The 53583-nt window shown below is 70.6% G+C and carries 57 protein-coding genes and 1 pseudogene (1 of these 58 only partly in view); 27 read left to right on the top strand and 31 right to left on the bottom strand.

Translation table 11 applies throughout. The features are described 5' to 3' along the window. Both ACZ32T_RS26510 and ACZ32T_RS26515 read right to left on the bottom strand, forming a co-directional pair. Positions 1-121, bottom strand: a pseudogene (locus ACZ32T_RS26510) (ABC transporter); the annotation flags it as partial. 12 nt (positions 122-133) lie between these two features. Next, on the bottom strand, positions 134-805 hold the full coding sequence (locus ACZ32T_RS26515; protein WP_467268858.1) for a DUF4097 family beta strand repeat-containing protein: 672 nt from the start codon (positions 803-805) through the stop codon (positions 134-136). A 223-nt stretch (positions 806-1028) separates the two neighbouring features. On the opposite strand from ACZ32T_RS26515, the gene ACZ32T_RS26520 reads away from it, so the two are divergent. Then, the gene (locus ACZ32T_RS26520) at positions 1029-1754 is read left to right on the top strand and encodes a helix-turn-helix domain-containing protein (RefSeq protein ID WP_467268857.1); all 726 of its coding nucleotides are present in this window, start codon (positions 1029-1031) and stop codon (positions 1752-1754) included. On the opposite strand, the gene ACZ32T_RS26525 is transcribed toward ACZ32T_RS26520, so the two are convergent. Next, entirely contained in the window at positions 1748-2404 is a 657-nt protein-coding gene (locus tag ACZ32T_RS26525) for a Type 1 glutamine amidotransferase-like domain-containing protein (RefSeq protein ID WP_467268855.1), read from the bottom strand. The genes ACZ32T_RS26520 and ACZ32T_RS26525 overlap by 7 nt on opposite strands. Before the next feature lie 130 nt (positions 2405-2534). Further along, a complete protein-coding gene (locus ACZ32T_RS26530) occupies positions 2535-3254 on the bottom strand; it encodes a DUF4232 domain-containing protein (RefSeq protein ID WP_467369383.1) in 720 nt (239 codons plus the stop codon). A gap of 393 nt (positions 3255-3647) precedes the next feature. Here ACZ32T_RS26530 and ACZ32T_RS26535 point away from each other — a divergent pair, with 393 nt between their 5' ends. The 3 genes from ACZ32T_RS26535 to ACZ32T_RS26545 all read left to right on the top strand — a co-directional run bounded on the left by ACZ32T_RS26535 (position 3648) and on the right by ACZ32T_RS26545 (position 6270). Then, entirely contained in the window at positions 3648-5090 is a 1443-nt protein-coding gene (locus tag ACZ32T_RS26535; RefSeq protein WP_467369385.1) for a helix-turn-helix domain-containing protein, read from the top strand. Positions 5091-5374: 284 nt separating this feature from the next. Further along, positions 5375-5911, top strand: a complete 537-nt coding sequence (locus ACZ32T_RS26540) for a DUF6232 family protein (RefSeq protein ID WP_467268849.1) — start codon at positions 5375-5377, stop codon at positions 5909-5911. After that, complete coding sequence (locus tag ACZ32T_RS26545; RefSeq protein ID WP_467268847.1) at positions 5908-6270, top strand: hypothetical protein; 363 nt, start codon at positions 5908-5910, stop codon at positions 6268-6270. Before ACZ32T_RS26540 ends, ACZ32T_RS26545 begins: the two co-directional genes overlap by 4 nt. Before the next feature lie 72 nt (positions 6271-6342). Here ACZ32T_RS26545 and argS read toward each other — a convergent pair whose 3' ends face one another. Further along, a complete protein-coding gene (argS, locus tag ACZ32T_RS26550; protein WP_467268845.1) occupies positions 6343-8112 on the bottom strand; it encodes an arginine--tRNA ligase in 1770 nt (589 codons plus the stop codon). A 146-nt stretch (positions 8113-8258) separates the two neighbouring features. On the opposite strand from argS, the gene lysS reads away from it, so the two are divergent. Further along, complete coding sequence (lysS, locus tag ACZ32T_RS26555; RefSeq protein WP_467369387.1) at positions 8259-10019, top strand: lysine--tRNA ligase; 1761 nt, start codon at positions 8259-8261, stop codon at positions 10017-10019. Between the two features lie 67 nt (positions 10020-10086). Here lysS and ACZ32T_RS26560 read toward each other — a convergent pair whose 3' ends face one another. The 3 genes from ACZ32T_RS26560 to ACZ32T_RS26570 all read right to left on the bottom strand — a co-directional run bounded on the left by ACZ32T_RS26560 (position 10087) and on the right by ACZ32T_RS26570 (position 13397). Beyond that, positions 10087-11406, bottom strand: coding sequence for a DUF2637 domain-containing protein (locus ACZ32T_RS26560; RefSeq protein WP_467268841.1), 1320 nt, complete (start codon positions 11404-11406; stop codon positions 10087-10089). 182 nt (positions 11407-11588) lie between these two features. Beyond that, on the bottom strand, positions 11589-12428 hold the full coding sequence (locus tag ACZ32T_RS26565) for a DUF3558 domain-containing protein (protein ID WP_467369389.1): 840 nt from the start codon (positions 12426-12428) through the stop codon (positions 11589-11591). Positions 12429-12575: 147 nt separating this feature from the next. Continuing rightward, positions 12576-13397 carry a DUF3558 domain-containing protein gene (locus tag ACZ32T_RS26570; RefSeq protein WP_467268837.1) on the bottom strand — a complete coding sequence of 274 codons (822 nt, stop codon included), beginning with the start codon at positions 13395-13397 and terminating at the stop codon, positions 12576-12578. A 172-nt stretch (positions 13398-13569) separates the two neighbouring features. Here ACZ32T_RS26570 and ACZ32T_RS26575 point away from each other — a divergent pair, with 172 nt between their 5' ends. Further along, a complete protein-coding gene (locus tag ACZ32T_RS26575; RefSeq protein ID WP_467369391.1) occupies positions 13570-14763 on the top strand; it encodes an RtcB family protein in 1194 nt (397 codons plus the stop codon). A 48-nt stretch (positions 14764-14811) separates the two neighbouring features. Here the strand turns inward: ACZ32T_RS26575 and ACZ32T_RS26580 are convergent, their stop codons facing one another. The 4 genes from ACZ32T_RS26580 to ACZ32T_RS26595 all read right to left on the bottom strand — a co-directional run bounded on the left by ACZ32T_RS26580 (position 14812) and on the right by ACZ32T_RS26595 (position 17730). Beyond that, positions 14812-15570, bottom strand: coding sequence for an SDR family NAD(P)-dependent oxidoreductase (locus ACZ32T_RS26580; RefSeq protein WP_467268833.1), 759 nt, complete (start codon positions 15568-15570; stop codon positions 14812-14814). 78 nt (positions 15571-15648) lie between these two features. Then, positions 15649-15984 (bottom strand): YnfA family protein, encoded by a 336-nt coding sequence (locus ACZ32T_RS26585; protein WP_467268831.1) that lies wholly within the window; start codon positions 15982-15984, stop codon positions 15649-15651. An 86-nt stretch (positions 15985-16070) separates the two neighbouring features. After that, positions 16071-16820 (bottom strand): Mut7-C RNAse domain-containing protein, encoded by a 750-nt coding sequence (locus ACZ32T_RS26590; RefSeq protein ID WP_467268829.1) that lies wholly within the window; start codon positions 16818-16820, stop codon positions 16071-16073. Positions 16821-16893: 73 nt separating this feature from the next. Continuing rightward, a complete protein-coding gene (locus tag ACZ32T_RS26595; protein ID WP_467369393.1) occupies positions 16894-17730 on the bottom strand; it encodes a DUF6597 domain-containing transcriptional factor in 837 nt (278 codons plus the stop codon). 73 nt (positions 17731-17803) lie between these two features. Between ACZ32T_RS26595 and ACZ32T_RS26600 the strand changes: the two genes are divergently transcribed. Next, complete coding sequence (locus ACZ32T_RS26600; protein WP_467268824.1) at positions 17804-18376, top strand: TIGR03086 family metal-binding protein; 573 nt, start codon at positions 17804-17806, stop codon at positions 18374-18376. On the opposite strand, the gene ACZ32T_RS26605 is transcribed toward ACZ32T_RS26600, so the two are convergent. Next, positions 18309-18620, bottom strand: coding sequence for a hypothetical protein (locus ACZ32T_RS26605; RefSeq protein WP_467369395.1), 312 nt, complete (start codon positions 18618-18620; stop codon positions 18309-18311). The two genes, ACZ32T_RS26600 and ACZ32T_RS26605, sit on opposite strands and share 68 nt — an antisense overlap. Positions 18621-19026: 406 nt before the next feature. Here ACZ32T_RS26605 and ACZ32T_RS26610 point away from each other — a divergent pair, with 406 nt between their 5' ends. Genes ACZ32T_RS26610 through ACZ32T_RS26620 form a run of 3 tightly spaced genes read left to right on the top strand, consistent with a single transcriptional unit; the run spans position 19027 to position 22207 of the window. After that, complete coding sequence (locus ACZ32T_RS26610) at positions 19027-20739, top strand: PP2C family protein-serine/threonine phosphatase (RefSeq protein WP_467369397.1); 1713 nt, start codon at positions 19027-19029, stop codon at positions 20737-20739. After that, a complete protein-coding gene (locus tag ACZ32T_RS26615) occupies positions 20736-21824 on the top strand; it encodes a cobalamin B12-binding domain-containing protein (RefSeq protein ID WP_467268817.1) in 1089 nt (362 codons plus the stop codon). Before ACZ32T_RS26610 ends, ACZ32T_RS26615 begins: the two co-directional genes overlap by 4 nt. Further along, on the top strand, positions 21821-22207 hold the full coding sequence (locus tag ACZ32T_RS26620) for an STAS domain-containing protein (RefSeq protein ID WP_467369399.1): 387 nt from the start codon (positions 21821-21823) through the stop codon (positions 22205-22207). The genes ACZ32T_RS26615 and ACZ32T_RS26620 overlap by 4 nt, the downstream gene beginning before the upstream one ends. 33 nt (positions 22208-22240) lie before the next feature. On the opposite strand, the gene ACZ32T_RS26625 is transcribed toward ACZ32T_RS26620, so the two are convergent. The 4 genes from ACZ32T_RS26625 to ACZ32T_RS26640 all read right to left on the bottom strand — a co-directional run bounded on the left by ACZ32T_RS26625 (position 22241) and on the right by ACZ32T_RS26640 (position 24248). Further along, the gene (locus tag ACZ32T_RS26625) at positions 22241-22612 is read right to left on the bottom strand and encodes an STAS domain-containing protein (protein WP_467268811.1); all 372 of its coding nucleotides are present in this window, start codon (positions 22610-22612) and stop codon (positions 22241-22243) included. Positions 22613-22690: 78 nt separating this feature from the next. Further along, positions 22691-23176 carry an ATP-binding protein gene (locus tag ACZ32T_RS26630; protein WP_467268809.1) on the bottom strand — a complete coding sequence of 162 codons (486 nt, stop codon included), beginning with the start codon at positions 23174-23176 and terminating at the stop codon, positions 22691-22693. A gap of 82 nt (positions 23177-23258) precedes the next feature. Continuing rightward, the gene (locus tag ACZ32T_RS26635) at positions 23259-23612 is read right to left on the bottom strand and encodes an STAS domain-containing protein (RefSeq protein WP_467268807.1); all 354 of its coding nucleotides are present in this window, start codon (positions 23610-23612) and stop codon (positions 23259-23261) included. Between the two features lie 39 nt (positions 23613-23651). Continuing rightward, positions 23652-24248: a hypothetical protein gene (locus tag ACZ32T_RS26640; RefSeq protein ID WP_467268805.1), complete on the bottom strand. Its 597-nt coding sequence runs from the start codon at positions 24246-24248 to the stop codon at positions 23652-23654. A 292-nt stretch (positions 24249-24540) separates the two neighbouring features. On the opposite strand from ACZ32T_RS26640, the gene hemL reads away from it, so the two are divergent. From hemL to ccsB, 7 genes are all read left to right on the top strand, one after another. Continuing rightward, a complete protein-coding gene (gene hemL, locus ACZ32T_RS26645) occupies positions 24541-25848 on the top strand; it encodes a glutamate-1-semialdehyde 2,1-aminomutase (protein ID WP_467268803.1) in 1308 nt (435 codons plus the stop codon). Continuing rightward, entirely contained in the window at positions 25845-26531 is a 687-nt protein-coding gene (locus ACZ32T_RS26650; RefSeq protein WP_467369401.1) for a histidine phosphatase family protein, read from the top strand. The genes hemL and ACZ32T_RS26650 overlap by 4 nt, the downstream gene beginning before the upstream one ends. Before the next feature lie 186 nt (positions 26532-26717). After that, positions 26718-27971, top strand: coding sequence for a polysaccharide deacetylase family protein (locus ACZ32T_RS26655; protein ID WP_467268798.1), 1254 nt, complete (start codon positions 26718-26720; stop codon positions 27969-27971). Positions 27972-28038: 67 nt separating this feature from the next. Then, the gene (locus tag ACZ32T_RS26660) at positions 28039-28644 is read left to right on the top strand and encodes a TlpA family protein disulfide reductase (protein WP_467268796.1); all 606 of its coding nucleotides are present in this window, start codon (positions 28039-28041) and stop codon (positions 28642-28644) included. Next, on the top strand, positions 28641-29405 hold the full coding sequence (locus ACZ32T_RS26665) for a cytochrome c biogenesis CcdA family protein (protein ID WP_467268795.1): 765 nt from the start codon (positions 28641-28643) through the stop codon (positions 29403-29405). Before ACZ32T_RS26660 ends, ACZ32T_RS26665 begins: the two co-directional genes overlap by 4 nt. A 4-nt stretch (positions 29406-29409) precedes the next feature. Beyond that, positions 29410-31104, top strand: coding sequence for a cytochrome c biogenesis protein ResB (resB, locus tag ACZ32T_RS26670; RefSeq protein ID WP_467268793.1), 1695 nt, complete (start codon positions 29410-29412; stop codon positions 31102-31104). Continuing rightward, positions 31101-32183, top strand: a complete 1083-nt coding sequence (gene ccsB / locus ACZ32T_RS26675) for a c-type cytochrome biogenesis protein CcsB (RefSeq protein WP_467369403.1) — start codon at positions 31101-31103, stop codon at positions 32181-32183. The genes resB and ccsB overlap by 4 nt, the downstream gene beginning before the upstream one ends. A gap of 63 nt (positions 32184-32246) precedes the next feature. Here the strand turns inward: ccsB and ACZ32T_RS26680 are convergent, their stop codons facing one another. Next, entirely contained in the window at positions 32247-33572 is a 1326-nt protein-coding gene (locus ACZ32T_RS26680; protein ID WP_467268790.1) for an aldehyde dehydrogenase family protein, read from the bottom strand. Then, positions 33569-34264 carry a type 1 glutamine amidotransferase domain-containing protein gene (locus ACZ32T_RS26685; RefSeq protein ID WP_467369405.1) on the bottom strand — a complete coding sequence of 232 codons (696 nt, stop codon included), beginning with the start codon at positions 34262-34264 and terminating at the stop codon, positions 33569-33571. The genes ACZ32T_RS26680 and ACZ32T_RS26685 overlap by 4 nt, the downstream gene beginning before the upstream one ends. Before the next feature lie 167 nt (positions 34265-34431). Between ACZ32T_RS26685 and ACZ32T_RS26690 the strand changes: the two genes are divergently transcribed. Next, positions 34432-34872 carry a MarR family winged helix-turn-helix transcriptional regulator gene (locus tag ACZ32T_RS26690; RefSeq protein WP_467268786.1) on the top strand — a complete coding sequence of 147 codons (441 nt, stop codon included), beginning with the start codon at positions 34432-34434 and terminating at the stop codon, positions 34870-34872. Positions 34873-34900: 28 nt separating this feature from the next. Here ACZ32T_RS26690 and ACZ32T_RS26695 read toward each other — a convergent pair whose 3' ends face one another. Further along, positions 34901-35311 (bottom strand): PLD nuclease N-terminal domain-containing protein, encoded by a 411-nt coding sequence (locus tag ACZ32T_RS26695; RefSeq protein WP_467268784.1) that lies wholly within the window; start codon positions 35309-35311, stop codon positions 34901-34903. Between the two features lie 88 nt (positions 35312-35399). Here ACZ32T_RS26695 and ACZ32T_RS26700 point away from each other — a divergent pair, with 88 nt between their 5' ends. Both ACZ32T_RS26700 and mqnP read left to right on the top strand, forming a co-directional pair. Continuing rightward, entirely contained in the window at positions 35400-36857 is a 1458-nt protein-coding gene (locus ACZ32T_RS26700; protein WP_467268783.1) for a menaquinone biosynthesis decarboxylase, read from the top strand. Beyond that, positions 36854-37759 (top strand): menaquinone biosynthesis prenyltransferase MqnP, encoded by a 906-nt coding sequence (gene mqnP, locus ACZ32T_RS26705; RefSeq protein WP_467268781.1) that lies wholly within the window; start codon positions 36854-36856, stop codon positions 37757-37759. The genes ACZ32T_RS26700 and mqnP overlap by 4 nt, the downstream gene beginning before the upstream one ends. A 32-nt stretch (positions 37760-37791) precedes the next feature. Here mqnP and ACZ32T_RS26710 read toward each other — a convergent pair whose 3' ends face one another. After that, complete coding sequence (locus tag ACZ32T_RS26710) at positions 37792-38394, bottom strand: rhomboid family intramembrane serine protease (RefSeq protein WP_467369408.1); 603 nt, start codon at positions 38392-38394, stop codon at positions 37792-37794. A gap of 113 nt (positions 38395-38507) precedes the next feature. On the opposite strand from ACZ32T_RS26710, the gene ACZ32T_RS26715 reads away from it, so the two are divergent. Continuing rightward, positions 38508-39173, top strand: coding sequence for a UbiX family flavin prenyltransferase (locus tag ACZ32T_RS26715; RefSeq protein WP_467369679.1), 666 nt, complete (start codon positions 38508-38510; stop codon positions 39171-39173). A 31-nt stretch (positions 39174-39204) separates the two neighbouring features. Here ACZ32T_RS26715 and ACZ32T_RS26720 read toward each other — a convergent pair whose 3' ends face one another. After that, positions 39205-39354, bottom strand: coding sequence for a hypothetical protein (locus ACZ32T_RS26720; RefSeq protein WP_356710105.1), 150 nt, complete (start codon positions 39352-39354; stop codon positions 39205-39207). A 121-nt stretch (positions 39355-39475) separates the two neighbouring features. Here ACZ32T_RS26720 and ACZ32T_RS26725 point away from each other — a divergent pair, with 121 nt between their 5' ends. The 5 genes from ACZ32T_RS26725 (at position 39476) to ACZ32T_RS26745 (ending at position 44028) form a co-directional block, all read left to right on the top strand. After that, on the top strand, positions 39476-39931 hold the full coding sequence (locus ACZ32T_RS26725; protein WP_053928892.1) for an Lrp/AsnC family transcriptional regulator: 456 nt from the start codon (positions 39476-39478) through the stop codon (positions 39929-39931). Positions 39932-40017: 86 nt separating this feature from the next. Next, a complete protein-coding gene (mqnE, locus tag ACZ32T_RS26730) occupies positions 40018-41181 on the top strand; it encodes an aminofutalosine synthase MqnE (protein ID WP_267075106.1) in 1164 nt (387 codons plus the stop codon). A gap of 150 nt (positions 41182-41331) precedes the next feature. After that, a complete protein-coding gene (locus tag ACZ32T_RS26735) occupies positions 41332-41859 on the top strand; it encodes a GNAT family N-acetyltransferase (RefSeq protein ID WP_467369410.1) in 528 nt (175 codons plus the stop codon). Between the two features lie 118 nt (positions 41860-41977). After that, positions 41978-42274 (top strand): DUF4229 domain-containing protein, encoded by a 297-nt coding sequence (locus ACZ32T_RS26740; protein WP_467268771.1) that lies wholly within the window; start codon positions 41978-41980, stop codon positions 42272-42274. A gap of 398 nt (positions 42275-42672) precedes the next feature. Continuing rightward, complete coding sequence (locus tag ACZ32T_RS26745) at positions 42673-44028, top strand: dicarboxylate/amino acid:cation symporter (RefSeq protein WP_467268769.1); 1356 nt, start codon at positions 42673-42675, stop codon at positions 44026-44028. Between the two features lie 67 nt (positions 44029-44095). Here ACZ32T_RS26745 and ACZ32T_RS26750 read toward each other — a convergent pair whose 3' ends face one another. From ACZ32T_RS26750 to ACZ32T_RS26790, 9 genes are all read right to left on the bottom strand, one after another. Beyond that, complete coding sequence (locus tag ACZ32T_RS26750; protein WP_467268768.1) at positions 44096-45295, bottom strand: alpha/beta hydrolase family protein; 1200 nt, start codon at positions 45293-45295, stop codon at positions 44096-44098. A gap of 180 nt (positions 45296-45475) precedes the next feature. Further along, positions 45476-45625 carry a hypothetical protein gene (locus ACZ32T_RS26755; RefSeq protein ID WP_467268766.1) on the bottom strand — a complete coding sequence of 50 codons (150 nt, stop codon included), beginning with the start codon at positions 45623-45625 and terminating at the stop codon, positions 45476-45478. An 80-nt stretch (positions 45626-45705) separates the two neighbouring features. Beyond that, the gene (locus tag ACZ32T_RS26760) at positions 45706-47502 is read right to left on the bottom strand and encodes an ABC transporter ATP-binding protein (protein WP_467268764.1); all 1797 of its coding nucleotides are present in this window, start codon (positions 47500-47502) and stop codon (positions 45706-45708) included. Positions 47503-47539: 37 nt separating this feature from the next. Continuing rightward, on the bottom strand, positions 47540-47845 hold the full coding sequence (locus tag ACZ32T_RS26765; protein WP_401522258.1) for a transposase: 306 nt from the start codon (positions 47843-47845) through the stop codon (positions 47540-47542). Between the two features lie 37 nt (positions 47846-47882). After that, positions 47883-48854, bottom strand: coding sequence for a hypothetical protein (locus tag ACZ32T_RS26770; protein WP_467369412.1), 972 nt, complete (start codon positions 48852-48854; stop codon positions 47883-47885). After that, complete coding sequence (locus ACZ32T_RS26775) at positions 48851-49468, bottom strand: flavoprotein (RefSeq protein ID WP_467268761.1); 618 nt, start codon at positions 49466-49468, stop codon at positions 48851-48853. Before ACZ32T_RS26775 ends, ACZ32T_RS26770 begins: the two co-directional genes overlap by 4 nt. Beyond that, the gene (locus ACZ32T_RS26780; protein WP_467268759.1) at positions 49465-50454 is read right to left on the bottom strand and encodes an LLM class flavin-dependent oxidoreductase; all 990 of its coding nucleotides are present in this window, start codon (positions 50452-50454) and stop codon (positions 49465-49467) included. The genes ACZ32T_RS26775 and ACZ32T_RS26780 overlap by 4 nt, the downstream gene beginning before the upstream one ends. A gap of 56 nt (positions 50455-50510) precedes the next feature. Then, on the bottom strand, positions 50511-51779 hold the full coding sequence (locus ACZ32T_RS26785) for a M16 family metallopeptidase (protein ID WP_467369414.1): 1269 nt from the start codon (positions 51777-51779) through the stop codon (positions 50511-50513). Continuing rightward, on the bottom strand, positions 51776-53053 hold the full coding sequence (locus ACZ32T_RS26790; RefSeq protein WP_467268756.1) for a M16 family metallopeptidase: 1278 nt from the start codon (positions 53051-53053) through the stop codon (positions 51776-51778). Before ACZ32T_RS26790 ends, ACZ32T_RS26785 begins: the two co-directional genes overlap by 4 nt. Before the next feature lie 158 nt (positions 53054-53211). Here ACZ32T_RS26790 and lxmK point away from each other — a divergent pair, with 158 nt between their 5' ends. After that, positions 53212-53583, top strand: partial view of a class V lanthionine synthetase subunit LxmK gene (gene lxmK / locus ACZ32T_RS26795; protein WP_467268755.1) — the start only. The gene runs 747 nt beyond the window's last position; the window shows 372 of its 1119 coding nt (coding positions 1-372); its start codon is at positions 53212-53214; its stop codon lies off the right edge, out of view.

The following is a 53583-nucleotide window of genomic DNA, read 5'->3' on the forward strand; positions in this document are numbered from 1 at the left end:
CGTTCGGACCGAGCAGCGCGAACACGGACCCGGCCGGGACGACCAGGTCGATGCCGTCGAGGACGGTCTTGTCGCCGTAGGACTTGCGCAGCCCGTGTGCTGAGATGGCCGAGTTGGTCATGGGGGAGGCTCCTTAGAGGCTGCGGGCGGTGATGTCGCCGTGGGCGGTGGTCGCGTGGATGTTCAGGGCGGCGGCGGCGCCGTCCGAGTTCTTGAGCGTGTTGCGGATCCGGCCGCGGCTGGTGCCCGCGTCGAGGGAGGCGGAGACCCCGTGGGCGGCGCCGACCGAGATCTCGCCGTACTCGGTGCGCAGCGTGACCTCGCCCCGTACGGCCTCGGTGATGCGGAGGTCGCCCTTCACGGTGCTGATCTGTGCGGGGCCGCCCAGACGGCCGACGGTGATGTCGCCTGCCTGGAGGGAGAGGCGGGCGCCTTCGGTCTCGTCGAGCTTGACCGAGCCCTGCGCGCTCTCGAGGGTGACGTCACCGAGCCGTCCGACGCCCCGGACCTCGGCGCTGGCCGACTTCGCCTCGACGCGGGAGCCGGCGGGCAGTTGGACGGTGATCTCGACGAATCCGGGGCTGCCGAGGATCTGGTTCGTCGCCGCCGGGGCATCGATGCGCAGGATCCCGTCGCTGTAGGCGACTTCGGTCTGCTCCGCGGCCTTCACGTCGCGGCTCTTCGAGGCATTCGCCGGCAGGATCTCGACCGTGGTGTCGGGCCGGTCCGCAGCGATGATCTGGATGCGTCCCGCGGGGATGTCGAGGATGGCCGCGACCGGGGCGGGGGTGGTGAACGTCTGCATCGTGCGCTCCTTCGGTTCGTGTTTCCGATGAGGGAAACGCTACGTTGCATTCGCTGAACCGGCAATGAGCTTGTTGCGTAAGAACCCTTTAACCGCAGGTAGATGGGGGGATTTCATTGCAATGGGCTTGAGCCTAATGCAACGAGACACCCTCGTTGCGTTGCAATGGAGTGGAGGTGAACGCTATGCTGGCGTTCTCACGGACCACGAAGGAGACATCGCGATGCCCGGAGGCAGACTCACCCAGCAGGAACGCCAGCAGATCGCTCTGGGACTGGCCGACGGCCTCGCCTACGCGGAGATCGCGAGAGGCCTCGACCGTCCGACCTCCACGGTCACGCGCGAGGTGATGCGTAACGGAGGGCCCACCGCCTACCGCGCCGACATCGCCCACCGTGCCACCGGGCACCGGGCCACCCGGCAGAGTCAGGCAGCCCGCCGAGGGGCTCAGGCGCCCCGGGAGGCCGGCGGGCGCGACGCCGAGGCGGTGCTCGCGTTCGAGGAGGTGTTCACCACCGTCCTCATGCAGTCGGGCATGCCCAAGATGATGTCCCGGGTGCTCGTCTGCCTCGTCGTCACCGACACGGGCACCCTCACCGCGTCCGAACTCGCCCAGCACCTCCGGGTCAGCCCGGCGTCCGTCTCCAAGGCGGTCGCCTATCTGGAGGAGCAGGCCTTCATCCGGCGGGAACGGGACGAACGCCGCCGCGATCGCTACGTCGTCGACAACGACGTCTGGTACCAGTCGATGGCCGCCAGCGCCCGGTCCAGCGCCCAGATAGTCGAGACCGCGGAGCAGGGTGTCGGCGTCCTCGGCGCAGGGACCCCGGCCGCCACCCGCCTGGAGAACATCGCCCGCTTCATGGCGTTCGTCACCGAGGGGATCATGCGCGCCGCCGACCAGGCCCGTGACGTCCTCCACACGCAATCGGACTCGTCCGGTCAGTAGACGCGGGTGGCAGCTCCGTCGACCACGAGGGCCTGGCCGTCGCGCAGGGCCAGGTGGCGGACACCTTCGGCGCGGTACCGGTCGGCCACGGTGCCGAGGATCTCCGACTCCGGGTGCCCGGGCGAATCGATGTGGGGCACCACGGCGTGGTCGAGAAGGGCCAGCCCGTCCCAGCGGGCCTCGTCCCCGTACGCGGCGGCCACCGCATCCGGGGGATCGCACTCCTCCAGGCCCCGGAGATCCGGGGCCAGGACGCATGCGCCGGCGCTGTAGCCCCCGTAGACGAGGGCGTCCTGCCGCAGGAGGCGGACCAGGGCCCGGTCGGCCCCGCTGCGGGCCATGGCCTGGCGCAGGACGAACACGTTGCCGCCGCGGACCCAGACCAGGGGGTACCGGGCGAGAGCGGCCGCGACCTGCGTCGCGGGGCGCTCGAAGAACATGCGCAGGTCGAGCTCGGCCGGCCGCAGCCCGAGCTCGGAGAGCGCTACGAACTCCCGCTCGACCGCCGCTTCGCGCTCACCGGCCGGAGCTGCGTCGACCGCGTTGGCTATCACCGCGACCGTGACGTCGGAGGCGGGCGGCCGGTGCAGCAGTGCCAGCATCCGCTCCGGGTGGTCCCCGGTCCGGAAGGACGAAAGATACATACGCATCCGTGGACCGTAACGGCCCGGGAGACCCCGGCACAGGCGAACGGGCGTGACACCGGTCTGCGGTGTCACGCCCGTCGGGAAGTCGCTCCGTGCGCGAGGCCGTCGGTGACGGCCCCTCGGTGCGTGGGCGTCAGTACATCAGGGCGTCGTCCATCTCGGTCTGCCAGTACGTCACGGTCAGCGTGCTGTCGACGTACACGTCCTTGGACAGCGGGACGCTCACCATGTCGCCGGCGGACCCCGACTCCGCGTCCAGGAAGCCCACGGACAGGTCCTCGGCGGAGTAGCCGCCCGTGCCGCTGCCGTCGGCGGACGAGGTCGTGATCCCGGCGTAGGCGGACTCACCGGGTGCGACGGTGACGACGGCCTGCGGCTTGCTGTCCTCGACGACCGGGGGCACGGACTGCGCCTCGCCGAAGCGCAGGACCGGGTAGTAGAAGGCGTTGCACGCCTTCGAGCCGGTGTTGGTCACGGTGAGCAGCATGTGATTGACCGGGCGCTGGACGTCGGTGATCGTGAGCTTGGTGTTCTCGCCGGTGCAGGTGGGCAGGGACGCGCCGCTGTCGCTGTCCGCGTCGCTGCCCTGCTGCTTCGGGGCGGTGGAAGCGGAATCCTTGGCGGTGTCCGAACCGGAGCCGGAAGTGCCGGAGTTCCCGGCCGGCTTCGCGTCCGTGTCCGATGCCGGGGCCGCCGAGGTGCCGGCGCCGGGCTTCTGGGACGCCGAGCCGTCGGAGCCGTCCGCGGCTGCCGGGTCGCCTCCCTGGCAGGCCGTCAGGGACAGGGCGGCGATCAGCGCGGCGGCGCCCAGGACGGAGGTGCGGGCGGCGCGGCGGAAGTGAAGGTTACGCATGAGAGGTTCTCCCCGTTCGAAGGCGGTACGTGCCCGGGGCGCCGTTTGGCACCCTGATGTGCGGGCGGGTCTACTGGTCGGTGACGCGTGATCAGAGGTTCTGCAGGAGTGCGATGACGACTGTGACGCAGGCGATCAGTACTGCTGCGGCGACTGCGTCGGTCAGGCTGAGCGCGGGTCGATTACGCATGGCGGCTCCCGGGACGGACGAGGGTGGGATGTGTGGATCGCGGGGAACGCCGCGGTGTGTCCACATCTTGTCCAGGCCCGGATCTCCGGTGCAACGGCTGGCGGGCCAGGCGGGACGCTGGAACGTCTACACGTACTCTGACCTGCGCGGATACCACGTCCCTGGAACGCGCTCCGGGAACGCATGGAAGGGGAACGGTCGAGGTGGCCACAGAGATCCAGGACTTCGCGGCACTGCTCAGGGAGCTGAAGGCGAGGTCCGGACTCAGCTACGGGGCGCTCGCCCAGAAGCTGCACATGAGTACCTCGACGGTGCACCGCTACTGCAACGGCGACGCCGTTCCCCATGACTACGCGCCCGTCGAGCGGTTCGCGCGGGTGTGCCGGGCCTCCTCCGACGAGTTGGTGATCCTTCACCGGAAGTGGATCCTGGCCGACGAGGCGAGGCGGCGGGGGCCTCGGAAGCCACAGGCGGCGGGGGCTGCGGACGGGGCACCTGGCGCGTCCGGTGAGCCCGATGCGTCAAGAGCACCCGCTCCCGCGCCGGCGGACCCCGGGCCCACCGTGTCCGCGCCGGCGGCCCCCGGGCCCGCACGCGTCGACGACGCCGCTTCCCAGGGAGAAGCGGAACCTCCGGCGCGGCCCGAAACGGAATCCGTGCCGGAGGATGTGACACCCCGGGGGCCGGCCTCCGGCGACGTACCCGCTCCACGTGGCCGCACCAGCAGGAAGCTGCGCGTCCTGTTCACCGCGGTGGCGGTCGTGGCGCTCACCGTTTCCGCCGCCTTCGCGGTCCGCGGCTTCGGGAGCGACGAGCCCTCGGACGACGGACGGGCGGACGCGGGGCTCAGCCTCTCGCCGGTCGTGCCCACCGGCAAGGGGAGCGCGAGCGCGAAGCCCAGCAAGAGCGCCGGCCCGTCCACCGAGCCCAGCCGGACCGCCTCCTCGCCGACGGCCGCCGGGAAGAGTGCCCGGCCATCGCCGTCCTCGCGTCGTCAGGAGAGCGGTGATGACGTACCCGTGCACGCGACCATCAGCTCGTACAACTGGGAGTCGCCCTGCGGGCAGTACTACTTGGTCGACCAGGCCCCCGACGACCTGCCTCCGGTGCCCGCGCCTCAGGACGCCCGTGGCTGGGCGCGGGTCCTCGACGGTGTGGACGGGGGTGACATGAAGCTCGCACTCACCCTCCAGGGGACGTCCGGCGAAGCGGTCGTGCTGAACGGGCTGCACGTACGGGTGCTGGGGCGCAACGCGCCGCTCGCCTGGGGCGCGTACTCGATGGGGAGCGGCTGCGGAGGCGGCATCACGCCGCAGACCTTCGACATCGACCTGGACGACAGCCGGCCCCGGACGAAGCCCGTCGCGGGCGAGGACGCCGGCGTGGCCGTCCCCGCGAAGGACTTCCCGTACCGGGTGAGCTCCACCGATGTCGAGGTCTTCCACCTCGACGCGCACGTGGAGGGGCACGACGTCACCTGGTACCTGGAGCTGGAGTGGACCAGCGGCGGCAGGCGCGGGATGCTGCGCATCGACGACGGGGGCAAGCCCTTCCGCACGAGCAGCCTCACGGCCCGGCCGTCGTACTACTACCGCTCCGACACGTCGCAGTGGGTCCCGGAGGAGTGGGGCCCGGAGGGCGAATGACGGCCGGGCCGTGAGGGCCGGGCACAGGGCGGCCCGGCCCTCACCCCGCGGGCGGCTGGCTGATTCTCGCCAACTCTGATGCTGTCGCGGCACGTTGCGTGGATTACCGCTTGTTCGAATGGGCGCCAACATGCTTAATGGGTCCCTTGTGGCGCGGGATGGTGCCGACCTGTCGCGGCGCCGCCATGCCCAAGCTGCACAGGGGGGAACTCATGGACATGCCTGCCGTACCGCCGAGACCCAGCGCACCGCCGCCATTCCTGGCCCAAGCGGTCGATCTGCGTGTGTCCAAGCGGTTGCTGTGGGTCGGGGAGGCCGCGTACCCGCTGCACAACATCGCCCGCGTCTTCACCTTCGTCCTGCGCCCGCGGCGCAAGGAGGCGACTGCGCTCTTCTGCAAGCGGGTGGCGCTGACGATCTCGATGGCGACGGGCTTCACCGTCCTCATCTGGCTGACCACCTCCCTGGCGTCCATCGGGCGGCCGAGCGACGGCGGTGGCGGCGGGCTGATCACCTTCGTGTGGCTGGTGACGCTGGCCGCGCTGGCCTACTTCGTGACGGAGCTGGTCCCCGTCCTCACGGCCCGCTCCCACTTCGTGCTGGCCGTGGAGACGTCCGGTCAGTCCACCGCCATGGTGACCGGCGCCGACCCCAACCACCTGAGGCAGCTCGTCGGCCAGATCTCGTACGCGATCGACCATCCGGAGGCCGAGTTCACGGTGAGGGTGGAGGGGATCAGCGCGAGTCCGCAGATCTACCACTTCGGGGACAACATCAACATGTACGGGGGCACGGGGAACGTGGGGATAGCGAATTCATGAGCGGGGACAACTACCACTTCGGCGACCGCGTGAGCATGCACGGCGGGACCGGCAACCAGGGCATCGTGCACAACACCCTCGGTCCCTCCGATGCCGGGCGGGGCTCCCCTGAGCTGCAGGAGGCGCTCCAGGAACTGCTGCGCCTGCTCAGTGAGCTGCGGGAGCAGCTCCCGCCGGTCAGTGCCCGGGTCCTGGACGACAACCTGCCCGCCATCACCGGCGCGGCCGGCGGTCAGGAGCCGGAGGAGCGGCATCGTGCCCTGATGGCCGTGGCCGGTATCGCCGCCATGGTGACGACGGTCGGGGAGCCGGTGGTCGAAGCGGTCAGGAAGGTGCTCGAACTCCTGCCCGCCGGATAAGACGTCGCCGGTGCGGGACCGTGTCCCGCACCGGCGATCGCGTGGCGTGCCCGGTGCCGCGCCGGGGCGGGCTCAGAGGCGCTCGGGCGTCCTGATGCCGAGCAGCTTCATGCCCTGGTGCAGGGTGCGGGCGGTGAGCTCCACGAGGAACAGCCGGTTCTCGACGACCTCCGGGGCGTTCTCGTCGCTGAGCACCTGGCACTGGTCGTAGAACGTGGTGAGGTGCGAGGCCAGCTGGTAGAGGTACGCGGCCAGCTTGTGCGGCTCGTACCCCTCGGCGACCTCGGCCAGGACCTCGCCGAACTGGTCCAGATGCAGCCCCAGCGCGCGCTCGGCCGGGGCCAGGTCCAGCTCCGGGTGCGCGGCGGGCTCGGCGTCGCCCGCCTTGCGCAGGATGGAGCGGATCCGGGCGTAGGCGTACTGGAGGTACACCGAGGTGTCGCCGTTGAGCGACACCATCTGGTCCAGGTCGAACTTGTAGTCCCGAACGGCCGAGGTCGACAGGTCCGCGTACTTCACGGCGCCGACCCCGACGTACCGGCCGTTCTCGACGATCTCGTCCTCGGTCAGGCCCACCTTCTCGGCCTTCCCCCGGACCACCGCGGTCGCCCGCTCGACGGCCTCGTCCAGGAGGTCCTCCAGCCGGACGGTGGTGCCCTCACGGGTCTTGAACGGCTTGCCGTCCTTGCCGAGGACGGTGCCGAAGGCCAGCTGGTGCGCCTTGACGCCCTCGTTCAGCCAGCCGGCACGGCGGGCCGTCTCGAAGACCATCCTGAAGTGCAGGGACTGCCGGGCGTCCACGACGTAGAGCAGGGTGTCGGCCTTGAGGTCCTGCACCCGGTTGCGGATCGCGGAGAGGTCGGTCGCCGCGTAGCCGTATCCGCCGTTCGTCTTCTTGACGATCAGCGGCACCGGGTTGCCGTCGGGGCCCTTCACGTCGTCGAAGAACACGCACAGCGCGCCCTCGGAACGGACGGCGACGCCCGTCTCCTCCAGGATCCGGCAGGTCTCTTCGAGCATGTCGTTGTAACCGGACTCGCCGACGATGTCGGGGTCGGCGATCTCCATGTCGAGCTTGTCGAAGACGGAGTAGAAGTAGATCTTCGACTCGTCGACGAAGCGCTGCCAGTGCGCCAGCGTCTCCGGGTCACCGGCCTGGAGGGCCACCACCCGGTCACGGGAGCGCGCCTTGAACTCCTCGTCGGAGTCGAAGAGGACCCGCGACGCCTTGTAGACGCGGTTCAGCGACGACATCGCCGCTTCGCCGTCCGCCTTGTCACCCTCGTGCTTCAGCTCGTCCGGGTGCTCGAGGAGATACTGGATGAGCATGCCGAACTGGGTGCCCCAGTCGCCGATGTGGTGGCGACGCACGACGTTCTCGCCGGTGAACTCGAGGATCTGGACCATCGCGTCACCGATGACGGCCGACCGCAGGTGGCCGACGTGCATCTCCTTCGCCACGTTCGGCTGGGCGTAGTCGACGACGGTGGTGCCCGCGTCCGCCTTGACCGGGACGCCGAGCCGGTCGCCGTCAGCGGCGCGCGCGGCGAGCGTGCCGATGATCGCCCGGTCGGTGAGCGTGACGTTGAGGAAGCCGGGTCCTGAGACCTCGATGTCCTTGATCAGCTCGCCCGCCGGAAGGGCCGCGGTGACCTGGGAGGCCAGCTCACGCGGGTTGCCCTTGAGCTTCTTGGCGAGCGCGAGGATCCCGTTGGCCTGGAAGTCGGCCCGGTCGCTTCGGCGCAGCAGCGGGTCCGCGGTGCCGGCATCCGGCAGAGCTGCCGTCAGGGCGTCCGCCAGCTGCTGCTGGAGCGTGGAAGCGAGGGAAGGGACCGAAGCCATGAGCCGGCTGCCGTTTCGGTAGAGGACAAGGGATCACCCCAGTATCCCACGGGGCGTAAAGCCGTTTTCGCGCTGCGGGCGGTAGCTGGGAGAATGGGGGTGCCCCCACAGGGATCGCCCCTACGAGTCCTACACGAGAGAAGGACGTGCCGACCGTGGCTTCGAGTCAGAGCAGCACCGAGACCGACTGGGTCTCCCGCTTCGCGGACGATGTCATCGCCGAATCGGAGCGACGTGCGCCTGGCAAACCGGTCGTCGTCGCCTCCGGCCTCTCCCCGTCGGGCCCGATCCACCTGGGCAACCTCCGCGAGGTCATGACCCCGCACCTGGTCGCCGACGAGATCCGCCGTCGCGGTCACACCGTGCGCCACCTGATCTCCTGGGACGACTACGACCGCTACCGCAAGGTGCCGAACGGCGTGGAGGGGGTCGACGACTCCTGGCAGGCCCACATCGGCAAGCCGCTGACCTCGGTGCCCGCCCCGGCCGGGTCCGCGTACCCGAACTGGGCGGAGCACTTCAAGGCCGCGATGACCGCGGCGCTGGACGAGCTCGGCGTCGAGTACGACGGCATCAGCCAGACCGAGCAGTACACCGCGGGCACCTATCGCGAGCAGGTGCTGCACGCGATGAGGCACCGGGCCGACATCGACGCGGTCCTGGACCGCTACCGCACCAAGAAGGACGGTGCGGCGGGCGCCAAGGGCGGTAAGAAGCCGCAGCAGAAGAAGGTCGACGAGGCCGAGCTGGAGGCCGCCGAGGGCTCCGGCGCGGCGGACGAGGACGACGGCAGCTCGAACGCCGCCGGCTACTTCCCGTACAAGCCCTACTGCGGCAACTGCGAGAAGGACCTCACCGTCGTCACGTCCTACGACGACGACACCACCGAGCTGAACTACACCTGCTCGGCCTGCGGCTTCGCCGAGACGGTCCGGCTCAACGAGTTCAACCGCGGCAAGCTGGTCTGGAAGGTCGACTGGCCGATGCGCTGGGCCTACGAGGGTGTGATCTTCGAGCCCAGCGGCGTGGACCACTCCTCGCCCGGCTCCTCCTTCGTCGTCGGCGGCCAGATCGTGCGCGAGATCTTCGACGGCGTCCAGCCGATCGGGCCGATGTACGCCTTCGTCGGGATCTCCGGCATGGCGAAGATGTCCTCCAGCAAGGGCGGCGTGCCGACCCCGGCCGACGCGCTGAAGATCATGGAGGCGCCGCTGCTGCGCTGGCTGTACGCCCGCCGCAGGCCGAACCAGTCCTTCAAGATCGCCTTCGACCAGGAGATCCAGCGGCTGTACGACGAGTGGGACTCGCTGGCCCGCAAGGTGGCCGACGGCACGGTGCTGCCCGCCGACGCCGCCGCCTACGCCCGGGCCATCGGCACGGCCGCCGGGGAGCTGCCCAGCACCCCCCGCCCGCTGCCGTACCGCACGCTGGCCTCGGTCGCCGACATCACCGCCGGCGCGGAGGACCAGACGCTGCGCATCCTCAGCGAGCTCGACCCGGAGAATCCGCTGACCTCGCTCGACGAGGCACGGCCCCGGCTCGACCGCGCCGAGAACTGGATCACCACCCAGGTGCCGGCCGAGGCCCGCACCATCGTCCGAGACGAGCCGGACAAGGAGCTGCTGGGCTCCCTGGACGAGCAGGGCCGTGAGTCGCTGCGGCTGCTCCTGGAAGGGCTCGACTCGCACTGGTCGCTGGACGGCCTGACCACGCTCGTCTACGGCGTGCCGAAGGTGCTGGAGGGCCTGGAGCCCGACGCGAAGCCGACGCCCGAGCTGAAGGTCGCCCAGCGCTCCTTCTTCGCCCTGCTGTACCGGCTGCTCGTCGGCCGTGACACCGGGCCGCGCCTGCCCACGCTCCTCCTCGCGGTCGGAGCGGACCGGGTGCGGACGCTGCTCGGCGCGTAGCACCACGGACAGCAGGACGGGCGGCCCGCTCAGCGGGCCGCCCGTTTCGTTCTGTCCGCTTCCGCCTCTACGCGATGTGGTCGGCGGCCATCTCGTTGTCGAAGCGCTGCTTGAAGCCGGGCAGCAGCCGGCGGAGGAGCGCGGCGCTGCGCGGGTGGTGGACGTTGTGGACGTCCGACAGGGTTATGTCGAGCGCCTCGGCGCTCGGGTGGGTCTGGTACTGGTGGGTGTACTCGGCGTAAGCCTCGTACGCGAGCTTGCTGAACTGAGCTTCTTCCTCGGCCCATTCGGCCGGGTCGGCCTCCTGGGCGGCGTCCTGTTCGAGCTGCTCAGCGGGTTCCGGCTCGGCCGGGCGGGGGCGCGGGAACGCGCCGATCGTGCCCACGTCGCCGAGCGGGCGGGTCCGGTTCCCGGCACCCGAGGGGATCATCACCGGGGCGGGGTCCACGCCCTCGTCGTACTCCGGGTCGTACGCGCCCTCGTACGTCTCGTCCAGGACCCTGGAGGTCGCGAACCAGGGGCTGTCGTGCGCGCCGGGGTCCTCGTGGGGGTACTGCTGCTGGTCGGCCGGGTCGTACTGCTCCTGCTGCGGATACGGCTGTTGCCGCTGTTCCTGCGGCTGCGGCTGCGGAGCGTAAGGGAGTTGGGGGTGCTGTTGTTCGGCCTCCACGGCTGCCGGGGCGGGCGGCAGCAGGGCCGGCTCGATGCCCGCCGCGGCGAGGCCGGCCGGGGCGGTCTCGGCGAGCGGGACGCCGTACTTCGCCAGGCGCAGCGGCATCATCGACTCGACGGGTGCCTTGCGCCGCCAGTTGCGGCCGAAGCGGGCCTGGAGGCGGGCCTGGTAGATCAGCCGGTCCTGTTCGAGCTTGATGACCTGCTCGTAACTGCGCAGCTCCCACAGCTTCATCCGGCGCCACAGCTTGAACGTGGGGACGGGGGAGAGCAGCCAGCGGGTGAGGCGGACGCCCTCCATGTGCTTGTCGGCCGTGATGTCGGCGATCCGGCCGACCGCGTGCCGTGCGGCCTCGACGGCGACGACGAACAGGATGGGGATCACCGCGTGCATGCCGGTGCCGAGCGGGTCGGGCCAGGCGGCGGCGCCGTTGAAGGCGATCGTCGCCGCGGTCAGCAGCCAGGCGGTCTGGCGCAGCAGCGGGAAGGGGATGCGCATCCACGTCAGCAGCAGGTCCAGCGCGAGCAGGACGCAGATGCCCGCGTCGATGCCGATCGGGAAGACGATGGAGAACTGGCCGAAGCCCTTCTCCTCCGCCAGTTCGCGCACGGCGGCGTACGAGCCCGCGAAACCGATCGCGGCGATGAGCACGGCCCCGGCGACGACGACCCCGATGAGCACGCGGTGTGTGCGTGTCAGCTGCATGGCGGCCACCCGCGAATCCCCTCCCGACTTCGATGAACCGGCTCCACTTCGGCACCCGGCGCGCGCACAGCCTGGCACATGCCCGCCGGGCGTGTTGCGTGGGGAGGGGCCGTAGCCCGGTACTCGCGGGAGTACCGGGCTACGTCAAGTCCCCTCCGGGCAGGGGATACGGCGCTCCCGCCGGGCTCAGGTCACGACTTGTCGACGGCCTTCGAGGACGACTTCGACGGCGACTTGGAGGGCGACTTCGCGGACGCCTTCTCCGACGACTTGGAGGACGGGGAGGACGATGCCTTGGCGGAGGGGGAGGACGAGGACTTCCCCGCTCCGGAGTCGGCGCCGACCGCGGCGACGGCCTCCTTGGCGGCCTTCTGGGCGTCCTTGAGGATGTCGGCCGCGGAGGGCGTCTTGGCGCCGGCGAACCCGGCGCCGTTGTAGGTGACGCTGACGACGACGTTCCCCGTGCGGGCGACGATCGTGGCGTACTCGAAGTCCTCCTTGGACTTGCTGAGGCCGTACGTGACGGACGTGGCCTGCTCGCCGAGACCGGTGGCGGGCTTGGCCGCGGCCTTCTCGGCGCCCTCCGTCGCCTGTGCCTTGGAGACCTGCTTCGTGTACTCGTCCGTGGCGCGGTCGGCGCCGCTTCCCAGGGACTGGTCCGAGTCGTAGCGGGTGAAGCCGACGTCGAGCCAGCGGTACTGCGAGCCCTTGACGCCGTTGTCGTCCAGACCGTTCCAGGAGCAGCTGCCACGGCTCGCGGTGTCGCTGGACTTGCCCGGGGTGCCGCCCTTGGTCTTGGCCTTCGGAACCAGGTCCTCGATCGTCTTCTTCCCGATCGAGTCGCAGGCGTCGGGCAGCGTGGAGTACTTCGCCGGCTCGACGGTGGGCTCGGCCTTCGTCGCGCTCGGGGAGGCCGAGGAGCCGGAGCCCTTCGCGTCGTCGGAGTCCGACGAGCAGCCGGCGACGACGAGCATCACCGGGACGGCGGCGCAGGCGAGTATGCGGGAGAGTCGCGGGGCTGATCGGTGCATGGTTCCTTCACTCGGACGGCACGGCGGTCTCGGTCGTGCGGGTGGTCGGTCGGTACGTCGGTCGGGGGCCACGGTACGACGGACGACGGCCGGATGCCGCCTCCGGCCGGAGGCCCGGGGGTGCGGCCGGAGGCCGCCGGGAGCCGGTCAGTCGCTGAGCGCCTCGTCCAGTTGCCGGGCCAGTGCCTGGGCCTTCTCCTGCAGTTCCTTGCTGTCGGGAACCTCGGTGACGCGGGCCGGCTGCTCGGTGTAGTGGACGGTCACGATGACGTTCGATGTGCGGAATACCACGCTCACGGTGCGGTGCCGCGCGGCGGAACCGGTCCGGGTGAGCGCGTCGTCCAGGAACGCGGCGTCCCCGAGTTCGTCGAGCAGCCGCGGCCGCAGGTCCTCGTCGGGGTCGGCGTCGGTGGTGTTGCCTGACGGGTCCGCGGAGGGCGAGGCCGACGACGAGCCGCCCGGGGAGCCGGACGGTGTGCCGCCGGCGGGCGCGGACGCCGACCCGCTCGGCGTCTCGCTGGGGGTGGCGCCCGCCGGGGTGGTGGGGAGGGCGGCGGCGTCCTGCTTCTTCGCGTACACCTCCCGGGCGCGGTCGTCGTCGCTCACCGCGGGGTCGTACGAGACGACGCGCTCGAAGTCGATGGACAGGTTCCGGGAGGCATCCGGGGCGTCCGACTTCCAGCGGCAGCCGACCTTGCGGTCGGTGTCGTAGGTGACGGCGGCCGTGCCCTCGTACACCCTCTCCTGCTGCTCCTCGGGCAGCCCGGCGGCGCCCGGCAGCAGGTCCTTGAGCGTGGAGAGCGGTACGGCGCGGCAGGATTCGGGCAGCGTCCGGTACTTCCCGGGAGGCGCGGCCGTGACCGTCGGGCTGCCGGGCTTGCTGTCGGCGGCGGGGTCGTCGGCGTCGGAGCCGGCGCTGCAGCCGGCGACGAGCGCTGCGAGGAGCGCGACGCCGGGTACGTACGCCATGTGTCGCACGGTCCCAGGCTCCCTTCGGTACGAAAACGGGTTGCCGCTCGATAGCGGCCGATGGACACAATGTGTATCGCACGCGCCGCTGTGAATGCCGGTCGGCCGACCTGTTTGCCGCACTGGGCACCGGTTTTGCGCTTTCAGTATTTTTCGGGGGAATCGAGGAGTTATGTCGTATGTAGAGGTGCCGGGCGCCCAGGTGCCCATCCGTATGTGGGCGGATCCGGCGTCGGTCGAGGACGTCGCGATGCAGCAGCTGCGGAACGTGTCCACACTGCCCTGGATCAAGGGCCTCGCCGTCATGCCGGACGTCCACTTCGGCAAGGGCGCGACCGTCGGCTCGGTGATCGCGATGCACGGCGCGGTCTGCCCGGCCGCGGTGGGCGTGGACATCGGCTGCGGGATGTCGGCAGTGAAGACGTCGCTCACGGCCAACGACCTGCCGGGAGACCTCTCGCGACTGCGGTCGAAGATCGAGCAGGCGATCCCGGTCGGCCGGGGGATGCACGACGACGTGGTCGATCCGGGCGGCCTCCACGGTTTCCCGACGAGCGGCTGGGACGACTTCTGGTCGCGGTTCGACGGGATCGCCGATGCGGTCAAATTCCGTCAGGAACGTGCCACGAAGCAGATGGGAACACTCGGATCGGGAAACCACTTCATCGAGTTCTGTCTCGATGAGGCCGGATCGGTGTGGCTGATGCTGCACTCCGGCTCCCGGAACATCGGTAAGGAGCTCGCCGACTTCCACATCGGGCAGGCCCAGAAGCTTTCGCACAACCAGGGCCTCGTCGACCGTGACCTGGCGGTCTTCATCGCCGACACTCCGCAGATGGCGGCCTACCGCAACGATCTGTTCTGGGCGCAGGAGTACGCGAAGTACAACCGCTCGATCATGATGGGCCTCTTCCAGGACGTGGTCCGGAAGGAATTCAAGAAGGCCGCGGTCACGTTCGAGCCGGTCATCTCCTGCCACCACAACTACGTGGCGGAGGAGCGGTACGACGGCATGGACCTGCTGGTCACCCGGAAGGGTGCCATCCGCGCGGGCTCGGGGGAGTTCGGGATCATCCCCGGCTCCATGGGGACCGGCTCGTACATCGTGAAGGGGCTCGGCAACGCGAAGTCGTTCAACTCCGCCTCGCACGGCGCGGGACGGCGGATGAGCAGGAACGCGGCCAAGCGGAGGTTCTCCACGCAGGACCTCGAGGACCAGACGCGGGGCGTGGAGTGCCGGAAGGACTCCGGTGTGGTGGACGAGATCCCGGCGGCGTACAAGCCGATCGAGCAGGTCATCGACCAGCAGCGTGACCTGGTCGAGGTCGTCGCGAAGCTCAAACAGCTCGTCTGTGTGAAGGGCTGAGACGGGGCCGGCCGCGCGCCGGCCCCGTCCGGCCGGGCCGAGAGGTGTTCACGGCGTGCGGTGGACCTTGGAGTTCGACGCCTGGGCGCGGGGGCGGACCACCAGGAGGTCGATGTTGACGTGGCTGGGCCGGGTGACGGCCCAGGTGATCGTGTCGGCCACGTCGTCGGCGGAGAGCGGGGCGTCGACGCCCGCGTAGACCTTGGCGGCCTTCTCAGTGTCGCCGCGGAAGCGGGTGGTGGCGAACTCCTCGGTCTTGACCATGCCGGGGGCGACCTCGATCACCCTCACCGGAGTGCCGACGATCTCCAGCCGGAGGGTCTCCGCCAGCACGTGCTCGCCGTGCTTGGCCGCGACGTAACCGCCACCGCCCTCGTACGTGGAGAGACCGGCCGTCGAGGAGAGGATCACGATCGTGCCGTCGCCGCTCGCGGTGAGGGCGGGGAGCAGGGCCTGGGTGACGTTGAGCGTGCCGATGACGTTGGTCTCGTACATCTGGCGCCAGTCCGCGGGGTCGCCCGTGGCGACGGGGTCGGCGCCCAGCGCGCCGCCGGCGTTGTTGACCAGGACGGCCAGGGACCGGAACGCGGTGGCGAACTCGTCGACCGCCGCACGGTCGGTGACGTCCAGGGCGTAGGCCGTCGCCTGGTGGCCCGCGTCGGTGAGCTCGGCGGCCAGCGCCTCGATGCGGTCCTTGCGGCGCGCGGTGAGCACCACGCGGTATCCGGCGGCGGCCAGCTGCCTGGCGGTCGCGGCGCCGATGCCGCTGCTCGCACCGGTGATGACGGCGATGGGGGTGGCGGCCATGCGAACTCCTCGGACAGCTGATCGGTACGGGGCCAGGATAGGCGGGGGCTCCTGGCGCGGGTTCGGTGGTTCGTGGGTTCAGTGGTCGCGGGGGGCGTACATGATCAGCGCCATGCCGGCCAGGCAGACCAGCGCGCCGGTCACGTCCCAGCGGTCCGGGCGGTAGCCGTCGGCGACCATGCCCCAGGCGAGGGACCCGGCGACGAACACCCCGCCGTACGCCGCGAGGATCCGGCCGAAGTCACCGTCCGGCTGGAGGGTGGCCACGAAGCCGTACGCGCCGAGGGCGATGACACCCGCGCCGATCCAGATCCAGCCGCGGTGCTCACGCACCCCCTGCCAGACGAGCCAGGCGCCCCCGATCTCGAAGAGCGCGGCAACGACGAAGAGGGCGACGGAACGGGCGACGAGCATGGGCCCAGGGTGGCACGCGGGGCCGGCGGGACCACACTCACGGGGTGCCGGCCGCCTACGTCTTCCGAGCACGGACAGGGCGGCCCTCAGGCCGTCGGCGCCTGGCTGCCCGTCCCGCCGAATTCGCGCACGGCATCCGTCACGATGGCTTCGAGTCGGGCGTGGTGGGCGCCCCGCCAGTACACCCGGCCGCAGGCGGCGCACTCCGCGAACACGTCGTAACCCGCCTGTGTGCCCTTCTCCAGCCGGGAGCTCACGGAGTCCTTGTCGGCCGCCGTGAGCCGCCCGTTGCAGGCGGTGCAGCGGGTCCACGGCGCCAGTACGGGGGCGAAGCGGCCCAGGACGTCGCGGAGCTGCTCCTCCGGCCGGTCGCTGTAGACGTACGCCCCCGCCCAGATCTCCCTGCGCCGGAGCAGCCCGCGGTCGCGGGAGAGCATGACGCGTCGCTGCTCCGCCGAGAGGGTGGCGAGCGCCGGGTCGCCGATGTCCTCGCTCTCGTACGCGGCGTCCACGCCCAGGAGCCGCAACCGCCGTGCCAGCGTCCCGAGATGGACGTCGAGCAGGAAGCGCAGCGGTGCGCCCGGGACCTGCTGGGGGCGTCGCACCGCCCGCACCTCGACCAGTTCGCCGGCTCCGGGGATGTGGGACACGGGCACGGGGCGGCCGTCGACGAGGATCTGCCCGGCCTCGGTGAGCGGGACTCCGAGGGATTCCACGACATGGCCGAGGGTCGACACACCGTCCGTGGTGACGGCCGTGCGTCCGCGGCGGCGGTCGTGGGCGACGAAGAGCCGCAGTTCCGGGGCTACTTCGAGGGTGATCTCAGGTCCGTTCACCTGGCCAGGATGCCATTGCGCGAGGCGCGGCGGCGAGGGTTCCGCTGCCGCCGCACCGGGACCCGGGCGGCAGTCAGCGCTGGGCGAAGGCCGTCGGGGGGACACCGACCGTGGCCGTGAAGTCCCTGGCCAGGTGGGCCTGGTCGCTGTAGCCGAGATCGGCGGCGAGCTGCGCCCAGTCGGGCTCCGGGTCCGTCTCGGCGCGCTGCAGTGCCTCGTGGATGCGGTGGCGGAGGATGACCCACTTGGGCCCGACCCCCACGTATGCGGAGAACAGCCGCTGCAGCGAGCGGACGGACAGGCCCCCCGCGCGGGCGAGGGCGTCGACCCGCAGCAGTGAGCGGTCCGTGCGCACGAGCTCGGCGAGCTCCGTGGCGAGTTCCGCCTGGGGATCGGGCGGGGGGAGGAGCGACAGCGCGTACGTGTCCAGCGCCGCGACCCTGGCGTCCTCGTCGGCCGGGCCGAGCACCGCCTCCGCCGTGGCGGAGGCGAGCGGCCCGTGCTCGGGGGTGACCAGCGCCTCGTCGGCGGGGACCCGGCGCCCGGTCCACTCCGAGACGGGCCGGTGCGGGGCGAACGGCCGGAAGGCTCCCGGCCGGAACTTCACGCCGCACACCCGTCCCCTGCCCTCCAGCCGCCGGCTGAACAGGCCCTGCACGATGCCGTAGACCTCGGCGGAGTCCGTCCGCTCCACCTCGCTGCCCGACCCGGTCCGCTGGAAGACCAGGTGGACGCTCGGGTGCGGCACGACGTGCGAGGTGTAGGGCTCCCGGAGGTCCCAGTCGATCAGCCAGTAGTGCTCGAGATGAGGGCGCAGCGCGGGTGCGGGGTCGCGTCGGCGGAAGTGCACGCGGGTGAACAGGTCGGGGGCGTCGACGATGCCCCGCGTCTCACGTCCGGGTCCGGCCATGGCGGGATCCTAAGGGGTGCGGCTGTCGTGTTTCTTCAAGACTCCGCGGCCTGCCGGGTGCATCGTCGGAGACATGAAGACGATCAGTGAACTTCTTGAGAAGGCGGCCGAGCGGGCGGTACCCGTCGTGCGGGGCATCGACGACGACAGGCTGGCCGACGGCACGCCGTGCAGTGAGTACGACGTCCGCGCCCTGCTGAACCATCTCTTCCTCGTGATCGACAACTTCCGGGTCCTGGCGGCCAAGGGGACGCCCGACTTCAGCGGCGGCGACGACGTGGTCACGGGGGACTGGCGCGGCCGGTTCGACGACGGGACGGCGCGGCTGGTGAAGGCATGGGCGGAGCCGGGTGCGGAGGAGGGGGAGGCCGGAGGCATGGCGATGCCGGCCAGAACGGTGGGTCTCATGGTGCTGGGCGACCTGACCGTGCACGCCTGGGACCTGGCCCGGGCCACGGGCCAGGACTTCGAGCCGGACCCGGACGTGGTGACGGAGCTGGAGCCGGGGCTGGCGGCGATGGCCCCGCAGGCGCGGGAGATGAAGGTGTTCGGTGAGCCGTTCCCCGTGGCGCCGGGAGCTACGGCTTTCGAGCGGGTGCTGGCTGTGACGGGCCGGGATCCCGGCTGGCGTCCGGCCGGTCACTGACGGGAGGGGTGCCACCGGTCGGGAGGAGGTCGGCCGGGTCGGTGTAGAGCTCGCCGAGGCCGGCGTACGCACGGTCGACGACGGCCTCGGCCCGGGCCAGCGCGTCGCGTGCCGCAAGTCGGGCCGCCCGGCGGCTGTACGGCGGCGGAGGCCGCCGGCGCTGTCTCCGGCAGTCGCAGACGGCGTAGACCCCGCTCGCGATGACCACCGCCGGAACGGCCAGGGTCAGCAGCAGGTCATCCATGCGGGGGCCTCCTCGGGAGCATGTGCTTCGCTCCTTGCATCATCGGTAGTCCCTGCGGTGCTGCTGAAGACGTCTCTTCGGCCAATGAATGGCCGAAGAGTGATTTCCGTGTCCCGCAGGGACGACCGTCCGGGAGCACCGTGTCCGGGACGCCTCGGCGTTCGCGCCGCTGTTCGCCTGGTGACACGTCGAGGGCGTTGCGGCAGGTGTCACACCGGCGGGGTCCCGGAGTGTGTGCTTGGTGTGAAGTTTCTCGGTACGCGTGGTGTGCGCGCAGTCCTGGGAGCACACCCCGGGAGGGGGGTGGGTTGCGATTCGCTCCTCCACTGGGCAATGGTTGCCGTTGGGAAAGTGATTGTCATCCACTTGGAAGGTGGTGCGATCCGCCGCAGGCGGGTCCCCCCTCATGGCACCTCTGAAGGAACCCATCGCCAAAAGAACTCAGCAGTATCCAGCGTCCGAGACCGACCTGTGGGGCCAGGCCCCGTACGCCGTGGTCGTCGTCGACACGGCCGGAACGGTCGTCGACCTCAACCCGGCCGCCGAGGCGCTCCTCGGGGGCGCGCCTCGGGGCACCGCACTGACGGAGGCGGTCCCGGCCTGGCTGGCGCGTGCCCACCGGAAGGTGACCGGGCACGCCCCTCGTACGACCGGGCACGCCCCTCGCACGGCCGGTGACGACCCGGCCCCCGGCCCGCGCGCCACCGCCTTCCACGGGCGGATCGGCGAGCGGAGCTTCGAGGCGCACCCGGCCCCGAACCGCGACGGCGGCGTGGTGTGGTGGCTGGCCGACACCACCGGCCGGCAGCTCGCCGAGGAGGAACTGGCCGCGGAGCGGGCACGCACCACCTTCCTGGCCGAAGCGTCGAACGTGCTCCTGGCCTCCTTGAACACCGACCGCTGCATGCGGGTCACCGCCCAACTCGCCTCCCGGCACCTCGCCGACGCCGCCGTCGTCATCGGGCCCGCCGTGGGGCGGAAACTGCCCATGGCGTACGCGGTCGACGGCACGGCAGCGGTGTGCGGCACGGTGACGGCGGACCCGGCACAGGTGCCCGGCCTGAGCGAGGCGCTGCAGGGCTTCCCGCCCGTGCCCTCCCGGTGGATCGACCCCGCCTCGCTGCCCGCCTGGCTTCTCCCGGAGGGCTTCACCGGCACTGTCGGGTCGGCCGCCGTCACTCCTCTGCCGGGCCACGGGGTCCCGGCCGGGGTCCTGGTCCTGCTGCGCGGGTCGGGGGCCACCGAATTCGACGAGAGCGAAGAGGTCTTCGCCCGGCTGTTCGCCGCGCGGGCCGGCGCGGCCCTGTCGGCCGCACGGCTGTACGCGGAACAGAGCGACATCACGCGGACCCTGATGCGGGATCTGCTGCCTCCCGAGCTGGACCGGGTGCACGGCGTCGAGTTCGCCGGCGGCTACCGGCCCTCCGCCGACCGGGACCGGGTGGGCGGTGATTTCTACGACGTGCACCCCGGCAGCACGCCCGACGACGCGTCACTGGCCGTCCTCGGCGACGTGTGCGGCAAGGGCCTGGACGCGGCCGTACTGACCGGCAAGATCCGCAACACGCTCCAGGCGCTCACGCCGATGGCCGGCGACCACGAGCAGATGCTGCGACTCCTCAACGGGGCGCTCCTCAACTCGCACCACACCCGCTTCGCGACCCTGGTGCTGGCTTCGGTCCGGCGCGAGGAGAGCCGGGTGCGGCTGCGCCTCACGTCTGCGGGCCACCCCGCCCCCCTGGTGATCCGCAACGACGGCCGTGTCGAGGAGATCGAGACCCGGGGGACCCTCGTCGGGGCGCTGCCCCACATCGAGGCCGGCACCGTGGAGACCGATCTCATGCCCGGCGAGACGTGCCTGCTCTACACCGACGGTGTGACCGAGGCGCGCGGCGGCCCCCTCGGCGACGAACTCTTCGGTGAGGAGCGGCTGAAGCGTGCCCTGGCGGAGTGCGGGGGCATGCCGGGCGCGGCCGTGGTCGAGCGTGTACAGGTGCTCGCGTCCCAGTGGCTGCACGACGGCCGGCACGACGACATGGCCCTCGTCGCGATCACCGCCCCGCCCACCACCCATCTCAGCGCGGTGGACGGCCACACCCGGGGCAGGTACACAGGATGAGCACACACACACTTGCCGCTCCCGGGACGCGCGGCCTTCAGGACCGGTTGTGGGCCGCGGTGACCGACCGGGACGAGCAGGCCGCCGCCTCGGTGATCCTCACCGCCCTGGAAGACGGGATCGACGCGGAGACGGCGCTGCTGGACGTCATCGCCCCCGTGCAGGCGAGGGTCGGCACCGAATGGGCCGCGAACCGCATCGGCGTGGCGCAGGAACACGCGGCGAGCGCCATCGCCGAACGGGTCATCGCCGCGCTCGCCCACCATCCGGCCGTGCGTACCGCACCGCGGCTCGGCCGGGTCACCGTGGCCTGCGTGGACCAGGAGTGGCACGTGCTGCCGGCCCGTCTGCTGGCCGAGGTCCTCACACTGCGCGGATGGCGGGTCGACTTCCTCGGGGCGCAGGTGCCCACGCCCCATCTCATCGGTCATCTGCACACCAACGGTGCGGACGTGGTCGCGCTGTCCTCCTCGATCCCCACCCGGCTGCCCACCGCGCACGCGGCGATCACCGCCTGCCAGGCCGTGGGAGTGCCCGTGCTGGCGGGCGGGGCGGCATTCGGCCCCGACGGGCGGCACGCGCGCCGGCTGGGCGCCGACGCGTGGGAGCCGGACGCGCGCTCCGCGGCACGCCGTATCGCGGACGGCATCGCGGTGCCGTCCGCCGGCAGGCAGCAGATCGACGACCTGCCGCACCTCGGCGACCAGGAGTACACCCTCGTCGTGCGCAGCAGGCCACAGCTCGTGCGGGAGGTGCTGGACCGGCTCGAGACCCGCTTTCCCCCGGCGGCCGCCTATACGGAGCAGCAGCGTGAGCACACGGCGCAGGACATCGCCCACGTCGTCGACTACCTGGGCGTGGCCCTCTACATGGACGACGACGAGCTCTTCACCGATTTCCTGGTGTGGACCGCGGGCATCCTGGAGGCACGACGGGTCCCGGCAGCGTCCCTGAAGCCGGTCCTCGACGTCCTGGGGACGGAGCTCAAGGACTTCCCCCGGTCCACCCGGCTGCTCGGCCGGGCGCGCACCGTCCTGGACGCCTTCCTGGCGGCCGCCGGCCACAATCCGGGAGCCTTCGGATGACCGGACTTCCCTGTCCGCCGTTCACCGTGGGGGTCGAGGCCGGGCCGGGGACCGTCCGACTGCGTCTCGTCGGTGACCTGGACTTCGACACCAGTGACCTGCTCGTGGAGCGGGCGCAGGCGTGCCTCGCCGCCGAGCCCGGCCCGCGAGACCTGTTCCTCGACTGCTCCGGGCTGCGGCTCTGCGACTCGATGGGTGTCTCCAGTCTCCTGCTGATCCACCGGGGCACCTCCACCCGCGGTGTGGCGCTGCACCTGGAGAACCCGCCGGCCTTCCTCCGCAGGATCCTGGACGCCACCGGGACGGCGCGGCTCTTCGTCCTCGACGGAGCCGGCCGGCAGACCGAGCAGGAGGAAGGCACGCCTCCCGCCCCGTCCGGCTGACGGCCCGGGTGGCGACGTGCGGGCCGGCGTCCGTCAGCGGGCGGCGGGCGGCGCACCGAGGGCCGCGTCGAGTGTCGGGTAGCTGCGGAGCACCCGGTCCACCCCCGCGGTCCGCAGGAGCCGCGTGAGGACCGTGCCCGGTGCGGCGATGCGCAGATCCGCCCGCTGGTGCACCTCGATGAGGAGGCTGAGGAACGAGGAGTCCGCGAAGGTGATCGCGGACGCTTCCAGTACGACGGTGTCGTGCCCGGCCACGGCCTGCCACATGGCGATGAAGAGCGGATCGACGCTGTCGGAGTCGAGATCGCCCTGAGCCCGGACGACCCAGCGGCCGTTGATCTCGCCTTCGTCCGCCACCACGGGAAGGCCGGCCGACGCGGAGTTGTCGAGGTGCTCGCGGGCCATGCGGGAATTATGCCAACCGGCGGTGACCACCCGCGCGGAGTCCCTGACCCCGCCGTCGGCACCCGCCGTGACGCACGCTCAGGTGAGGGCGATCAGCGCCACGATGTGCTTGCCCTCAGGGAGATACGTGACGGACACCCGCTTCGCCAGACGGCGCACCAGGAGCCAGCCGTACCCCCCGACCGAGGCGGCGGACGGATCGCGTTCCGCAGTGACCGGCGGCCGGGTGCTGGCGTCGCTGACGGTGAGGAGGAGGCCTTCGTCGGTGATCTCCGTCGTGAAGCCGGTGAGCCCGCCGCCGTGCCTGACGGCGTTGGTGACCAGCTCCGACGTCACCAGCAGCGCGTCGGCCACCACGACATCGGCCGGCCCTTCCCCGCCCATCCCGCAGAACCGCTCCTGCAGGAGCTGGACGACTGCGTCGCGGGCGGCGGCCGCGTTACGTGGCACGCCGGGCGCGCGGCCCGTGGCCACCGGCTTCTCCGGGGCGGACCAGCCGACGGCCTCATCCGGCCCTTGGGCCCGACGCCCGCCGTCCTCCAGCACTTCTCGTTCCCCGTCCATTACTTTCGGCGCCTGCCCGAACGGCCTCCGATCACACCCCCGGCGGGGTGCCCGGCCGGCGGACGGCGCCTCCCGCGGGCGCTCAGCATGTCAGCGCCGCGTCCACCGTGTCGGCGAACGTGAAGACCTCGCTGGTGCCCGAGACCTCGAAGAGCCGGCGTATGCCCGTCCCGAGCGGCCCGGCCAGGACCAGCCGCACCCCGGCCGCGGCGTGGCGGTGCTGTGCGCTCAGCAAGGTGTGCAGCGCCGCCGAGTCGGCAAACTCAAGTCCGGACAGATCGGCCACGGTCAGCCGCCCCTCGCCTCCGGCCGCCTCGTCCAGCGCCTCGTCCAGCCCCGAAGGACCCGACCACCCGTCCAGGCTCCCCCGGACACGTATCAGGACGACACCGTCGTCCGTGGCTTCCACGACCACGCGCAGTTCATCCGCCGTCATGGGTCACATTTTCCTACACCCGTGAAACCGGCTGCCGCGTCAGGGCCATACCAGGCAGTACGCCTGGTGGCCCGCGTCGTGCAGCCGGTGGGAGAAGTCCTGCCACTCGTGGAGCAGCTGGTAGACGTTGAACGCGTCGCGCGGGCCGCCGCGGTCCGGGACCGTGGACCAGATGAAGGCCGCGGCGCCGACCGACTCCTCACCGACGTCCCGCAGCGGGTCGACCACGGTCATCGGCAGCTTGACCACGGCGTAGTCGGGATGGAGCACGACCAGCTCCAGCGGGGGCACCTTGTTCAGGGGTATGCCCTGTATGCCGGTGAGGACCATGGCCGCCACCGTCTCGGGCTTGATCTTGCTGAACATGCCGCCCATGCCCAGCTCGTCGCCGCCGAGCTCCTCGGGCCGCATGGAGATGGGCACGCGCGCGGCGGTGGCCCCGTCAGGGGCACCGAAGTACTTGTAGGTCACCCCCACCCGTCCACTGCTCCTGCTCCCCGAACCGTCGACGCCGCCCGCCTGGACGTCCCGTACGCGTTCGGCCTCGCGCTCGGCCTTGCGCCGGTGCCGCCCTCGCCGGGCAGGCTCGGGCCCCAGACCGTCGGTCCCTTCGCCCACTCCGCCACCGCGATGCATATCTCATCCACCCGACTACTTCTTAGGAGACACAGCCCCGCCGCGCAACCCGATCATCGTCAGTGACCTCCCCCACGGGCGTGCGGTGAAACACCTGTCCGCAAGACCGTCGACGCCTCTGACACCATGGCATGTGTGAGCTTTCCCTATGACGCCCCAGTTTCGCAGACGCGAGGAGACTGACGCCCTTTCGTTGTACGAGCCTCATACGGGGAGAGCGCGCTCCCTGCTCACCGGCGGCCGGGTATTCCGGCCAGGCCCCCCGAAACCCGAATCGCAGATCAGGACCAAAGTGGCGTATTCATACGAAGCCCCAGTTTCACAGACGCTTTTCGACCGTGCGTCCCTCGTGACGCCCGGCGGCGTGAACTCCCCCGTGCGTGCCTTCCGGGCCGTGGGCGGTACGCCCCGGTTCATGGTGTCCGGTACGGGTCCGTACCTCACCGACGCCGACGGTCGTGAGTATGTCGACCTCGTGTGTTCATGGGGGCCGATGATCCTCGGCCACGCGCACCCGGACGTCATCGCGGCCGTCCAGGACGCGGTGGCCCGGGGCACCTCCTTCGGTACGCCGGGAGAGGGTGAGGTCGCGCTCGCCGAGGAGATCGTGGCCCGGATCGAGCCGGTGGAGCAGGTGCGGCTGGTGTCGTCCGGCACCGAGGCGACCATGTCCGCGATCCGGCTCGCCCGGGGATTCACCGGGCGCGCCAAGGTCGTGAAGTTCGCCGGGTGCTACCACGGGCACGTCGACGCGCTGCTGGCCTCGGCCGGCTCCGGGGTCGCCACCTTCGGTCTTCCCGACACGCCCGGCGTGACCGGCGCCCAGGCGGGCGACACGATCGTGCTGCCGTACAACGACCTGGAGGCCGTGCGTGCCGCGTTCGCCGCGCAGCCGGGTGAGATCGCCTGTGTGATCACCGAGGCGTCGCCGGGCAACATGGGCGTCGTCCCGCCGCTGGACGGCTTCAACGCGGGGCTGAAGGAGATCTGCGCGGCCAACGGCGCGCTGTACATCTCCGACGAGGTGATGACCGGATTCCGTACGTCCAAGGCCGGCTGGTACGGCATCGACGGTGTGCGGCCCGACCTGATGACCTTCGGCAAGGTCATGGGCGGCGGCTTCCCCGCCGCGGCCTTCGGCGGGCGTGCCGACGTGATGGCGCACCTGGCGCCCGCCGGTCCCGTCTACCAGGCGGGCACCCTCTCCGGTAACCCGGTCGCCACCGCCGCCGGCCTCGCCCAGCTGCGGCTGCTGGACGACGCGGCGTACGCGAAGGTCGACGCGGTCTCGGCGGAGCTGCGCTCCCTGGTCGGCGAGGCGTTCACCAAGGCGGGCGTCGCGCACACGGTGTCGGCGGCGAGCAACATGTTCTCCGTCTTCTTCACCGACGAGCCGGTCCGTGACTACGAGGACGCGAAGAAGCAGGAAGCCTTCCGTTTCACCGCGTTCTTCCACTCCATGCTGGAGCAGGGCGTCTATCTGCCGCCGTCCGCCTTCGAGTCCTGGTTCGTCTCCACCGCCCACGACGCCCGGGCGCTCGAGCGGATCGCCGCGGCGCTGCCCGCCGCCGCCCGTGCCGCATCGGAGGCCACCGCATGAGCGGCAGCGAGAAGGACCTCACCGTCGTCCACCTGATGCGCCACGGTGAGGTGCACAACCCGGACGGTGTGCTCTACGGGCGCCGCGCCGGCTACAGCCTGTCCGAGCTCGGCCGCGAGATGGCCGACCGGGTGGCCGAGCACCTGGAGAAGCGCGACATCACGTATGTCGTGGCCTCGCCGCTGGAGCGCGCACAGGAGTCGGCCACGCCGATCGCCTCGTCGCACGGTGTGGACCTGGCGACCGACGGGCGTCTCATCGAGGCCGCCAACGTCTTCGAGGGCAAGACCTTCGGGGTCGGGGACGGTGCGCTGCGCAAGCCGGAGAACTGGAAGCACCTCACCAACCCCTTCAAGCCGTCCTGGGGCGAGCCGTACATCGAGCAGGTCGTACGGATGATGGGCGCACTGGACGCGGCGCGCGACGCCGCACGGGGGCACGAGGCGGTCTGTGTCAGCCATCAGCTGCCGATCTGGATCGTGCGGAGCTTCGTGGAGCGGCGCAGGCTGTGGCACGACCCGCGCAAGCGGGAGTGCACCCTGGCCTCGCTGACGACCTTCACCTACCAGGGTGACGAGATCGTGTCGGTCGGATACACCGAGCCCGCCCGGGACCTGGTGCCGGCGCATCTCCTCGCGGGTGCGAAGCCGGTCAAGGGGAAGTCCAAGGCTTTCGGGGCGTAACCGCCCGCATCCCGCGCGTCCCCGCTCGCGTTCCCCGCCGTTCTGTATGCCGTGTGCAGCGCCTGTAAGGGTCTGTGCACGTAACAACTTTTGTGATTATCGGTGGAACCGTCGTGTTGGTTTCCTCATCTAAGCCATCGCCAGTTTGTATGGCCTTGAGGTAATACGACCGTAGATGGGGATGCTATGCGTGAAATCAACCGAAGGGGTCTGCTCGGGGCAGGCCTCGGAGCCGCAGCCGCACTGTCGATGGCCGGCTGCGGCTCCTCCGGATCACCGGACAGCCGGGCGGATCCCCAGAAGAGTTCCCACGGTGGTAAAGGGACCCACGGGAATGGCGGAGGGGCCCCCGGAAAACAGGTGAGACTGATCGGTGACGGCTCCACGGCCGACACCGGAAAGCAGCCGAATCAGCCCGTCGCCCCCGTCCCGCTCGAACCGGGCCAGAAGCCGCCGCAGTTCGTGATCTTCTCCTGGGACGGAGCGGGCGAGGTCGGCAACGGACTCTTCCCGCGCTTTCTCGAACTCGCCAAGGAACACGACGCGGCGATGACCTTCTTCCTCTCCGGGCTCTATGTGCTGCCCGAGTCGAAGAAGTCGCTCTACCGCCCGCCCAACAACCCCCGGGGCGCCTCGGACATCGGCTATCTCACCGATGACCACGTCAAGCAGACCCTGAAGTACGTCCGTCAGGCCTGGCTCGACGGGCACGAGATCGGCACCCATTTCAACGGGCATTTCTGCGGCGGTTCCGGATCGGTGGGCAACTGGACACCCGCGCAATGGCAGAGCGAGATCGACCAGGCGGTGTCCTTCGTCACCGAATGGCGGACCAACACCGGGTGGGAGGATGTCGATCCCCTGCCGTTCGACTACCGGAAGGAACTGGTCGGCGGCCGTACGCCCTGTCTGCTCGGTCAGGACAATCTGCTCCCCACCGCGAAGCAGCTCGGCTGGCGGTACGACGCGAGCTCGCCGGGCGGCACCCAGATGTGGCCCGAGAAGCGCCAGGGCGTCTGGGACCTTCCGCTTCAGGGCATTCCCTTCCCCGGCCACACCTTCGAAGTCCTCTCCATGGACTACAACATCCTCGCCAACCAGTCGAAGAATTCGACCAATGGCATGCCCTCCCGCTATCCGGGATGGCGCACCCAGGCCACCGACGCGTATATCGCCGGATTCGACCGTGCCTACGAGACGAACCGCGCGCCCTTCTACATCGGAAACCACTTCGAGGAGTGGAACGGCGGCATCTACATGGACGCCGTGGAGGACGCGCTCAAACACATCGCGGGCAAGCCTGATGTGCGCCTCGTCTCCTTCCGGCAGTACGTCGACTGGCTCGACGCACAGGACCCGGCGGTGCTCGCGAAGCTCCGTACGCTCCAGGTGGGACAGGCCCCCGAAGGCGGCTGGAACACCTTCTTCAAACAGGCTTGACAAGGGGCTTTACGGTCATCGAGGGGGGTGCCCAAGATCCCCGGAACTGCCATGCGAAACTTTTCACATGAGCTCTGGCCGCGTACCCCGACGCCGCTTCACCCTGCTCGCCGCAACCGCGGTGGCCGGTGCCCTGACCCTGTCCGCATGCAGTGGTGACGGCGCCAAGGCGGGCGGCGGCGGCAACACGAACTTCGTCACCGGCAGCGGAGGGATCTCCACCGTCGCCAAGGGCGAACGCACCGACGCGCCGAAGCTGGACGGCACGACCCTGGACGGCAAGGACCTCGCCGTCGCCGACTACAAGGGCAAGGTCGTCGTCCTGAACTTCTGGGGATCCTGGTGCGGCCCGTGCCGCGCCGAGGCCAAGCACTTCCAGAAGGTGGCGGAGGCGACCGAGGCCCAGGGCGTCCAGTTCGTCGGCGTCAACACCAGGGACCCGCAGAAGTCCCTCGCGGTCAGCTTCGAGAAGGACTTCGGAGTCACCTACCCGAGCATCTACGACCCGACCGGGAAGCTGCTCCTGCGCTTCCCGAAGGGCACGCTGAACCCGCAGGCCATCCCCTCGACCGTGGTCATCGACCGGGACGGGAAGCTCGCCGCCCGCTCGCTCGCCGCGCTCGACGCGGAGAAGCTGCGCAAGATGATCGACCCGCTGGTCGCCGAGAAGTGACCGCGGTGCTGGAACTCGCCGCGAGCAACGAGACGGTCCTCAGCGGAGCCCTCATAGTGGCGCTGCCCATCGCGCTGCTCGGCGGACTCGTCTCCTTCTTCTCCCCCTGCGTCCTGCCCCTGGTCCCCGGCTACCTCAGCTACGTCACCGGGGTCAGCGGCACCGACCTGGCGGAGGCCCGGCGCGGCAGGACCGTCGCGGGGGCCTCCCTCTTCGTCCTCGGCTTCACCGCCGTGTTCGTGTCCGGCGGCGCCCTCTTCGGCTTCTTCGGCGGGACCCTCCAGGAGTACAGCGGCACCCTCTCCAAGGTCCTCGGCGTCCTGATGATCCTCATGGGGATCTTCTTCATGGGCCTCATGCCCTGGATGACGCAGCGCGAGTTCCGCATCCACAAGCGGCCGGTGACCGGGCTGGCGGGGGCGCCCCTTCTCGGCGCGCTCTTCGGTGTCGGCTGGACACCCTGTCTCGGTCCCACGCTCGCCTCCGTCAACACGCTCGCCTTCGACCAGGCGACCGCGGGCCGCGGGGCGATCCTGTCCGTGGCGTACTGTCTCGGCCTCGGCGTCCCCTTCGTCCTGGCGGCGATCGCCTTCCGCCGGGCACTCGGCGCGTTCGGCTGGGTCAAGCGCCACTACGCATGGGTCATGCGGATCGGCGGCGGCATGATGATCGTGACCGGTCTGCTCCTGCTGACGGGCGCCTGGGACGCGCTCATCCAGGAGACACAGAGCTGGTCCAACGGCTTCACTGTAGGGATCTGAGTCCATGAGCAACACGAACACCACGGAGGAGCGTGACCTCGGCCGGGCCGGGGAACAGCTCTCCACCGCCCCGCGCGAGGAGTCCGCCTCCTCCGTGCCCGCGATGGGCGTCGTCGGCTGGGTCCGATGGTTCTGGCGCCAGCTCACCTCGATGCGGGTCGCGCTGATCCTGCTCTTCCTGCTGTCGCTCGGCGCGATCCCCGGCTCACTGATCCCGCAGAACAGCGTGGACGAACTGAAGGTGCAGACCTTCAAGGAAGCCCACACCACCGTCACGCCGGTCTACGAGAAGCTGCAGTTCTTCGACGTCTACAGCTCGGTGTGGTTCTCCGCGATCTACATCCTGCTGTTCGTCTCCCTGATCGGCTGCATCGTCCCGCGCACCGCGCAGTTCGTCGGCCAGCTGCGCGGCCGCCCGCCCGGCGCCCCGAAGAAGCTGACCCGGCTGCCCGCGTACACCACCTGGCGCACCGACGCGGAACCCGAACAGGTCCGCGAGGCCGCCCTCGGCATCCTGCGCAAGCGGCGCTTCCGCTCGCACGCGGTGGGCGACGCGGTGGCCGCGGAGAAGGGCTACCTCCGCGAGACGGGGAACCTTCTCTTCCACATCGCGCTGATCGTCATGCTCGTCGCGTTCGCCGGCGGGCAGCTCTTCAAGTCCGAGGGCGGCAAGCTGATCGTCGAGGGTGACGGCTTCGCCAACACGATCACCCAGTACGACGACTTCAAGTCCGGCTCGCTCTTCGACACCGACGACCTCACCCCCTTCAGCTTCGACCTGGAGGACTTCGTCGGCACGTACGAGCGGAGCGGCCCGCAGCGCGGCACGCCCAGGACCTACGAGGCCCGCGTGACGTACGCCGAGGGCGCCGACGGCGAGCCGAAGAAGAAGGTCATCGAGGTCAACAAGCCGCTCGTCGTCGACGGTACGAAGGTCTACCTGAACGCCCACGGCTACGCGCCGGTCATCTCCGTCAAGGACGGCAAGGGCAAGGAGGTCTACCGGTCGGCCGTGCCCCTGCTGCCCATCGACAACAACGTCACCTCGACCGGCGCGGTCAAGGTGATGGACGGCTACAAGGGGACCGACGGAAAGAAGACCCAGCTGGGCTTCCAGGCCTTCTTCGTACCGACGTTCGCGGGCGACGGCCAGGGCACGATGTTCTCGCAGTACCCGGGACTCGACTACCCGGTCCTCGCGCTCAACGGCTACTACGGCAGCCTCGGCGTCGACTCCGGGCTGCCGCAGAACGTCTACCAGCTCGACACGTCCAAGATGAAGGAATTCAAGGACAGCAACGGGGACAAGCTCAAGAAGCGACTGCGTCCCGGCGAGACCATGAAGCTTCCCGACGGCGCCGGCTCGGTCACCTTCGAGAGCGTCGAGGAGTGGGCCAGCTTCCAGATCTCGCGCCAGCCCGCCAGCGGCTGGGCGCTCACCGGCGCCGTGGCGGCCATCATCGGGCTCGCCGGTTCGCTCTTCATCCAGCGCCGCCGCGTCTGGGTGCGGGCGGTCCGGGGCGCGGACGGTGTCACCGTCGTCGAGATGGCGGGCCTGGGGCGGAGCGAGTCCGCGAAGCTGCCCGAGGAGCTGGCCGATCTGGCGGTCGCGCTCAACACCGTGGCGCCCACCGCGCCCGATCTCGAACCCGAGACCGGACAACCCTCCGAAGAACCTGCCGAAGGGGCTGAGAAGTGAATCTCGCCGCCGCAACCAACGAGAATCTGGCGAACATCAGCAACACGCTGATCTACTCGTCGATGGCCGTCTACATGCTGGCCTTCTTCGCACACATCGCGGAGTGGGTGTTCGGGAGCCGCAGCAAGGTCGGCCGCACGGCCGCCGCGCTCCAGAACGGATCGGCCGCCGCCGGTTCCACGGTGAAGGCGCGGGTCGGGCAGCAGGGCGGCACCGCTGTGCTGGAGCGGCCCAAGGTCGTCACCCGGTCGGCAGCCGGGACCCGGGACGTCCCGGACGGCCCCGGCGCCGCGGGCGGCACCTTCAAGGGCGACCTGTGGGGGCGGATCGCGGTCTCCCTGACCGTCGTCGCCTTCGCCGTCGAGGCGGGCGGCGTCATTGCGCGCGCCCTGTCGGTCGAGCGGGCCCCCTGGGGCAACATGTACGAGTTCTCGATCACCTTCTCCACCGTGGCGGTCGGCGCGTACCTCGTCCTGCTGGCGCTGAAGAAGAACGTCCGCTGGATCGGCCTCCTGCTCGTGACCACGGTCCTGCTGGACCTCGGGGTCGCCACCACGTGGCTCTACACCGACAGCGACCAGCTGGTGCCGGCTCTGCACTCCTACTGGCTGTGGATCCACGTCTCCACCGCCATCCTGTGCGGTGCGATCTTCTACCTCGGTGCCGTCGGCACGCTGCTCTACCTGTTCCGTGACAGCTACGAGAACAAGATCGCCAACGGTGGCACGCCCGGGAAGTTCGCGTCCTCCGTCCTGGAGCGGCTCCCCGCCGCGAAGACCCTGGACACCTTCTCGTACCGCATCAACGCCGCCGTCTTCCCGCTGTGGACGTTCACGATCATCGCGGGCGCGATCTGGGCGGGCGACGCCTGGGGCCGCTACTGGGGATGGGACCCCAAGGAGGTCTGGTCCTTCATCACCTGGGTCGCGTACGCCGCCTACCTGCACGCCCGCGCGACGGCCGGCTGGAAGGGCCGCAAGGCCGCCTACCTGGCGCTCGTCGCCTTCGGCTGCTGGCTCTTCAACTACTACGGCGTGAACATCTTCGTCACCGGCAAGCACTCCTACGCCGGAGTCTGACCGGCACAGCCGCGAGGGCGCGACCGCTTCGGTGCGGTCGCGCCCTCGCGGCATGTGCGGGCGTCAGCCGAGCGGGGTGTCCAGGACCGCCTTGCGGTGGCTGAACGTCTCCAGGGAGTACCGGCCGTGGTAGTTGCCCATGCCGCTCTCGCCGACCCCGCCGAACGGCAGGTCGGAGACGGTCAGATGGGCCAGCGGCAGGCCCATCCCGACCCCGCCGGACGAGGTCTCGGCCAGCAGCCGCTCCCGTACGGCCGGGGACTCGGTGAACGCGTACAGAGCCAGGGGCTTGTCCCGGTCGTTGATGAACCCGATGGCCCCGTCGAGGCCGTCCACGGTGAGGACCGGCAGCACCGGGCCGAAGATCTCCTCCCGCATCACCGGGGAGTCCGGGGCGACATCGGCCAGCACGGTCGGGGCGATGTACTTCGTCTCCCGGTCGTGCGCGCCGCCCGTCACCGTACGGCCGGAGTCCAGGAGGCCCACCAGCCGGTCGAAGTGGCGCTCGTTGACGATCCTGCCGTACTCCGGGGAGACCGACGCGTCCGGGCCGAACCGCTCCTCGACCGCCGCCGCGAGTGCGTCCGTTAGGGCGGGCGCGGTCTCCGGGTCCGTCAGGACGTAGTCGGGTGCGACGCACGTCTGACCCGTGTTGAGGAACTTCCCGGAGACCAGCCGGGCGGCCACCGTCTTCAGGTCCGTGCCGCGGTCGACGAACGCGGGCGACTTGCCGCCGAGTTCGAGCGTCACCGGCGTGAGGTGCTTGGCCGCTGCGGCCATCACGATGCGGCCGACCGTGCCGTTGCCCGTGTAGAAGATGTGGTCGAAGCGCTCGGCGAGCAGCGCGGTGGTCTCCGGGACCCCGCCCTCCACCACGGTGAGCGTGTCGGCGTCCAGATACTCCGGCAGCAGCCGGGCCAGCGCGGCGGAGGTGGCGGGCGCCAGCTCGCTGGGCTTCGCCACGACGGTGTTGCCCGCGGCCAGCGCGCCGGCGACCGGTGCGAGCAGCAGCTGCACCGGGTAGTTCCAGGGCGCGATGACGAGGACGACGCCGAGCGGGTCCTGCACGGTGTGGGCGGTGGCCCCGGCCAGAACGGCCGGCACGGGGGCGGGCTCGGGCTCCAGCCAGCCGGCGAGGCGCTCCAGGGTGTGGTCGATCTCGCGGACCGTGAAGTCGATCTCGGTCCGGTAGGCCTCCTTGCGGCTCTTGCCGAGGTCGGCGCGGAGCGCGTCGGCCAGTTCGTCACCGCGCTCGGTGAGCAGGGCGCGCAGCCGCGTCAGCCGGTCCGTGCGCCAGGTGAGGTCCCTGGTCCGGCCGGTACGGAAGGCTCCGCGGAGCCGGGCCACGACATCGGCCGGCGTCTCCCGCACGGTCCCGGCGGCGCTCACAGGGTCCCCAGGATCTCGCGGGCCAGCTGCTCGGAGGAGGCCGGGTTCTGGCCGGTGTGCAGGTTGCGGTCGTGCACGGTGTGCACCGACCACGCGTCGGCGGCGGTGTAGTCGGCGCCGAGCTCGACGAGGCGGTCCTCCAGCAGCCAGGGCGCCTTGTCGGCCAGGCCGGCCTGGGTCTCCTCGGCGTTGCTGAAGCCGGTCATGCGGTAGCCGGCGAACGGCCAGCTGCCGTCCTCGCGGCGCGCGGGCAGCAGGGCGGCGGGGGCGTGGCACAGGACGGCGACCTGGGTGCCGGAGTCCAGTGCCGAGGTCAGCAGCCGGCCGGACGTCTCGTCGACGGCCAGGTCCTCCATGGGGCCGTGTCCGCCGGGGTAGAAGACCACGTCGTACGACGTGGGTACGACGTCCTCCAGCCGGGCGGGGATGCGGAGCGTCTCGTCGATGGCGGCGAGGTACGAGGCCACGGCGTCGGCCTGGTCCTGGTCCCCGTTGGACTCGGCGGTGAGGCTGACGCTGTCCACGGTGGGGGCGACCCCGCCGGGGGTGGCGATCGTGATGTCGAATCCGGCCTGGGAGAAGACGCGGTGGGGGGCGGCGAGTTCCTCCGCCCAGAAGCCGGTGGGGTGGGCGGTGCCGTCGTTGAGTGTCCAGTGGTCGGCACCGGTGAGGACGAAGAGTACGGAGGACATGGGGTGCTCCCTACGAGACGCGAGACGCGTGAAAGACGAAGCTTGATATGCTCAAGCAATACCCTTCATGTAACGGGTCAAAGTTGAGCATGTCAAATGAATGCGGGTGCGTGGCGGACAGCGTCCGGGCCTCCGGACCACGCGCACCGATCGAAGGATGACCGACCATGACGACGGAACCGGCACCCCGCGCCGTCCCTACTCCGGACGAACTGCTCGAACCGCTCGCAGTCGTCGTCCGTGGCCACCACGACGACCTCACCGCCGTCGCCGGCCGCCACGGTCTCAGCACCTCGCAGGCCCGGGCGCTCATCGCCCTCAACGAGCCCATGCCCATGAGCGCGCTGGCCAGTCATCTGGTGTGCGACGCGTCCAACGCGACCGGTCTCATCGGCCGTATGGAGGCCCGCGGTCTGGTGACGCGCACCCCGGCACCGGGCGACCGCCGCTCCAAGGTGGCCTCCCGCACGCCGGAGGGCACCGAGCTGGCGCACCGCATCCGTGCCGAGATGCGCGTGGTGCACGGTGCGCTGGAAGCCCTCACCCCGCAGGAGCGCACAGCGCTGCTGCCCCTGCTCGACCGGCTGGGGCGGCTCCTGTCCTCATGAGCTCACGGACCCACGAGGACGGGGTCCGTCAGGTGGTGGGCGGAGCCGAGTCGTCGGGGCCGGCGCCGCTCTCCCGGCGCTTCAGCTCCTCCTCGCGGCGGCGCAGGTCGGCCTCCCGCTCGTCGAGGCGCGCCTCGTCGCTCCTCGCCCCGTCCTTCAGCGGCTTCTCGTCCTTCAGCGACTTGAGGAAGTCCGGGTTGTCGTCGGGCGCCACCCACGTCGAGCGACGCCCCCGGGAGGACGCGCCCCCGGCGGGTGCGCGGCGCGTCTTGCCCGCGGCCAGCCAGACGATCGGCCCGACGATCCAGAACAGCAGGATGATGAAGACCCAGGCGACCTTCGGCAGGTGCTTCGCCTCGTCCTCCGGGGTGTTCAGGCAGTCGATGAACGCGAAGATCGTCAGTGCCAGCGGCAGGAGATAGATCAAGGCCCTGAGCATGGTGGAGGTCCCCCGAGGTGAGGTGGGGAGGCGCACGGACCGCCCCCGGTGACGGGCCCAGGGTAGCGGGTGTCCGATACTTGTCCTTATGGCTTACGACGATCTTCGCTCCCTGCTCCGGGCTCTGGAGCGCGAGGGCGATCTCAAGCGCATCAAGGCCGAGGTCGATCCCTACCTGGAGGTCGGCGAGATCGTCGACCGGGTGAACAAGGCGGGCGGGCCCGCGCTGCTGTTCGAGAACGTCAAGGGGGCGTCCATGCCCCTGGCCATGAACGTCTTCGGGACCGACCGGCGGCTGCTCAAGGCGCTCGGGCTGAAGTCCTACGCCGAGCTCAGTGACAAGATCGGCGGACTCCTCAAGCCGGAACTGCCGCAGGGCTTCGTCGGGATCCGCGAGGCCTTCGGGAAGCTCGGCGCGGTGACCCACCTGCCGCCGAAGAAGGTGAAGTCCGACAGCGCCCCCGTCCAGGAGGTCGTCCTCACCGGCGACGACGTCGACCTGGAGCAGCTGCCCGCGCTCTTCACCTGGCCCGAGGACGGCGGCTCCTTCTTCAACCTGGGCCTCACCCACACCAAGGACCCCGAGACGGGTATCCGCAATCTCGGCCTCTACCGGCTGCAGCGCCACGACAAGCGGACCATCGGGATGCACTGGCAGATCCACAAGGACAGCCGCAACCACTACCAGGTCGCCGCCAAGCGTGGCGAGAAGCTCCCGGTCGCCATCGCGTTCGGCGCTCCCCCCGCGGTCACCTACGCCTCCACCGCGCCGCTGCCCGGGGACATCGACGAGTACCTCTTCGCCGGCTTCGTCCAGGGCAAGCGGATCGAGATGGTCGACTGCAAGACCGTCCCGCTCCAGGTCCCGGCGCAGGCCGAGGTCGTCATCGAGGGATGGCTGGAGCCGGGCGAGATGCTGCCCGAGGGACCCTTCGGCGACCACACGGGCTTCTACACCCCCCAGGAGCCCTTCCCCGCGCTGAAGATCGACTGCGTGACGATGCGGAAGCGCCCGCTGCTGCAGTCGATCGTCGTCGGCCGGCCGCCCACCGAGGACGGTCCGCTGGGCCGTGCCACCGAGCGGTTCTTCCTGCCCCTGCTCAAGATCATCGTCCCGGACATCGTGGACTACCACCTGCCGGAGGCGGGCGGTTTCCACAACTGCGCGATCGTTTCGATCGACAAGAAGTACCCCAAGCACGCCCAGAAGGTGATGAGTGCCGTCTGGGGCGCGCACATGATGTCGCTGACCAAGCTGATCGTCGTCGTGGACGCCGACTGCGATGTCCACGACCTCCACGAGGTTGCCTGGCGGGCGCTCGGCAACACCGACTACGCCCGTGACCTGCTGCTCACCGAGGGCCCCGTCGACCATCTGGACCACGCCTCCTACCAGCAGTTCTGGGGCGGCAAGGCGGGGATCGACGCGACGCGCAAGCTGCCCGAGGAGGGGTACACGCGGGACGGGGGCTGGCCGGCCATGGTCGAGTCCGACCCGGATACGGCGGCGAAGGTCGACCGCCGGTGGAAGGAGTACGGCCTGTGAGCGCGTCCGCCGCCGCTGTGCCGCAGCCCCGCAGCAAGCCCCGCGCCTTCCTGCGGCTGGTGATGATCGAGCACTCGGTCTTCGCGCTGCCCTTCGCCTACATCGCCGCGCTGACGGCGATGTTCCAGCTGGACGGCCGGTTCCACTGGGGCACGCTGCTGCTCGTGACCGTCGCGATGGTCGGGCTGCGTACGTTCGCGATGGCCGCCAACCGGATCATCGACCGGGAGATCGACGCCCGTAATCCGCGCACGGAGGGCCGGGAGCTGGTGACCGGCGCCGTCACGGTGAAGTCCGCGTGGACCGGCGCCATCGTGGCCGTCGTCGTCTTCCTGGGTGCGGCCGCCCTGCTGAACCCTCTCTGTCTGGTGCTGGCCCCGGTCGCCGTCGTGCCGATGGTCGTCTATCCGTACGGCAAGCGGTTCACGAACTTCCCGCACGCGATCCTGGGGATCGCGCAGGCCATGGGGCCGATCGGCGCCTGGCTGGCGGTGACCGGGAGCTGGTCGTGGGACGCGGTGATCCTGGGGCTCGCCGTCGGCATCTGGATCGGCGGCTTCGACCTGATCTTCGCCTGCCAGGACGTGCGGGCGGACCGGGCCCACGGCGTCCTCTCCTTCCCCGCGCGCTTCGGGATCCCGGCCGCCCTCTGGGGCGCGCGGGTCTGCCATGTGGTGACGACCGGGCTGCTGGTGTGGTTCGGCCTGGCGACGGACGCGGAGATCTTCTACTGGATCGGCATGGCGGTCGTCGCCGTGGCCTTCGTGTACGAGCACCGGGTCGTGCGGCCGCACGACCTGTCCCGGCTCAACCGGGCCTTCTTCTCGGTCAACGGCTTCATCGGGATCGCGCTCTTCGCGTGTGCGCTGCTCGATCTGCTGGTGCGGGGCCTCACGCCCTGAGCCTCATCACCTCGGCCCGCACGCCCTGACCCTCACACCGTGATGTAGCCCTTGGGCTCCTGCGGGCGGCGGGGGCGGCGGAAGAGGAACGCCGACGCCACCCCGCCTATGAGACCGAAGAGGTGGCCCTGCCAGCTGATGCCGGAGTCCGTCGGCAGCACGCCCCACAGCAGCGAGCCGTAGACCGCGGCGATGACCACGCCGACGACGATGTCCATCGGGCGCCGGTCCACGAAGCCGCGGACCAGCAGATAGCCGAAGAGGCCGAAGACCACGCCGGAGGCGCCGAGCGTCACCGTGTCCGGCGGTGCGGTGAGCCAGACGCCGACGCCGGCCGTCACGATCACGACGAGCACCACGGCGGCGAACCTGCGTATCCCGCCGAGCGCGGCGATGAAGCCGAGGACCAGCAGCGGAACGCTGTTGGACGCCACGTGCTCCCAGCCGCTGTGCAGGAACGCGGAGGGGACGACGTCGGCGAGCTCCGCGGGTTCGCGCGGGCTGACGCCGTAGCCGTCGAGTGAATTGCCGGTCGCCATGTCGATGCCTTCCAGCAGCCACAGCAGCGCGACCCAGACGAGCATGACCGCGCCGGCCGTGACGGCCCGTGCGGTGGCGGTGGTGCGTCCCGTCATGGTCACCCCCTGTCCATGGCTGTTCCCTCATCCGTTGCAACGTCCGGAGCCCCTGGCTCAGTTCCAGGGACGGGGTGCCGGATAGGCTCGGTGGTGTGACAGCCGGGACTTCGATGAGTCAGCAGGAGCGCGCGCCTTGGATTGTCGGGGTATCGGGCGCATCGGGCACGCCGTTCGCGGCCTCGGTGCTGCGCGGACTGCTGGCGGCCGGGGAGAGCGTCGATCTGGTGGTCAGCCGTGCCTCGCGGCTCACCCTCCTGGACGAGACGGGGATCGCCTTCCGTGACGCCCACTGGCAGGAGGACCTGCGGAGCTGGCTGGCGCGGGGCGCGGACGGGAAGCCGGACACCTTCCGGCCGGACATCGACGGCGTACGCCACTGGGCGGCCGGCGATCTGGCGGCGGGGCCGTCCTCCGGGTCGTACCCGGCGAAGGGGATGCTGATCGTCCCGGCGTCGACGGCGTGTGTGGCCGGGGTGGCGCTCGGGCTCTCGAAGGATCTGCTCCAGCGGGCCGCGAGCGTGACGCTCAAGGAACGGCGGAAGCTGGTCGTGGCGGTGCGCGAGACGCCGCTCAGCGGTCAGACGCTCAAGCAGATGGTCGCGCTCGACGAGGCGGGCGCCGTGGTGCTGCCCGCCTCCCCGGCGTTCTACGCGGGGGCGACGCACATCCAGGACCTGGTGGACTTCGTCGCCGGGCGGGTCCTGGACGCGGCGGGGGTGCCGCATCAGCTGTACCGCCGGTGGGAGGGGGAGCTCGGTGGCGCCTCCCGCGGCTGAGGGAAGGCCGGGCTGCCTCGGACCGCTGGGGTCAGCGCTTCTTCCTGCTCATGCGCGGGGCGCGGGCGCGGTCGACGCGGTGGGCGGCGGCGGGCTGGTGGGCACGCGAGCGGTTGGCCAGGTCCTGCAGCTCGCGCATCCGGGCGTAGGCCATCTCGATCGAGTACACGGTGAAGTTCACTCCTGAAGATTCGAAAGCGTTTCTTGGATGCTGAGAAAGATTTACAGGGTCTGACCCTGTTGTGCCTTAGATTCTACACGTAAGCTCGCGGTACTGCTGAACAATGGAAGGTTTCAGTCACATGGACGCGGTGGACAGGCAGCTCATCCAGGCCCTCAGAGAGAACGGCAGGGCCTCGTATGCCGAGCTGGGACGGCTCGTCGGGCTCTCCGGGCCCAGCGTCACCGACCGCATCAACCGGCTGGAAACCGCCGGTGTCATCACCGGCTACCGCGCGACCGTCGACGCCGCGTCGCTCGGGCTCGGTGTCACCGCGCTGATCGGCATCTCCCTCTCCGACGCCGCCGACCACGAGGACGTCGCGCACCGGCTGAAGGACCTCGCCGAGATCGAGGACTGCTGGTTCATCGCGGGCGACGACTCGTTCATGCTCAAGGTGCGGGTCGGCGACGTGGACGGCCTGGAGAGGACCATCCGCCGGCTCAGCGGCACCAGGGGGGTCTCCCGGACCCGTACGACGGTCGTGCTCTCCACCAAGTGGGAGAACCGGGTCGGAGAGCTCCCCGAGGAGGAGTGACGCGAGCGGTGGTGGGGGTGCCTCCGTCCTGAGGGCGGGGGAGTACCGTGGGCTGCCGGAACAGCTGGGAATCGAGAGGGGCACTGGTGGACGCGGGACTCAAGCGCGAGCTGGAGGAGAAGGTCCGGGCCGGCGAGCGGCTGACCCGCGAGGACGGGATCGCGCTCTACGAGTCCGACGACCTGGCATGGCTCGGCGGGCTGGCCCACGAGGTCCGTACGAGGAAGAACGGCGACGTCGTCCACTTCAACGTCAACCGCCACCTCAACATGACCAACGTGTGCACCGCGTCCTGCGCGTACTGCTCGTTCCAGCGCAAGCCGGGCGAGAAGGACGCGTACACGATGCGCATCGAGGAGGCCGTCCGTCTCGCCAAGGCGATGCAGGGCGAGAACCTCACCGAGCTGCACATCGTCAACGGGCTGCACCCCACCCTGCCGTGGCGCTACTACCCGCGCTCGCTCAGCGCGCTCAAGGAAGCCCTACCGGAGGTGGCGCTCAAGGCGTTCACCGCGACGGAGATCCACCACTTCGAGACGATCTCCGGGCTCTCGGCCTCCGAGATCCTCGACGAGCTGATCGAGGCCGGTCTGGAGTCACTGACCGGCGGCGGCGCGGAGATCTTCGACTGGGAGGTCCGCCAGCACATCGTCGACCACAACACCCACTGGGAGGACTGGTCGCGCATCCACCGCCTCGCGCACGAGAAGGGTCTCAAGACCCCGGCGACGATGCTGTACGGGCACATCGAGGAGCCCCGTCACCGCGTCGACCACGTGCTGCGGCTGCGGGAGATGCAGGACGAGACCGGCGGCTTCCAGGTCTTCATCCCGCTGCGCTACCAGCACGACTTCGTGGACATGAAGGACGGCAAGGTCCGCAACACCCTCCAGGCGCGGACGTCGATGGCCACCGGCGCGGAAGCGCTCAAGACCTTCGCGGTCTCGCGGCTGCTCTTCGACAACGTCCCGCACGTCAAGGTCTTCTGGGTCATGCACGGCGTGCAGACCGCGCAGCTCGCGCTCCAGCACGGTGCGGACGACATGGACGGCTCGGTCGTCGAGTACAAGATCACGCACGACGCCGACGACTACGGCACGCCGAACAAGCTCGGCCGCGAGGACCTGCTCGACCTCATCCGGGACGCGGGCTTCCGGCCCGTGGAGCGCAACACCCGGTACGAGATCCTGCGTGAGTACCCGGGCCCGGACGCCGACCGGCGTGAGACGCCGCAGCCGATGCGCGTCTGAGGCCTACGCCCGCCCGACGCCCCGCACCCGTAGCGGGTGTCCCAGGCGTCCCGCTGTACGAAAGCCCCGGCCTGCCGTCCCCCGGCCGGGGCTTTCCCGCGTGGTGGACGCGGGTTGAGGAGACCATGCCGTAATGGTTAATCTGCACATATGGCGCTTACATTCGAAGTGGATCCCGCATTCGACCGGACCCTGCGGGACGGCATCACCGCGCTCTGGGCGGATGTCAGCAACGCGGGCGGGGCCGTCGGCTTCGTGCCGCCCGTCACCCACGAGGAGGTCCGGCCGGAGCTCGTCAAACACCTCGCCGGGATGGCGGAGGGGCGGACCCACCTGATCGTCGGGCGGGACGAGGACGGCACGGTGGCCGCCACCGCCTTCCTCACCCACAACACCCACCGGCTCATGCGGCACTGGATCGGCGCCTACACCGTGATGGTCCACCCCCGCCACCAGGGCAAGGGCTTCGGACGCGCGCTGATGGCCGCCATGGCCGACGCCGCCCTGGAGCTCGACGGGATCGACGCCATCCGGCTCACCTGCCGCGGCGGGACCGGTGCCGACCGCTTCTACGCCTCCTGCGGATACAAGGAGGTGGGCCGGGTCCCGAACGCCATCCGGGTCGCCGAGGACGACTACCGCGACGACGTCATCATGCTGCTCCCGCTCTTCCGGTGAGGCGGTCGAGTGCCACGCCGGGGCAACCCTGCGAACTGATCGAATTCGGGGCATGCTTCACTGGTCGGGCAGAGACTGCACGACCGCAGGAACGTCGGACGTAGAGAGAAGGCCAGCCGTGTCCGCTGCCAAGCCGAGCGCAACGATCCGGTACACCGCCATGCGCCTGCTGATTTTCGTGGGCTGCTTCTTCGTCGCCGGTGTCGCGGTCCACTTCGGGGTGCTCCCCTCCGGCGTCGGTGGCTCCAACGCCGTCTGGGTCATCCTCCTCGGCCTGCTGCTCTCCGCGCCCCTGAGCTTCATCCTGCTGCGCAAGCAGCGCGACGAGATGTCCGAGCAGCTCATCTCGACGGTCGACCGGACCAAGGCGAGGCTCGAGGCGAACCGCACCCGCGAGGACAGCGTCGCCCAGTAGGCAGGCGCCGCGTAAGGTTCCTCACACCGCACGCCGTACAGACGAAGCCCCGGACCGGAGCATCCGCTCCCGTACCGGGGCTTTCGCGTGCCCGGGCGCGAACGCCGGGCGAGATGATCAAGAAGCGTACCTTTGAGGTTCTCAAAGTTGCAGTGTTAACGTATTCGCCATGACCACAGCAGTGCGCCTCCACCACGCCCTGAGCGTCCCGCTCGTGGCGCGCCTGCATGTCGATCTCTGCCGCTGTATGTCCGCGGTCTGTTGCCGCAACGTCTGAACCGGCATCATGCAGCGGCGCCGCCCCTGACGCGGGCGCCGCACCCCCGTCCCCCTGTTCGACCGCACGACCGTACGTATGTCCCTCGTACGTTCCGATGCGTCACATCTGGAGTGTGTCCGTGTCCGCGAACCCCGCGCCCGCCGCAGAGACCGAAGCCGGCAAGCCGTCCGGCTCCGGCTTCCGCCTGCCCAGAATCCCGTTCTGGATACAGATAGTCGCCGGTCTCGTCCTCGGTGTCCTGCTCGGCTGGATCACCCGCAGCTACGAGATCGGCTGGCTCTACACCACGCTCGACCAGGTCGGCCACATCTTCGTCCAGCTGCTGAAGCTGGCCGTCGCGCCCCTCGTCTTCTTCGCGATCCTGGTGTCGATCACCAACCTGCGCAAGGTCAACAACGCCGCCAGGCTGGCCACCCGCACCCTGCTCTGGTTCATGATCACATCGCTGATCGCGGTCGCCATCGGCCTCGCGATCGGTCTGATCACCAACCCGGGCTCCGGCACCGGCCTCACCCCGAAGGACGGCGCCAAGCCCGAGAACGCCGGCTCCTGGCTGGACTTCCTCACCGGCATCATCCCGACGGACGTCATCACACCGTTCACCGAGCTGAACGTCCTCCAGATCGTCTTCATGGCCGCCGTCGCCGGTATCGCCGCGCTCCAGCTCGGCGAGAAGGCCAAGCCGATCCTCTCCCTCAGCGAGTCGGTCCTGGAGCTCCTCCAGAAGGCCCTGTGGTGGGTCATCCGCCTCGCCCCGATCGGCACCGTCGGCCTCATCGGCTACGCCATCGCCGACTACGGCTGGGACCTGATCGGCAAGTACGCCACCTTCACCGCGGACGTCTACATCGGCTGCGCCCTGGTGATGTTCGGCGTCTACCCGCTGCTCCTCGCCACGGTCGCCAAGGTCAGCCCGCTGCAGTTCTTCAAGGGCGCCTGGCCCGCGATCCAGCTGGCCTTCGTCTCCCGCTCCTCGGTCGGCACCATGCCGGTCACCCAGCAGGTCACGGAGCGCCTCGGCGTCCCGAAGGAGTACGCCTCCTTCGCCGTGCCGTTCGGTGCCACGACCAAGATGGACGGCTGCGCCGCGATCTACCCGGCGCTGGCGGCGATCTTCATCGCGCAGATCTTCGACGTGCAGCTGGGCATCGGTGACTACATCCTGATCGCGTTCGTCTCGGTCATCGGCTCGGCGGCCACCGCCGGCCTCACCGGCGCCACGGTCATGCTGACCCTGACCCTGTCGACGCTGGGCCTCCCGCTGGAGGGCGTGGGCCTGCTCCTCGCCATCGACCCGATCCTGGACATGATGCGCACCGCCACGAACGTCGCGGGACAGGCGCTGGTCCCGGTGATCGTCGCCTCCCGCGAGAAGATCCTCGACCACGACGCGTACAACTCGGCGTCGGCCTCCCCGGTCGAGGAGCCCGAGGTGCACGACGTGGAGACGAAGGGTGTTCCCGTCACGGTGTGACCCGCACACGCTCGAGCGCGCCCCCGGACTCCGTGTCCGGGGGCGCTCCCGTGTGCTGCGGCCGTCGTCAGGGGCGCTGGAAGACGACCTCCGGGTTGCCGGGTGTGGGGCCGTCCAGCAGGCGCTGGTGCCGGCCGCGCAGGTGCTGGTCGAGGAAGGCGCCGACGTAGTCACGGGTGATCCGGACCTGACGGTCGGTGGAGAGGGTGACCGTGGGGTCGAGCGTCACGCCCATCCGGTCCTCCAGGACGGGTACGTCCGTGAAGCTGGAGTGGCCGGATCCCTCGACGCCGATCCAGCGCTTCCAGCCGTCCAGGTGCTGATAGCCCTCGTCCCAGGACTCGTCCTCGCCGCCGGGGGAGTGGAAGGACGCGGTGCCCAGCATCATGAAGGGACGCGCGCCGACACCGGACGCGGGAACACGTTCCTGGAACGTGCCGTCCATGTTGATCCCCGCGTCGAAGCGCGGGTCGGCCAGCATCGCGGAGGCGGCCGCACTTCCCCCGATGGAGTGGCCGGCCACGGCGACCCGCGCCGGGTCGATCACGCGGGAGCCCTTCCATGCGGGACGGTGGCCGGTCAGCCGGTCCAGTACGAAGGAGAGGTCCGCGGCCCGTCCGGTGGAGACGAGCCTGCCCAGCTCCTTCTGTGCTTCCTCGCTGGGCGCGGACTCCATCTTCTCGCAGGCCACGCAGGTCAGAAGCCGGCCGTCGGGAAGTTCGGTACCGGCGGACTCGTAGGCGTGGTCGACGCTCGCCACCACGTAACCGCTGCTCGCCAGGTCCTCCGCGAGCGAGGTCACCGTCGCCCGGGGATTGCCGAAGCCGGGGGAGAGCAGCACCAGGGGGAACCGGCCCCGGGCGGTGAGCGCACCCGTGCGGGCGTGGGTGCCGAGCGAGCTCACCGCGGCCGGTGCGTCCTCGTCCAGCCCGACGCCCGTGAGCACGGCCTCGGCCTCCCGCAGGCTCATGTACGGGGCGGTGGCGCCCGGCCTGCCGGGGCGGGCGGGGTAGTACAGGGACACCATCAGCTCGCGGTCCCCGGCCTCCGGCACCCAGGGGTCGGTACGGCCGCGGTCGGTGAGGTGCAGCACCTCGGTGCCGACGGTGTACGGGCCGGTGGGCCGGGGCAGTTCGAGCGTGGTGTCGGCGGCGGTCGCGGTCGTTGCCGGCCCGGACAACGCCTGGGCGGTGGCGACGGGTGTGGCCAGCAGGAGCGTGGCCGACAGGGCGGCGACGGCCGTTCGTCTGCGGAGTCTCAGCGTCATGCCAGGGACGTTAGGCGGCGGAGCGGGGGCAGGGCATCGGACCCTGGAGTGATCCTGTGGCTACCCGGGGGGTACGCCCTGCTCCTCCGGAGGTATGGGGCGACAACCGGCCGCCGTGGCCGGGATATCGGTCCTGTGCCCGGGTGCGGTGCGGCCAACCGCCCCGCACCCGGGGGTGTGTCAGGCGGGGCGGCTGAAGGTGGCGATCGTGCGGACCAGGAGCCGCGCCCGGTGCGCGCGGTGATCGGTGAGCCGGTTGGCGAGCAGGGCCGTGGTGGCGCCCAGGACCAACGCGACGTACGCGAGTGCTTTCGTGGGATCGGCTGCCATGGCGTCTCCTCCTGACGGTGTGCCGGTACGGGGTGTGCGGGTACCGGGTGTGCCGGTACGGGGCGGGGCGGCCCGGGTGTTCACGCGGCCGCGGGCACGGCGTCGCGCGCGGGGGCCCCGCGCTCGCCCGCGATGATCTGGGAGTTCACGAGGGCGCGGTAGGCCTCGCAGCGTTCCATGAGGGTGTGGTGCGGGCCGGAGTCCAGGACCCGTCCCTCGTCCATCATGACGACGTGGCCGGCGTGCTGGACGGTGGAGAGCCGGTGGGCGACGACGATCACGCCGCGTTCCTCGGCGAGGTCGTCGACGACTGCGCGGAACCGCTGCTCGTTGATGCCGTCGAGCTGGCTGGTGGGTTCGTCGAGCAGGACGATCTCGGCCTGGGACAGCAGCGCCCGTGCCAGGGCCATGCGTTGCCGCTGGCCGCCGGAGAGGTTGACGGCCCGTCCCAGCGGTGTGTCCAGCCCCTGCGGCAGGCGCGCCAACTCGTCACGGAGTCCGACCGACTCCAGGGCTCGCTGCATGTCGTCGTCGCTGATCGGGGTGGTGCGGCCGAGCTGGAGGTTCTCCCGGGCCGTCGCTTCCAGCAGGGTGAAGCTCTGGTCGACGTAACTGATGCGTGAGCGGAGGGCGTCGAGCGGCCAGCGGTCGAGAGGGTGTCCCAGGACGGTGATGTGGCCTTCGTCCGGGGTGTCGAACCGGTCGATCAGGGAGAGCGCGGTGGTCTTCCCGGCGCCCGAGGCGCCGACGATCGCGGTCAGGCCCCGCCGGGGGGTGGTGAGGGACACCGTGCGCAGGGCCGGGGCGGTGGCGCCGGGGTGGGTGTAGGTGACGTCGTGCAGGGTGACGGCGTCCTGTCCGGGGGTGGGCTCGGGTTCGGGCAGGCCGCGGGTGGCGTCCGCTTCCTGCGGCAGGGCCAGGAGCTCGTTGCAGCGGTCGCGGGCGGCGAGGCCCGCCTGGAGGCGGCCGAATCCCTGGGTGAGCGCGGTGGCCGGCGGGATGGCCTGGAGGATGTAGAGGATGAAGGCGGCGAAGTCGGCGATGCCGAGGTCGCCCGCGGCCATGCGGGCGCCTCCGGTGAGGATCACGGCGATCATGGCGAACTGGTTGCCGAGGCCGGTCACCGCCGGGATCGCGGTGAGCAGTCTCGCGCCCTGGACCGAGACGGCGCGCAGTTCGTCGGCGTCGTCGGAGAGCCCGCGCATGGCCAGGCGTTCGGCCCGGTAGGCCTTGATGGTGGTCAGAGATTCCAGGCTCGCGGAGAAACGCTGGGCGATGCGGCCGATGGCGTTCTGCTGTCCGGCGACGTTGTCCTTGACCCGGCTGATGATCATGGTGAGGGCGACGGTGACGATCGCGAGGGAGGCGACGGTCACCAGCGTGAGGACCCAGTCGATCCAGGCCATGACACCGAGGGTGAACAGGACGGTGAGCGCGGACAGGGGGAGCTGCGCGCCGACGTCGACGACCTGACGCATCAGGAGCGCGTCCGACGTGATGCGGGTGGTGAGGTTGCCGACGCCCTCGGTGCGCATACGGGTCATGGGCAGGCGCAGGGCGTGGTCCATGACGCGGGTGCGGATGCGGTAGATCATCTGCTCGCCGATGCGGGCCAGCAGGAAACCGGAGGCCGCCTGAGCTCCCGCGCCGACCACCGCCGCGACGCACATCCAGGTGATGGGTGCGGTCAGGGACCGGTCGGTGGCGAAGCGGGTGATGATGTCCTTGACCAGGAGCGGCACGGACAGGCCGGCTGCCGTGGCGATCAGGGCGAGCAGTACGGCGGCCGCCAACGGGCCCGGGTGGGCCAGCAGTTCGCGGCGCAGCCGAAGGGTGGTTTCGGGCCGGTCGGGTGAAGGAGGTGGTCTGCGGAACATGGCTCTCCCTGGTGCGGTGTTCGGTGGACGGATGTCGTCAGCGGAGGCTGTACATGCGGCGTGGGGCGGTGGCGCGCAGGGCGAGGTGGGCCTCGCCCAGGGCGGCCTTCAGCCCTTTGATCTCGCCGAGGAGCTGACGTTCACGGCGGGCGGCGTCCGATCTCTGCGCGGGTGGCTGGAGTCCGGTGTGGCCGGCTTCGATGAACTGGCGGCGCCACACGGATATGGACTGTGTGGACACCCCGGCCTGCAGAGCCGCCTGCGACAGCGTGGTGTGTCCTGAGAGCAGGTCCAGGACGATGCGTGCTTTCTCCTCGGCCGGCAGCACAGGTACTCGTGGCATGGCTGTCCCCTCTGCGGGTTGGGTTCGGTGGGTCGGTTCAGCCGCTGGTGGATGCGGGGAGGCCGTCGCTGTCGAGGAGCTCCGCGAGCATCGGTACGTAGCCGTGGAGCTGGTCGTTCCAGCCGTGGTAGGCGGCGACGGCCAGGGCGTGGGTGGCGATGCGTACGGTGCAGCCGGCGGCGAGGACCGAGGGGTCGAAGCCGTCGCCGTACGCGCTGAGGAAGCTGGTGCGCAGCCGGTCGGGCAGGGGCCAGTCGAGCTCCGCGCCGCGGGCCGCGGCCGTGTATTCGGTGAGCTCGCCCAGGAGGCAGGAGAGATCGGACTCGCGGCGGCCGGTGTACGCCTCGCTGCCGGTGAGCATGTGGGCGGCCGGGCGGGGGCCGTCGGAGGGCTGTGGGTCCGCCACGACGAGGCTGCCCAGGGAGCACCACCCGTGCAGGGTCACGGCGTCGTGCGGGTCGGGGACGCTGCACAGATGGGAGGTGGCCTCCTGGAGCCGGCTGAAGCGCGTGGGTCCGAGTCCGGTGCGCAGGCGGTAGTGGAAGGCGGTGGCGGCGCGGGGGCCGCGTCCGGTGGCGAGGTAGCGGTGCAGCCGGAGGTGGCTGTGCGGGGTGTGGGGGAGTTCGCCGTCGCCTGCGGGCGGCACCGGGCTGGTGTGGAGCCGGCGCAGCTGCGTGCCGAGGGCGGTGATCAGCTGGTCGAGGTGGCCGTCACTGTCGGCCTGGGCGGGTGTCATGAGGGCGGCGAAGCTGTGACGGCCGTGCACCCGCCAGGTGTGGAGGGTGGGGGTCGCGTGGACCGGGGGTACGAAGCGGAGCGCGGGTGTGCCGAGTGCGGACAGCTGGGGGAGGAGGGCGTCGGGGAGTGGCGGATAGGGATCGGGGTTGTCGCGTCCGGGGCCGCGCTGCCAGAGGAGATGGCCTTCCGGTGTGCGCAGGACGCGGGTGATCTGGTTACCCGTGCCGGACTCGTCGATGACGACGCTGCCGGCGGGCGCGGGTGCGCTCATGCGGCTGCCTCCTGCTGCCAGGAGCGGAGGTCCTCCAGGGCGGCCACCGCGTGCGGCAGCAGAGCCGCCGTGCCCAGGCCCTCCTCACCGGTGGACATGCTGATGCCGCTGATGGGCGGCAGGACGCTGATGTTGTCGCGCAGGGACAGTGCTTCGACATGCTGTCGGTAGGCGGGGTTGAGGTGTCCGCCGGGGGGCAGGGCCGGGCAGACGACGATCGGGGCCTGGGTGCACTGCAGGGCCAGCAGGGTGGGTGTGTCGGCGAGTCCCAGGGCCAGCCGGGCGGTGAAGTGGAGGGTCGCGGGGTGGACGAGGATCGCGTCGGGCCAGGCGGCGAGCTCGACGTGCAGTGCGGTGTGGGGTTCCTCGGGCCAGTTGTCGATCATCGGTGGCCGGCCGTCGTTGGCGGCGGCGACCGCGGTGACGCCGGCGAAGCGGCGGGCGGAGTGGGTCATGACGCAGCGGATGTCCATGTGGGGATAGCTGTTGTGCAGCCACCGCAGCCACATGGGCATGAACATGGTCTGCACCCCGCCGGTGGCGACGTAGAGCAGGCGCTCGGCGTTCAGCGGCGGCGGTGTGTCGGGGACGAAGGGCTGCGGGGTGAAGGTCATCGCTGCTGCTCCCGCTCCTCCACGGCGTCGAGGATGGCGCTCAGGTCGCCGAGTGCGGCGCCGGCGCCTTCGGCCAGATGGACACCGCCGACGTTGACGATGACTTCGTCGACGCCTGCCGCGTGGTAGGCGGCGAGTTGGGTGGCGATCTCCTGGGGGGTGCCGTGGGCGAGGACCCCGTGTTCGACCAGCAGGCGCGCGCCGGTGTCGGGGTCGTCGGCGTGTGCGGGGACGCCCGCCTGCCGCAGCATGTCGGTGTAGTGCGGGGCAGTCAGGTGGGTTCCGGCGGCGCGCCGCGCGATGTGGACGAGGTCGCGCCCCGGCCGGGCGACGGCGCACTGGACGACCGCGGCGATGGTGGGGAGCGGGCGGGTGGGGTCGGTGGAGCGCCCGTGGCCCTCGCGCACGGCGGGTGCGATGTGCTGGGCTATCCACGGTGCGGGGGTGAGCCAGGTGATGGCCCGGTCGGCGACCTCGCCGGCCAGGCGGGCCATGGGCTCCCGCAGGACGCCGATGCCCACTTCGACGGGGGGTGTCCCCAGGGTGGGCAGGGTGATGCCGGTGGTCTCCCATGGGCCGTCGGGTGCTTCGGCGGTGCCGTTGTTGGCCAGGGTCCGCAGCATCGTGGCGTACGAGCGCGTGGTGTGCACCGGCCGGCGGTAGGGCGCGCCGAGGAGGCGTTCCTGGAGTACCGCCGCGCCGGGGCCTATGCCCGCGACGAAGGGGCGCTGGGAGAGTGCGGCGATCGAGCGGGCGTTCAGGGCCGCGGTGAGCGGGTGGCGCATGGGCATGACCGAGACGGCGGTGCCGTAGGAGAGGTCCAGGCCGAGGGTGCTCAGTGCGGCGAAGAGGTGGTGGCTCTCCATGGTCAGGGTCTGGCCGCACCACAGACGGTTTCCCGAGGTCTGTTCGGCGAGGCGGGCGTAGGAGACGACGCTGCCGAGTTCGGTGGGCATGGCTGAGTAGATGACGCTGGTCGTGGGCATGGTGCTTCCTTCGAGGGCCGGCCGCGCCCGGGTGAGGCGTGGGTTCCGGGCTGCGGTCAGGACGGGTCGGCGAGGCCTGGGTCGGCTGTCAGGTCGCCGCACAGGAGGCGGTGCATCCCGGTGGGGTGCCATCTGTGGGCGATGTCGCGGACGTCGTCCCGGGTGAGGGCGGCGATCGCGCGGGGGATGTCGGTGACGCCCGAGGGGCCGAGTCCGGAGGTGAGGTAGGACATCAGGCAGGCCGCTCGTGTCGTCTGCTCGCCCAGGCCGAGGGTGTACTTGCCGACGGTGTGGCGGACCGCTGTCCGCAGCTCGTCGTCGGTGGGGCCGTTCTCGGCGAAGTCCTCGAGCACGGCGTCGAGGTGGCGCCGGGCGCGGGCCGCGTTGCCGGGGGACACGTCGGCCTCGATGACGATGACGTCGCTGTCGAGGTGGTCGGTCAGAGCGGCGGAGGTGCGGTAGGCGAGTCCGTGGCGTTCGCGGAGTTCGGTGTTGATACGGGAGGAGAAGTTGCCGCCCAGCAGGAGCGAGGCGACCTGGGCGGCAGCGAAGCGGGGCAGGTCCTGGCGGGTGGTGCAGGGGGCCGCGTACCGCAGGTGGGTCTGGGACCATCCCGGCCGGTGCCGCAGATGCGCCCCCGGGTCCTGGGCCGGTGCGAGGGCGGTCGCCGCCCCGGCCTGCCGGGGTGAGGCGGACCGCCAGTCCGCGAGGGCGTTCTCCAGGCGGGGGAGGAGGGCCTGCGGGTCGAGGTCTCCGACGACGACGAGGTGGGCCCGGTCCGGGCGCAGGGCGCGGTGGGCGTGCCGGACGTCGTCGGTGGTGACCTGCTCGACGTCCCGGGCGGGGGCGGTCGGCTCGGCGTACAGCGGTAGGTGGCCGTAGTAGGCCTCCCACAGCTGTCGTGCGGAGTCGACGGCCGGCACGGAGGAGATGAGCGTCGCCTGCTGGGCGGCCTTGGCGCGGGCCTGGTCGACCATGTGGTCCGAGGCGTGGAGGGATACGACGGCGGCCAGGGCGTCGGCGAGCGGGCCGGCCTGTCCGCTGACACAGGTCAGCGAGACCATGAGCCACTGCTGCCGGCGGGTGACGGCGACCTGTCCGCCGACGGCCTCGAAGGCGGTGCAGGCGTCCAGGGCGGGAACGGTTGCCGCGAGGACGTCCAGGGCGGCCGTCTCCGCGGCGGTGCGCAGGGGGGCCTCGACGGCCAGGTGCGCCTGGAGCAGGGGAACGGTGCGCAGCGGTGAGAGAACGAGGCCGGCGCCGTTGCTGTGGTGTGTGCCGACGATGTCGATGGGCGGCAGGGCGAGTCCGGCGGGTGGTGTCATGCCGCAGCCTCCAGGGGGGCGGTACCGGGCAGCAGGTCGACGACGGCGCTGCCGTCCTCCTCGGCGAGGTGGGCGGCGGCCCGGTGCACGTCGTCGACGGTCACGGTGGTGAGCGCCCGGGCCAGGTCGTCGAGGATCAGCGGGCGGGCGAAGAGGAGTTCGCCGCGCGCCAGGGCACGGGTCCGGTGGGCCAGGGAGTCCATGGCCTGGTAGAGGCCGCGCCGCACGGAGTGGACGGCATGGCTGAGGGCAGCGGGTGCCAGGCCGTCGGCGACGGCCCGCAGTTCGTCACGTACGACGTCGAGGGTCGCCGAGGAGGAGAGGGTGTCGGGCCGGTGGACGACGAGGACGAAGGTGTCGGGGTCGGTGGCCATGAGCGGGCCGAAGAATCCGACGCTCGAATCGCTGCGGGCTCCCCGCGCGCCCAGACGCTGCTTCAGGCGCCCGGTCGTGCCGCCGGTGAGGATCTGGGAGAGGACCAGGTGGGCGGCGTACTCCCGCAGCTCGGTACCGGCCGGCGGCATGCGGTGGCCCAGCGCCAGGGCGGGGCGGGGCGCCAGCCCGTCCCACCGGGTGAGGTGCTGGGGTCCGCGCAGTGGTTCATCCAGCGGTACGGGAGGTGGCAGGGGGCGGGCCTCAAGAGCGTCGAAGTGTGTGGTGGCGGCGTCGAGAAGGCTTTCGGCGTCGGTGTCCGCGCACAGGGCGAGCACGGCGTTGCCCGGACCGTAGTGGGCGTCGTAGAAGGACCGGCAGTCCTCCACGGTCGCGGTGTCGAGGTCGACGGGCTCGCCGTAGCCGTTGTGCGCGTTGTGCCAGAGGCTGTAGAGGGCTTGCGGAAGGACGGTCCAGGGGAAGCCGCCGTAGGGCTTCCCGTCTACCTGGAGCGCGATCTCCTGCTTGACGACGTCGCGTTGGGTGTCGAGGTTGTCCCGGTCGATCCGCAGGTGCGACATGCGGTCCGCCTCCATGGACAGCACCTGGCCGAGCATGGGGCCGGGCACCACCTGGTAGTAGTCGGTGTGGTCCGGAAACGTGTGCCCGTTGACCGTGCCGCCCGAGGCCTGGATACGCGCGAAATGCTCTCCGCGCGGAATGTTCCGCGACCCCTGGAACATCATGTGTTCGAAGAGATGCGCGAAACCGCTTCGCATTGGGGGTTCGCTGCGGAAACCCACACGGTAGTTCACGGATATTCCTGCACCCGATACGCCTGGTATTCGCTGGGCAACGATCCGGAGACCGTTCGGAAGTTGACGCGTCCTCAAGTCGGCCATGGCCCAGGATTCAAGCTCTCCGGAAGCGGTGTGGCAACTTTTTGTTGTGCGGCGGGCCCTGTGAGCGCAGCGCGTGCGGCGTTTTTATGGTTGACCGTCAACTAACGCGGATAGTTGAGCATTGCGGCTGCCTCGAACGGCTCTCTATGGTCCGTGGCATGGCGAAAAGCATCGGCATTCGAGAACGGGTACCCCGTTTCCAGCCGGTCGACCTTCAGGCCGTTCCGCATGTGGACGCGCTGCTGAGTCGGCTGGAACTGGGAACCTTCGACCCCCACACGGTCACCAGCCCACGCGGCCGGAACAACAACTGGGCCGGTACCACCGCGAGCGGCGCCCAGGTGTTCGTCAAACAGTTCGGAACGGCGGCCGATGCGAACCGGTCGGCCCGTATGCGCCGCACCCAGCTGGTGTGGGAGGCCGGGCGGGAGAGCCTGGCCACCCCCGAGGTGCTGGGCAGCGACATGGACCACGGACTGATCGCCTTCGCCTACCTCGAGGACGCCGACAACGGTGCCGAACTGGTGGCC

Source organism: Streptomyces sp. NPDC023573 (assembly GCF_055559735.1).

What these genes read in the sequence shown, in the direction of transcription:
- ACZ32T_RS26515 (WP_467268858.1), bottom strand. Translation starts at nt 805, where the DNA reads ATGCAGACGTTCACCACCCCCGCCCCGGTCGCGGCCATCCTCGACATC.
- ACZ32T_RS26520 (WP_467268857.1), top strand. Translation starts at nt 1,029, where the DNA reads ATGCCCGGAGGCAGACTCACCCAGCAGGAACGCCAGCAGATCGCTCTG.
- ACZ32T_RS26525 (WP_467268855.1), bottom strand. Translation starts at nt 2,404, where the DNA reads ATGCGTATGTATCTTTCGTCCTTCCGGACCGGGGACCACCCGGAGCGG.
- ACZ32T_RS26530 (WP_467369383.1), bottom strand. Translation starts at nt 3,254, where the DNA reads ATGCGTAACCTTCACTTCCGCCGCGCCGCCCGCACCTCCGTCCTGGGC.
- ACZ32T_RS26545 (WP_467268847.1), top strand. Translation starts at nt 5,908, where the DNA reads ATGAGCGGGGACAACTACCACTTCGGCGACCGCGTGAGCATGCACGGC.
- argS (WP_467268845.1), bottom strand. Translation starts at nt 8,112, where the DNA reads ATGGCTTCGGTCCCTTCCCTCGCTTCCACGCTCCAGCAGCAGCTGGCG.
- ACZ32T_RS26565 (WP_467369389.1), bottom strand. Translation starts at nt 12,428, where the DNA reads ATGCACCGATCAGCCCCGCGACTCTCCCGCATACTCGCCTGCGCCGCC.
- ACZ32T_RS26570 (WP_467268837.1), bottom strand. Translation starts at nt 13,397, where the DNA reads ATGGCGTACGTACCCGGCGTCGCGCTCCTCGCAGCGCTCGTCGCCGGC.
- ACZ32T_RS26575 (WP_467369391.1), top strand. Translation starts at nt 13,570, where the DNA reads ATGTCGTATGTAGAGGTGCCGGGCGCCCAGGTGCCCATCCGTATGTGG.
- ACZ32T_RS26580 (WP_467268833.1), bottom strand. Translation starts at nt 15,570, where the DNA reads ATGGCCGCCACCCCCATCGCCGTCATCACCGGTGCGAGCAGCGGCATC.
- ACZ32T_RS26585 (WP_467268831.1), bottom strand. Translation starts at nt 15,984, where the DNA reads ATGCTCGTCGCCCGTTCCGTCGCCCTCTTCGTCGTTGCCGCGCTCTTC.
- ACZ32T_RS26595 (WP_467369393.1), bottom strand. Translation starts at nt 17,730, where the DNA reads ATGGCCGGACCCGGACGTGAGACGCGGGGCATCGTCGACGCCCCCGAC.
- ACZ32T_RS26600 (WP_467268824.1), top strand. Translation starts at nt 17,804, where the DNA reads ATGAAGACGATCAGTGAACTTCTTGAGAAGGCGGCCGAGCGGGCGGTA.
- ACZ32T_RS26605 (WP_467369395.1), bottom strand. Translation starts at nt 18,620, where the DNA reads ATGGATGACCTGCTGCTGACCCTGGCCGTTCCGGCGGTGGTCATCGCG.
- ACZ32T_RS26610 (WP_467369397.1), top strand. Translation starts at nt 19,027, where the DNA reads ATGGCACCTCTGAAGGAACCCATCGCCAAAAGAACTCAGCAGTATCCA.
- ACZ32T_RS26615 (WP_467268817.1), top strand. Translation starts at nt 20,736, where the DNA reads ATGAGCACACACACACTTGCCGCTCCCGGGACGCGCGGCCTTCAGGAC.
- ACZ32T_RS26620 (WP_467369399.1), top strand. Translation starts at nt 21,821, where the DNA reads ATGACCGGACTTCCCTGTCCGCCGTTCACCGTGGGGGTCGAGGCCGGG.
- ACZ32T_RS26625 (WP_467268811.1), bottom strand. Translation starts at nt 22,612, where the DNA reads ATGGCCCGCGAGCACCTCGACAACTCCGCGTCGGCCGGCCTTCCCGTG.
- ACZ32T_RS26630 (WP_467268809.1), bottom strand. Translation starts at nt 23,176, where the DNA reads ATGGACGGGGAACGAGAAGTGCTGGAGGACGGCGGGCGTCGGGCCCAA.
- ACZ32T_RS26635 (WP_467268807.1), bottom strand. Translation starts at nt 23,612, where the DNA reads ATGACGGCGGATGAACTGCGCGTGGTCGTGGAAGCCACGGACGACGGT.
- ACZ32T_RS26640 (WP_467268805.1), bottom strand. Translation starts at nt 24,248, where the DNA reads ATGCATCGCGGTGGCGGAGTGGGCGAAGGGACCGACGGTCTGGGGCCC.
- ACZ32T_RS26650 (WP_467369401.1), top strand. Translation starts at nt 25,845, where the DNA reads ATGAGCGGCAGCGAGAAGGACCTCACCGTCGTCCACCTGATGCGCCAC.
- ACZ32T_RS26655 (WP_467268798.1), top strand. Translation starts at nt 26,718, where the DNA reads ATGCGTGAAATCAACCGAAGGGGTCTGCTCGGGGCAGGCCTCGGAGCC.
- ACZ32T_RS26660 (WP_467268796.1), top strand. Translation starts at nt 28,039, where the DNA reads ATGAGCTCTGGCCGCGTACCCCGACGCCGCTTCACCCTGCTCGCCGCA.
- resB (WP_467268793.1), top strand. Translation starts at nt 29,410, where the DNA reads ATGAGCAACACGAACACCACGGAGGAGCGTGACCTCGGCCGGGCCGGG.
- ACZ32T_RS26685 (WP_467369405.1), bottom strand. Translation starts at nt 34,264, where the DNA reads ATGTCCTCCGTACTCTTCGTCCTCACCGGTGCCGACCACTGGACACTC.
- ACZ32T_RS26690 (WP_467268786.1), top strand. Translation starts at nt 34,432, where the DNA reads ATGACGACGGAACCGGCACCCCGCGCCGTCCCTACTCCGGACGAACTG.
- ACZ32T_RS26695 (WP_467268784.1), bottom strand. Translation starts at nt 35,311, where the DNA reads ATGCTCAGGGCCTTGATCTATCTCCTGCCGCTGGCACTGACGATCTTC.
- ACZ32T_RS26700 (WP_467268783.1), top strand. Translation starts at nt 35,400, where the DNA reads ATGGCTTACGACGATCTTCGCTCCCTGCTCCGGGCTCTGGAGCGCGAG.
- ACZ32T_RS26710 (WP_467369408.1), bottom strand. Translation starts at nt 38,394, where the DNA reads ATGACGGGACGCACCACCGCCACCGCACGGGCCGTCACGGCCGGCGCG.
- ACZ32T_RS26715 (WP_467369679.1), top strand. Translation starts at nt 38,508, where the DNA reads ATGAGTCAGCAGGAGCGCGCGCCTTGGATTGTCGGGGTATCGGGCGCA.
- ACZ32T_RS26725 (WP_053928892.1), top strand. Translation starts at nt 39,476, where the DNA reads ATGGACGCGGTGGACAGGCAGCTCATCCAGGCCCTCAGAGAGAACGGC.
- ACZ32T_RS26735 (WP_467369410.1), top strand. Translation starts at nt 41,332, where the DNA reads ATGGCGCTTACATTCGAAGTGGATCCCGCATTCGACCGGACCCTGCGG.
- ACZ32T_RS26750 (WP_467268768.1), bottom strand. Translation starts at nt 45,295, where the DNA reads ATGACGCTGAGACTCCGCAGACGAACGGCCGTCGCCGCCCTGTCGGCC.
- ACZ32T_RS26755 (WP_467268766.1), bottom strand. Translation starts at nt 45,625, where the DNA reads ATGGCAGCCGATCCCACGAAAGCACTCGCGTACGTCGCGTTGGTCCTG.
- ACZ32T_RS26760 (WP_467268764.1), bottom strand. Translation starts at nt 47,502, where the DNA reads ATGTTCCGCAGACCACCTCCTTCACCCGACCGGCCCGAAACCACCCTT.
- ACZ32T_RS26765 (WP_401522258.1), bottom strand. Translation starts at nt 47,845, where the DNA reads ATGCCACGAGTACCTGTGCTGCCGGCCGAGGAGAAAGCACGCATCGTC.
- ACZ32T_RS26770 (WP_467369412.1), bottom strand. Translation starts at nt 48,854, where the DNA reads ATGAGCGCACCCGCGCCCGCCGGCAGCGTCGTCATCGACGAGTCCGGC.
- ACZ32T_RS26775 (WP_467268761.1), bottom strand. Translation starts at nt 49,468, where the DNA reads ATGACCTTCACCCCGCAGCCCTTCGTCCCCGACACACCGCCGCCGCTG.
- ACZ32T_RS26780 (WP_467268759.1), bottom strand. Translation starts at nt 50,454, where the DNA reads ATGCCCACGACCAGCGTCATCTACTCAGCCATGCCCACCGAACTCGGC.
- ACZ32T_RS26785 (WP_467369414.1), bottom strand. Translation starts at nt 51,779, where the DNA reads ATGACACCACCCGCCGGACTCGCCCTGCCGCCCATCGACATCGTCGGC.
- ACZ32T_RS26790 (WP_467268756.1), bottom strand. Translation starts at nt 53,053, where the DNA reads ATGGCCGACTTGAGGACGCGTCAACTTCCGAACGGTCTCCGGATCGTT.